Origin of the sequence: Actinobaculum sp. 352 (genome assembly GCF_003957265.1) — a bacterium.
Lineage (GTDB): Bacteria > Actinomycetota > Actinomycetes > Actinomycetales > Actinomycetaceae > Asp313.
Genome location: NZ_RQSN01000008.1, coordinates 1 through 57,671, shown reverse-complemented (window position 1 = coordinate 57,671; position 57,671 = coordinate 1). Strand labels below are relative to the sequence as shown.

Below are 57,671 nucleotides of genomic sequence, written 5' to 3'. Positions count from 1 at the left end.
TCGGAGCTCGTCGTCGAAAAGCTTGCCGATAACTGGCACGCGACACAGGCAGCCTATGCTCCCGCGCGGCAGGCCGCGTATTTCTCGGCCGAATTCCTGATGGGCCGCGCCCTCCTGAACAATCTGACCAACCTCGGCCTGGTCGAGGACGCCGAGCAGGCTCTCGCCGCCTACGGGCAGAATCTCTCCGACGTGCTGGAGGCCGAACCGGATGCCGCTCTGGGTAATGGCGGCCTCGGCCGACTCGCCGCCTGCTTCCTCGATTCCTGCGCCACATTGAACCTCCCAGTAACCGGCTACGGCATCCTCTACCGCTATGGCCTGTTCAAGCAAACCATTGACAACGGCTTCCAGACCGAGCATCCGGACCCGTGGATGGAACAGGGCAACCCTTTCGTCATCCGCCGCGCCGAACAAGCCAAGTACGTGCACTTCTCAGACATGCATGTGAGGGCAGTCCCTTATGACATGCCGATCACCGGATTCGGAACTCGTAACGTCAACACCTTGCGCCTGTGGAAGTCCGAGCCGATCGAGGAGTTCGATTACGACGCCTTCAATTCGCAACGATTCACCGATGCCATTGTGGAGCGCGAGCGCGTAGCCGATCTGTGCCGTGTCCTCTATCCGAACGACACCACGTATGAAGGCAAGGTGCTACGCGTGCGGCAACAGTACTTCTTCGTGTCGGCATCCTTGCAGACAATGATCGACAACTACCAGCGCACGCACGGCGAGGATCTCAAGGACTTCGGTAAGTTCAACGCGGTGCAGTTGAACGACACGCACCCGGTACTCGCCATCCCCGAGTTGATGCGCCTGCTGCTGGACGATCATGGCATGACCTGGGATGATGCCTGGAAGATTGTCCAGGAGACCTTCGCGTACACGAACCACACGGTTCTGGCGGAAGCCCTCGAATCCTGGGAGGTTTCTATCTTCCAGCAGCTCTTCCCGCGTGTCTTGGAGATTGTCGCCGAAATCGACCGCCGCTTCCGCGCGGAACTGGCCGGGCTGGGTTACGACGACGGCAAGATCAACTACATGGCACCACTTTCGGACGGACGTGTTCACATGGCATGGATTGCCTGCTACGCCTCTTTCTCCATCAATGGTGTGGCGGCGTTGCACACGGAAATCCTCAAGCGCGACACGCTCCATGACTGGTATGAGATCTGGCCCGAGAAGTTCAACAACAAGACCAACGGCGTGACCCAACGCCGCTGGTTGAACAACTGCAACCCGCGCCTCGCTGGCCTTTTGACACGCGTGGTCGGCTCCGACAGCTGGGTGACCGACCTGGATGAGTTGGCAATGCTGGTCGAGAAGGCCGACGACGCCATCCTCGGCGAACTCATGGCCATCAAGCAGGCCAACAAGGCGGATTTCGCCGCGTGGATCAAGAACCGGCAGGGCGTCGATATCCCGGTGGATGCGATTTACGATGTGCAAATCAAGCGTCTGCACGAGTACAAGCGTCAGGTACTCAACGCCATTTACATCCTCGATCTCTACTTCCGCCTCAAGGATGACCCGCAACTAGATACCCCGGCACGCGTGTTCATTTTCGGCGCCAAGGCGGCACCCGGTTACCGGCGCGCCAAGGCGATTATCAAGCTCATCAACGAGGTCGCCCGGCTCGTGAACTCTGACCCGGATATGGCTGGAAAGCTCAACGTCGTTTTCGTGGAGAACTACAACGTATCCCCCGCCGAACACATCATTCCTGCGGCCGATATCTCTGAGCAGATTTCGATGGCTGGCAAAGAGGCATCCGGTACATCGAATATGAAGTTCATGATGAACGGTGCCTTGACCCTTGGCACGCTGGACGGCGCGAATGTGGAGATTCTCGACGCTGTCGGACCGGAGAATGCCTACATCTTCGGTGCTACGGAGGACGAGCTGCCCACGCTGCGCCAGCACTACCAGCCGCGTGAGGCGTACGAGACGGTTCCCGGCCTCAAGCGCGCCTTGGATGCCTTCGTCGATGGCACCTTGAACGACGACGGAACCGGCGAGTTCCACGATCTCCTCGGTACACTCCTTGACGGCAGCTCCTGGGAGGCCGCGGATATCTATTACGTGCTGGGAGACTTCGCCGCGTATCGCGAGGCGAAGGACCGCATGGCCGAGGACTACCGCGACCAGACGAGCTGGGCGCGCAAGTGCTGGGTCAATATCTGCATGTCTGGCCGTTTCTCCTCCGACCGGACGATCAACGACTACGCCACCGAAGTGTGGAAGCTGGACCGGCAGGCCATCTGAGTGGACGAAGATCGGTAAGGTGCTGGGCCCGGCTGCGCCGTGCACCCGGTTTCAAAAGTCACGCTGGGCTCCGATACGGATATGTTGTCACTAAGTGTGCCCCCGCTGAAGGGGGGCACACTTGCATTTGCGGGAAGGCGCATGTGTTCAGACATCTGCCGCAGGGCACCTGTCTGAACCCAGCTCACAGGCGCGACCATCAGCTTGCTTGTATGGGTCACTTGGCTTGCATGGGTCACTTTGCTTGTACGGGTCACTTTGCTTGTACGGGTCACTTTGCTTGTACGGGGATCGTGTACGAGTTGTGCGATCAGGTCCTGCTGACGCAAGCAACGGCGTCGTCCGGAAGCTCAAAGCCCGGTAGAGGCACCCTTTCCTCCCACACACGTCACATGCGCTTTCACAATCTCCGCAACGCGACTGATGCGCACCAGGCCTACTCCACTTCCGCATTCACAACAGTACCGCACATAACAGTTCTGCAACGTTTTTCACAAACACTGCAAGACTGTGGTAGGAATGTATGTGCACACGCCCGAGCCACGGCCTCGGGCATAAACATAACCCGGTGACGGCCACAACATCGTCGTGACCGTGTCCAAAGGAGGGCATTACGTATGCGTCGCTTTAGAACATACGCAGCACTCGGCAGCATTGCCGCACTGGCACTTGCCGGAGCGGCGGGTTGCAGCAGCAGTGATGATTCAAGTGATGACGGAGAGGCATCCGTCTACTACCTTAACTTCAAGCCAGAATCTGAAGACGCTTGGAAAGAGGTTGCAGCCGCCTACGAAAAAGAGACTGGTGTCAAAGTCAAGATTGTCACCGCAGCCTCTGGCGACTACCAGCCGACCCTGAAGACCGAACTGGCGAAGTCAGATGCACCGACGTTGTTCAATATCAATGGACCCGTCGGCTATGAGACGTGGAAGGACTACACGCTCGATCTGACTGACACGGATTTTGCGAAGCATCTTTCCGACCCTTCAATGGCGGTGACCGGTGAAGACGGCAAGATCTACGGTGTACCGTTCGCAACCGAAGGTTATGGCATCATCTACAACGATGCCATCATGCAGCAGTACTTCCAGACTGACGGTGCGGTCGCCACGTCCATGGATGACATCAACAACTTCGACACCCTCAAGGCTGTCGCGGATGACATGCAATCCAAGAAGGATGAACTCGGAATCGACGGCGTGTTCGCGTCGACGTCGCTGTCACCGGGCGAGGAGTGGCGCTGGCAGACCCATCTCGCCAACTATCCTGTCTACTACGAATTGCGCGATAAAGATCTTGCCGATACCGACACGGTCGAGATGACCTACGGCGACAACTACAAGGATATCTTCGATCTCTATCTAACGGACTCGACGATCTCCGCATCCCAGGCGCCCGCCAAACTCGTCACTGATTCAATGTCCGAGTTTGCGCTCGGGAAGGCCGCCATGGTACAAAACGGCAACTGGGCTTGGAGCCAGATCTCCGAGGTGGAAGGCAACACCGTCAAGGAAGAAGACATCCACTTCCTACCGATTTACATGGGAGTCGACGGTGAAGAAGAAGCCGGTCTCGCTATTGGCACCGAAAACTTCCTCGCCGTGAATTCGCAGGCATCGGAGGCAGACCAGCAAGCTGCCATTGACTTCGCAAACTGGCTCTTCACCTCTGAGGATGGCACGAAGCTTGTCTCCGAGAAGCTCGGCTTCATCGCACCCTTCGACACTTTTGAAGATCTAGCCCCCGAGGACCCGCTCGGCAAGGAAGTCGTCGAGTACATGAACAACGACGACCTGTACAACGTTACCTGGGTCTTTACTGTTTTCCCGAGCCAGGACTTCAAGAACCAGCTCGGTCAGCACCTCTCGCAGTACGCAACCGGCCAGGAGGAATGGTCGGATGTGATGGAGTACTTCACCAGCGCGTGGACCTCCGAGAAGCAGAAAAATAGCTAGTCATAGCCGTCCGGGCACCGGTCGTGCATCGGTGCCCGGACGAGAGGTTAAGCCATGACGAGAACTCTCCGAATTTACTCAGCACATTTCACGGCGCCTACATTGATCGCGTTCTTGATCGCGTTCCTTGCCCCGTTTTTCATCGGCCTCTATCTCTCCTTCACGAAGTTCACCACCCTCACGAACGCCCAGTGGGTAGGAATTGAGAACTACCAAAAGGCCTTCTCCGACGGGCAGAACTTCGCCTACGCGCTGCTGTTCACCGCGCTCATCTCGATTGTTTCCATCATCACGGTCAATATCGGGGCCTTCGTACTTGCTTACATGCTCACGAAGAAGCTCCGCGGTACGAATTTCTTCCGTACCATCTTCTTCATGCCGAACCTGATCGGCGGCATCGTACTCGGCTACACCTGGCAGGCAATGCTCAACGCCATCCTGAGTCGTTGGGAAATGACTCTGTTCAATGACTGGAAGCTCGGCTTCGCGGGCCTCGTCATGCTAATCAACTGGCAGCTAATGGGCTACATGATGATCATCTACATTGCGGGGCTGCAGAATGTGCCGCCGGAGCTACTCGAAGCGGCCGAGATCGATGGAGCTTCCGGGTGGCAGAAACTGCGCTCTGTCACGATCCCCATGGTTATGCCCTCCGTGACTATCTGCCTGTTTCTCACGCTGGCCAACACCTTCAAGATGTATGACCAGAACTTGGCGCTGACCAGCGGTGCTCCTTTACAGAAAACCCAAATGGCCGCTTTGAACATCGTCTCCACCATGTATGACAAAGTCTCCCAGGAAGGGATTGCGCAGGCCAAGGCCGTGATCTTCTTCCTGATCGTCTCGGTCATTGCGCTGTTGCAACTGCGCGCCACACGTTCCAGGGAGGTGGATCAGTGAGTACCGCTGTAGTAGCGACGTCGACAGACTTCCCCGCCGCGTCGGATGGCAAACTAAACATGCCGAATACTCGTCCGAAGACGACACCCGGACGCGTGGTTGCCGTCATCGTACTGAGCTTCCTCGCACTCGTCTATCTTGTTCCGCTGGCCTTCATCCTCATCAACTCGTTCAAAAACAAGTTGTTCATCTCAGCTGATCCGTTCAGCATCCCCACTGGTGACAGCTTCGCCGGAGTGACGAACTACGAAACCGGCCTCCAACTCAATGGCTTCCTGCGCGCTATTGGCTGGTCACTGTTCATTACAGTGTGCTCGGTGATTGTGATCGTCTTCTTCTGCGCGATGACCGCCTACTACATCACCCGAGTGAAAACCTGGTGGACGTCTCTGCTCTACTACATGTTCGCCTTCTCCATGATCGCACCCTTCCAGATGGTCATGTTTCCAACCGTGAAGATCGCGGACGCCCTCGGCCTCGCAACCCCTTGGGGGATGATCGTCCTCTACCTCGGCTTCGGGGCTGGACTGTCGGTATTCCTCTTCTCAGGTTTCGTTCGGTCAATCCCACTAGAGATCGAAGAGGCAGCCTTCATAGATGGCTGCTCGCCACTACAGAATTACTTCCGCGTGGTATTGCCACTTCTCAAACCCACCGCGATTACGGTTGCCATTCTTAACGCAATGTGGGTGTGGAACGACTACTTGCTCCCGAATCTGGTAATCGGGCAAGACGAGAACTACCGGACTATCCCCATCGTCATTCAGTCTCTTATAGGTTCGAACGGCAACCGCGACATGGGTGCGCAGATGGCGATGTTGGTTCTCGCTATCGTGCCCATCGTTATCTTTTACCTCTCCGCCCAGAAGTACATCATCGAGGGCGTCGCCGCGGGTGCGGTCAAGGGGTAGACAAAGCCGCGACCGGATGCTGTCAAGAGGTCGGCAAAGCCGCGGCCGGGTGCTGCCATGGGGTAACGAAGTCACGCAGGTCCTTCCCCAGGCCGCGCCCGGTCGCTATTCCCGTCGTAGCACCATGGCTTACGCCCATGTGGAACGAGTCCACAGCGGCACAGCCCAGGAGAATGCGGGACAGATTGGGTACAATCCGGTCGGCATGCACAGCTGGTGAGATGAGGGACAAATCGGGCATCACCCACCCGGCGACCCGACCGGCATTCACAGCTCGTGAGAAGGAGAAGTAAATGGCACAGTGGCTAGGGCCTGACTCATCGTTCTACCGAGCCCTGACCGCGGCGACGGACCTCGTTGTTATCAATCTTCTGACACTGCTGGGCTGTCTACCGGTCATCACCGCCGGGGCGTCTTTAACCGCCTGCGCGCGGGTCACAATGGATATGGCGCGCGACGAGGATGGGTTGATTGCCAGGAGCTGGTGGCGATCATTCCGTAGAAATCTCATACAGTCCCTCGGATGGTGGCTGCCGATCACGATCTTGCTTTTCCTCCTCTGGCTAGAGAATAGATTGCTTGGCGGCATGGCGAGCCCCGGCGCATCTGGAGCGCTGACGGGCCTGCTCATCGCCGGAGTCGTATTTCTGGTGGCACTGCTTACCTGGCTGATCCCGCTAGTGGCCTTCTTCGAGAACACGGTTGTTGGCCATGTGGGCAACGCGGCGTTGCTGGCGGTTGGGCATCTGGGGCGTACGATCCTGACGCTCGGCCTGCTTGCCGCACCAGTAGTACTGGGGTTCTACGTGTCGGCTGCGCGGGCTCCACTCGCGTGGTTCATGATTCTGTTGGGAGTTGCATTCATTGCGTACCTGATCGCACTCATCGAGCTTCCCGTGATCAATCGTCTGCGCGCTGCCGCACGCGAGTAGCTTTTGCACGATTCCCCTCCCAAAAACCTGACTGGCCGTTTTCCGCCTGTCGTTTCGCGCCTGCCGTGCCTGCCTCTCCACACCTCGCCACGCTCGACCCACTCCCGTTTTCCGGGTTTTCCACTAGCAGCTGTGAAACCCGTGATCCTCGTCCATCCCACTCCCGTTCTCCGGGTGTTCCACCAGCAACCATGGAACCTGTGATCCCCGTCCACGCCGCCCCCTTCTCCGGGATTTCCACCAATTTCCGCGAATAACCCGGAAAACAAGCAAAAGCCCGGAGAACCCGGCCCAGTAACTTCAGCCCGAGTTGCCCGGATCATGCCCTTGATTTCCAGAGACTGGCCGTTTGGCCCCAGAATGCGAGACTAGAATCTAGTAGCCGTCGGCATCCAATGCGAATCTAGAAGGTCATGCTATGTGCGACTCAGGCGACGCTCGTTTCAATCTCTGGACGGGGCCACTACTGGACGCCCGGGCACGAATGACGCTTGAGGGTCTAGAAGCCGTGGATGCCCTACATGTAGCTGAGCTCGCGCTACGCGACGCTAAGTACCAGAGGGACAAGAACCCAGTCGAAACCGCGCTTCGGCACGTAGACTCGCCATGGCACGCACTCGCCCTGCGGCGTGGCGGCAGCCGTTTGAGCTTCTGGCTCGGCGACGGCGAGTTCCTTCCCTGGGAGTTGATCCCAGGCGTTCGCGAGAAGGTTCAAATACACCACATCCTCTTGGCAACACGGGATGCGGCCAGTGCGCCAGGCCACGCCGACGCCAGTGCGCCGGACCTCGACAATTCAGGCAGCAGCCACATTCCTTCCTGCGAAATGTTTTCAGGCCAATGTAGAACATGGCAGTGTCAACGTACAGCGTTTCTCCCGGCAAGCGATGTCACTTATCGTGCACGCTCGCGAATCTCATGGCGCAACGGTCAGCAGCCTGGTCGCAATTCAAAAAGAGGACATTCCGTTGGATATCCCGCTAGACACAAAGACTTTTGCACTTCTTGAACGCGAGGAGCGCCGGATCGCCCGTGCCGAGCAAAAGACCCGGAGGCGTTGAAGGCCCTACCTCTGCGACTGTCCAAATCCCGTCCAAACGGCGCTAATCTGGATTAATTCATTTTAAAGAATGGCGGAATCATGCGGATTTTGGCTGGTGTGCCGTTCGGCTCTTTTCCGTTTGGACGGGATTTGGACACGCATCCTATGCCGGTCACCTCAACAGCCCTGCATACGAAAAGCCGGGCACCCATTGCGGATGCCCGGCCAGCGCTTCTTCGGTTCAGCCCTATCAGGCCATCTTGGTGCCGACGGAGCCAAGGCGCTCGCACGCCTCGACAACACGCGCGGCCATGCCGGCTTCGGCAGCCTTACCCCACGAACGCGGATCGTACAGCTTCTTGGTACCGACCTCGCCGTCGATCTTGAGGACGCCGTCGTAGTTGCGGAACATGTGGTCCACAACCGGGCGGGTGAAGGCGTACTGCGTGTCCGTGTCAACGTTCATCTTGATGACGCCGTTCGCCACTGCGGTGGCGATTTCCTCAGCGGTGGAGCCGGAGCCGCCATGCATGACGAGGTCGAAGGGGCGGTTATCCTTCCAGCCGATCTCTGCGGCGACTTCTTCCTGGATGGTGCCAAGGATGTCCGGACGAAGCTTGACATGGCCCGGCTTATACACGCCGTGAACGTTACCGAAGGTCAGAGCCGTCAGGTAGCGACCATTCTCACCAACGCCGAGGGCCTTGACCGTCTTCAGTGCATCCTCCGTGGTGGTGTACAGCTTCTCGTTGATCTCACCAACGATGCCGTCCTCTTCGCCGCCGACAACGCCGATTTCGATCTCAAGAATCGTGTTGGCCGCCTGCGACAATGCGAGCAGCTCCTTCGCGATCTCAAGGTTCTCATCCAGCGGCACTGCAGAGCCATCCCACATGTGGGACTGGAAGAAGGGCAGGCGACCGGCTTTGACCTCTTCGGCCTCCAGCTCCATGATCGGGCGGATCCACGAATCGATGTTCTGCTTGGCGCAGTGATCGGTATGCAGGGCAACCGTCACCGGGTAGTTCTTGGCAACCTCACGCGCATATGCGGCAAGCGAAAGTGAACCGGCAACGCGGTCTTTAATAGTGGAGCCGGAGGCGTACTCGGCGCCGCCAACCGAAACCTGGATGATGCCATCCGACTCAGCTTCGGCGAAACCGCGCAGTGCAGCGGTGAGCGTCTGCGACGACGTCACGTTAATCGCCGGGTATGCGAACTTGCCCGCCTTGGCGCGGTCAAGCATCTCGTTGTAAATCTCAGGAGTTGCGATAGGCACGAGAACTCTCCTTTAGTAATTTCCTGGACTCTCCTATTCTCTCACTTCGCTCCGACAGAAAGCACCCCAAAAGGCCCCGGTATTTGTGCCCACATTGAGAGCCACAACACAACCAGCTCCATACGCGTCCGAGGAGAAGGATCTTCCATCCTGCGGCTTCCCCTTGAACGGCGCGACTCCATACACGTCCGGCAGACGGCCGACTTCTGTCTGCGTGGTAGTGGGCCTCTCACACTTCCGCCAGCCACCGAGGGGTCGGCCAACCACTATCTTCCCGCTGTCCCCACTTACATCTTCTACCGACCCCACCGACACCTTCAGCCCCACTTCCTCGACACAAGGCGTACTTCCACCCTCCGTTCCGAAATGTTTTCTCCACCACCTGCCAGGCTGCACCGCGCTACGCTGGCACTATGGAAATACGAGATTCCGAGCGCGGCTTCGAGGCGATTATCGACGGCCAGGTAGCCGGGTTCATCGACGTCGTCGACGACGGCGCCACCCTCACCCTTCCCCATACGATCACCGACCCAGCTTTCGGGGGCCGAGGCGTCGGTTCAGCCCTGGTGCGCCGTGCCATTGAACAGGCGCGTACCACGGGCCGAGCCGTGCGGCCAACCTGCTCCTTCGCCGCGGCCTGGATTGCCAAGCATCCCGACGACGTCGCCGGAATCGAGGTTCTGGAATGATCAGCGATATCACGCAGGCGGCTCAGGCTCTCGCTGCAATGATCGCTGGGAAGAAGACTGTGGCAATCACCGGAGCCGGACTCTCCACAGACTCGGGCCTACCCGATTACCGCGGCAAAGGATCAACCGAGCAACCGTCAGTGTACTTTGATGACTTCGCCTCCGATCCGGTATGGCGCCGCTGGGTGTGGCAGCGCAATCAGGAGACGTGGCGCGCCGTCGACGCCCTTTCCCCCACCGCCGGGCATCGCGCTCTGGCACGGCTGGAACAAGCGGGACTCGTCGTCGGCGTCGCCACGCAAAATGTGGACAACCTGCACCAGAAAGCCGGGGCACGTAGAGTTGCGGAACTACATGGCTCGTTCACTCGAGTCACCTGTATTAGCTGTGGGGCCGAGTTTCCACGCGAGCGCGTCGACGTCGAGTTGCGGCGCCTTAATCCCGGCCTCACGGAGGATCCCGACCCCCGCCATGCGGCAATCCTCGCCGGTGCCGACCGCGAGGCCGCGCAGGCCTCAACGTTCGTCGTTCCCCCCTGCCCGCGCTGCGGCGGCATACTGAAACCAGCGGTGGTGTTCTTCGGGGAGAGTCTGCCCGGCCAGGCGATGCAAGACTCACTGGACATGGCCCGCGAGGCGGATGTGGCACTCGTCGTCGGAACTTCACTTGTGGTGATGACCGGCATGTTCGTGGTACGGGAGGCACTCGCCACTGGATCAACGCTTGCGATCATTAGTCGCGGCGGCACCCAGGCCGACCCACTGGCCGACCTGCGGATCGAAGCGGGGGCTTCCGAAGTACTGCAACGCACGGCAGAGCTGTTACTCGGGATCGAGAGCTGAGCATTCTCGCGACCAGGTCGTGGATTCTCGCCAGTGGTGAGCTACCGGCAGCGCCCGGGCGGGCGCGCTTCCATCACCCCTCCGATTCATGGTGCGCATTGAACCGGGTAATCTCCACCTGCGTTATTCGTTGGCAGCTTCACGGTCTAACTGTATTGCGGCATCGCCCAACTCCCTGCCAACACCGCATGGCGACCGACAGTGATCGGGACACTCCGCGCCCTTGCTGTAACGAAACACTCCGCGCCCTTGCTGTAACGAAACACTCCGCGTCCTTGCTGTAACGAATCTGCGGGCCCTTGCTGTAACGAAACACTCCGCGTCCTTGCTGTAACGAATCTGCGGGCCTGCGCACTAGCTTCGATGCTGTACCACCCACCAGTGCATGGCGATTGCGGCGGCGGCTGCCACGTTAAGCGAACGGGTGGAACCGTACTGCTTGATGCGCACGGCCTGCTCGCACACGGCCAAGAGTTCATCCGAGATCCCGGTGGATTCCTGCCCGAAGACCAACACGCAGCGCTCCGGCAGGTGGGTTTCCTCAAGCGCGGTGGAGTTTGGCGGATTGTCGACGGCGACCAGGTGGTAGTCATTCTCCCGTGCCCACTGCGCCAGATCGACGGGAGCGGCGTGGTGCAGGATATCGAGGTACCGATCGGTGACAAGCGCTCCGCGACGGTTCCACCGGTGGCGCCCCACGATGTGTACACCGCCCACATTGAATGCATTACCAGAACGGACAATCGACCCGATATTGAGATCGTGTTCAAGGTTCTCGATGGCGATGTGGAGGGCGCTGCGGTCGCGGTCCAGCTCCTCGCGAATGGCCTGCACGCTCCAGTAGCGGAACCGGTCCTCGACATTGCGGCGGTCGCCATTCGCCATCAGTTCCGGGTCGAAGCGCGGATCGTCCGGCCATGGTTGCGGCAGCGGCCCGACGCCGACGTCGCGCGGCGATTCCGTCATCCGGGTGGCGGTGTTGGTACTGTCCATGGCTGCTACCGCACCATCGATACCCGCTGCGTCTTCTACCGCCGGCAATGCTTCTTCTATCTCTGGCAATGCTTCGCTTCCACCATGTTGTTCGGGCGAACTGCTGCGGTTCTTCATAAGGCCCTGCTTATGCCTGCGGGTCAAGCCCGAGGTCGGCGAGATTGAGAGCGGCAAGATATGGCACACCTTCAGCTTCGATTCGCTCTTTAGCGCCGGTTGCCCGATCCACGACGACGGCGACGGCCAGCACGTTCGCCCCGGCAGCGCGAGCGGCGTGCAGGGCATGTATGGGAGAACTGCCGGTAGTGGACGTGTCTTCAAGAATGACGACGTTGCGCCCGGCAATATCCGGCCCTTCAATTTGCCGCTGCATCCCGTGATCTTTTGCCTCTTTACGCACGACGAAGGCGTCTAGGTCCAGCCCGCGTGCGGCGGCCGCGTGCATGATGGCGATAGCCACCGGATCGGCACCCATGGTCAATCCGCCGACGGCGTCCACCTCGCCAGGGCCAAAACCGGCTTCTTCCAACATGTCGAGCATGACATGCCCGATCAGCGGACCCGCCTCATGATGCAGCGTGGCACGCCGCATGTCGACGTAGTAGGTGGAGGTGCGACCGGAGGCAAGCGTGAACGTGCCGTGTTGGATCGCGAGGGCCTGAACTAGCTCAACAAGTCTGTTGTGATGCGAATCATTCACAGGTCAAGCTTAGCGGGTGCTGGACGCTGACCAGGCAAGACGTTGCCGTAGCGGTCACGCGCCGCTGGAATTCCTGTGAACAAGCCCCCAAAGAGTCCGAGTACGTAGTAGCATCACACGCATGACACACCAGTTCTACTCACAGTTGGATACGCTCATCGGGCAGCTCAAGCGCTCTGCGATTGATGCCTATATGGTGTGGACTGTACAAGGTGGAGGTCACTTTTCACTCAACCCTAGTTCGTCAGAATACATAATGTATGAGAACCGTGGGGTAAATTACTTCGTGACACGACCCAACGAGCACGGGGACGGAGGAGGTACGCTATCCAGCGAGGATCACCGTAATTTCATCCGTGGCGAGTACAACGAAGATCCGGCCAATTTCTGGTCTGACCCCGATCAGTTCGGCCGGGCGTTTGACGAGGTTCGAGCGACGATTGATTCGATCCTCGAACCATGGACCGATCTGCCATCGCTTGACGGGTTTGACGTGCAACTTGAATACTGCCGCAAGTTGATGGGGATGCTTGCCAGCTCGGGTAGTACTAGCAAAGGAAACCTCGTGCCCGGTGGCTTAATCACGGACGATATCGATGCCATCGAGCGCAAGATCGAGAACATGTCCGGCGGTGCCATCGGGGCCTTTAAACAGAAGTTCGTTGACAAACTCGGCTCAACCGTCGGTAACCTACACGCAGTCGCCACTATTCTTGGCGCAGCCATGGCCTCCGAACGCGAGGTGATTTCACAGACCCGAACTGCTGTTGCTGACAATGTCGCTTACGCTACGGAGACATTCGACATGATTGCGCAATGTCAAACGGCGCAAGACAACATCACTTTGAAGATCGCCGCAGGAGCTGCAAAAGCAGCAGCACTCTTCCTGTCCGGTGGAGTTGCCACAGCCGCAGAATTATCCGCAATTGGACTAGCCACCGTCTCCGAAATCCCCGAGAAAGAGTACAAGTTGCCAGAAGGAGTCAGAACCTACGAGGAAGGTATAACATGGGTTAAGAGCCTTTTTACCTCTATCAACAACGATGTTCTACGTGGAGAACAAGCAATCGCCACCAGCCTCACGAAGAACATGGAACAGATGCATACCGATCATGGCAACTATGATTTAACTATGCCACCGATTTCCACCGTTGACGGCATCAATATCGAGAAAGAAGCCGTAGTCGATGTCGGACTCATCAACGAGATCATTACGACAAATATGCCAACAATGGCCGACAATCTCCGGGATGCCTCATCGAAGGCGTTCCTCATCATTATGTCCTCCGTAGCCATTCGGGATCCCAATGTCGGTTTGGGCCTGGCTGGCCCCAATCACGAGTTCGACGATCTCAGTTATACGCTCCGGCAGCTTCTCTCCGACCTCGCGGCAGAGGTTCAACTTGGCAAGATCAATCTTGAGAAAGTGATGAATCTTATCTTAGAAACGGACAACGCCAGCAGCGACAGCCTTAAGGAAGTCGTGGATCAGATCGAAAACCGTACCTTTGACCCCTGGGACACATCCCGCTCAAAGCTATTCCCTCCACGCCCCGGCCAGGATGAAGCACTCTGAGGAGCAGATATCAGTGAAAAAACGACGTTTCTACACCACCCGCGCCTTCTTCGCCGTCATTGCGATTGCCTACATCGGCTGGCTACTTCTCGACAATCCGAGCTTTCAGGATCCGCGCACCCGAACAAAAATCGCCTGCGCTGCAATTGCTGCACCGATTTACGAAACCCGCACCGGAGGCCTAGCCACCCCTGATGACGAAGCCTATGCAGCACGCAGTGAGTACCTCGACTCACCACTTCGCTACTACCCAAACGACATCGACATCGCCTGGGCCCAAGGCTGCGAAGTCGCTCGTATGAGCCGACAAACACATATCATCCTCGCCTCCCTACTCGCCACCATCATCTTCTTTTCCATCCCGCCGAGACAAAAGGGCAACACAGGCAATCGAGACCAAGGAGAAACCGTCGATAGCGAGCAGCCGTCACAGGACACCTAACCCGCAACAAGTTGTAGCAACTTCCTTCACGACAGACGCACAACCACTCCACTGAAAAGGAGCCATGCGACCACAAGTCTCTTTCAACGGGCGTGTTGTCCGTATTGCTGTGATAGTAATCGCGCTGTTTATCCTGGGATGGTTGGCCCTGACCAAACCAAGCTTCCGTGACGGCGACCTCAACATGGCCGTGCACTGCGCCCCGATTATCGCCCCGACCTTCGGCGCAGTACCAGACACCGCACAACCCGAGGAGCAAACCCTCGCTGCCTTCGATAACTACGCCAACGAGATGAAACTTGACGAGGCCGAGCGAAGATCCTTCACCAGGACCTGGAGAACCAGCTGTCATACGGCGCGTATGGACCGGCGGATCGAAATACTCTTCCTTAGCGCTGCAAGCCTTATCGTTATCTTCTCCATCCCCTTCCGTGACCGAATAACAGTCAACCTGCCCCACCGAAAATCACAACCTACACGCCAGGCAACCCCAGGCTGGAGGCACCATGTCTAACCCACACACCACGGAACCGTCCCCTACCAACACCTCGACGAGCGATACCCGTTACCACATCACCGCCACCTTTATCCGCTTCCTCGTCCTCTTCATCGCTACCTACGGCATCTGCTGGCTCGCGGTACACGAGCCCGCCTTCCACGACAAGGCCTACACCGGAGCCACCGTGCATTGCACCCCAGTCTTGAAGGCAGGATTCGGCCCCACGAATGCGGGCGTTTGGAGGCATGATATTGACTCCTCCAATGCCCGTAGTAACTACCTCGATGCACAGCCGGACGATGAGTACACAGCCATGCGCGGTAGGCTCAATGCAGCTTGGCGTGACGGTTGCATCGCGGCGCGTGAGAATCGGGAAGCGCTGATTGTTGCTCTCACGGCCGCTACTCTCGGAGTTTTCTTCGCGATCCCGAAGAAAGCCCGTATCCCGCTGCCGATTCAAAGACATCCCGCCTTGGAAGACGACACCGTGGCACTACGGCACGGCAACGCATCCACACACAGCGAGCCATCAACTAAAGCCGACCCCGCCCGGTTCGCACCCAAACCAAGTAACACGGCAACCACGGAGAGCGACACCATGCCATGAAAAAGCGACGTTTCTACACCACACGGGCCTTCTTCGCCGTCGTAGCCCTTTTGTATATCATCTGGTTCCTCTTCAGCAATCCCAGCTTCTACGACTACTACGCCGAAGTAAAGGTCCAATGTGTCTCCGTCGTTTCCCCCGGATACGGCCAACGTTCAGGTGAGATTGTGGAATTTGACAACGATTCGGTTAGCGCTTACAACCAGTACCTAGAATCGCAGAGGGACGGAAATCGGACGATCAACAACGTTGACCTCAAACAGACCTGGGCCCAAGGCTGCGAAGTCGCTCGTATGAGCCGACAAACACATATCATCCTCGCCTCCCTACTCGCCACCATCATCTTCTTTTCCATCCCGCCGAGACAAAAGGGCAACACAGGCAATCGAGACCAAGGAGAAACCGTCGATAGCGAGCAGCCGTCACAGGACACCTAACCCGCAACAAGTTGTAGCAACTTCCTTCACGACAGACGCACAACCACTCCACTGAAAAGGAGCCATGCGACCACAAGTCTCTTTCAACGGGCGTGTTGTCCGTATTGCTGTGATAGTAATCGCGCTGTTTATCCTGGGATGGTTGGCTCTAACCAAGCCAAGCTTCCGTGACAGCAATATTGGGCGTGTGCATTGCGCTCCGATCATCTATCCAACATTCGGCGCAGTGCCAGGCAACGTGGTCCAGCCCGACGAACAAACCCTCACCGCCTTCGATGAGTACGCCGACGATATGAGCTATGGCGACGACATACAAAAAATGCTAAAGGCATCTTGGCCCACGGCCTGTCATGTCGCGCGCATGGACAGGCGGATCGACATCCTCTTCACCGGCGCCGCCTCACTCGTCGTTGCTCTCTCCATTCCTTTCACGCGATGCGTCACCATCACACTGCCACGTCGAAAACCTCGCCCCACACGCACCACTCCGGAATGGAGGCATCATGTCTGAACCACAAACTCCAACACAGACATCGGCACTATCTGACCCAGCAATGAATGACACCCGCTACCATATCACCGGCACATTCATCCGCTTCCTCTTCCTCTTCATCGCCACCTATGGCATCGCCTGGCTCGCACTACACGAACCCACCTTCCACGACGACACCTACACCGACGCCACCGTCCACTGCGTCCCTGTTTTCAAACCGGGATTCGGCAGCTCCCCAAACGCCGTTCTGAGATTCACCAGCGAGGCAGGCAACGCCCGCCAGGACTATCTTGATGCACAACCCGACGAACTCTATAGCGAGGCAGATGGGATGATTGATGCTGCGTGGGTTAACGGTTGCATAGCAGCACGGGACGCTCGCGAGTCACTCGTCGTCTCCCTGACTTTCGTCGCCTGCGGCATCTTCTTCGCCATCCCGAAGAAACTTCGCATCCCGCTGCCGATCCAGAAGCAATCCGACTCGGATGACGACCAACCCACGACGCAACAAACCGGAACGGCTCCCTCTCCCCTCATGAAACCGGTAGCTGCAGCAGGCAACACCGATCCCACCCGGTTTGCACCAAAAGAAACCACCACACCCACCACAACCCGAACGATCGAAGAGCCTGCGCAACAACCAAGTGGCAACAACTGAGAAGTGCGGGTCATCATCGGAATCCCCAGCATCGCGAACAATAAGGGGCAGTCGCTCCCCGAGGCGATACTAGGCGACAGATGGGCGGTGTAGTCGCCTGGGATCTCTAGTCGTGGTAAGGTCGAAGACGCACGGGAGCCCAGATCGGGCTGAGAGGGAGCACTGCTCCGACCGTTGAACCTGATCCGGGTAATGCCGGTGGAGGAAGCGATCTCAGGGGACGCGCCATAGGGGGTGCATCCTTCTCCCGGATATAGAAGGGAGAATTCCCTGATGTCTCCGAAACAACCAGCCGCGATACCGACCACGGTCGCCGACCCGCTGGCTTTTGGCGTTGGTGCACGAATCACCGCCGCAATTATGTCTGATCACTTTGCCGACCAGATTCTCTCAGCATTGGCTCAAACTGATGCCACCGGCCTCGTCGTCGAAACCGGCGATGTCAGCACATATCTCGGCGGAGAGGAAGCCACACTTCTCCGCTATGTCACCGACCTGGCGGAGGCCATTGCGGCAACCGGAGCACACGCCTCCATCACTCTGCTCCTGTCACGCGGGTGCCCCGGCGAAGTCGCCTGCTCCACACCCGGCCGTGTCAGCCCTCGTGTCGTCGATACTCCAAGCGGGCGCGTGACCGGCCGATACGCGACCGCCGAATGGACTCTCTATCCTCTTGCCGACACAGCGGCACTCGGTGGCACTCCCGACCACATGCGCGATATTGCAAAGGCGATAGACATCGCGAAGGAAAGCGGCGTCTTCCGCGGATCGCACCACTTTGTCACTCGACTCGCCGGCGACATCGGCACCATCCTCGCAAGCGTATTCGCCGCATGGGTGCACGTGGGAAACTCCGTTCAGCATGTCACTTCGCATCTGACCTTGTCACTCAACAGTCCGTCACATACCACCGATGACATTTCTCCACTCGTGGCAGGAGGAACCGATGTCTGAGAAGACGGACCACGCACCCGCGAAACCCACCCGGCGCGGCCTCGCCATGCGTGACATCGTCCTACTGGTGATGCTCGCCGTCGTCTTCGGCTTCCTGTACTGGGCCTTAGTGCAGGCATGGAATGCCCTCGCCATCGCTATGGGGCCGGGTGGCGACCTTGCCCAGCACATCTTGTTCGGCGGATGGCTGCTGGTGGCGCCGATCGCCATTGCGATTATCCGGTACCCAGGAGTAGGAGTTATTGCGGAGGTCATCGCCGCCGTTGTTGAGGTAGTATTCCTCGGTTCTCCGGTTGGCCCCATGCTACTTCTCTCGGCAACGCTACAGGGCTTAGGTTCGGAGTTGCCCTTCACACTGACCCGCTACCGCCGCTTTGGATGGGGAATCTACGCGCTATCGGGCGCCTGCGGAGCTGCGGCTGTTTTCGTTCTCAACGCTTTCCGCTCAGGCTGGTGGGGACAGTCCATTATCCTCGCCCGTTTCGGTATACAGGCGGTCTCCGGCCTTGTCCTGGGCGGTCTGCTCGCAAAAGTCATAGTAGAAGCACTACGTTCTACCGGCGTTTTGGACGATTTCGCCATCGTGCGGGAGGGTGCACAGCGGTCGGAAGATGCGCCGTGGTCAGAAGGTACACAGCGGTCGGATGGTGCACAGCGGTTACCCCGGCAGAACCGGCCCGCATCCCGCAGCACATCGCAACACCCCACCGCTCCGACCCGAGCAGCGGAAGCATCACCACACGGCGAAAGTGATACCGGTACCTCTTATGACAAGTACCAGTAACGACCAATCCGGTACCGGCGACCGCGTGGTTGTGCGAGCACGGGACGTAAGCTGCCTATTCCCCACCGGTACCGGCGTCGGTCCCTTGACCTTCAGCCTTGAGATGGGTGAGAGCGTGTTGCTGGTCGGCCCGACCGGCTCGGGGAAATCCAGCCTGATACGCCTGTTGCACGGCGCCATTCCCAACGCCTTCGCTGCCAGAGTCAGTGGAGAACTCGAAGTCACCGGACGCAGGCCACAGGACCATCAGGTCTATGACCTTGCCGACCTCATTGGCGTGGCAATGCAGGATCCCGAGTCGTCGATATGCCTGTCCGATGTTGACGATGAGGTCGCCCTTCCGCTGGAGAACCTCGGATTTCCCGCTGCACAGATGGAACAGCGGATCGGCTGGGCACTTCGCATCAGTGGCGCTGAAGGGCTACGGGGCAGAACAACACAAGCCTTATCAGGCGGCGAGTTACAACGTATTAGCCTGGCCACCGCCGTCGTCGCACACCCCCGACTACTCCTCTTGGACGAACCTACCTCCATGCTCGACGCCGACGGAATCACCGCTGTACGCGAGACCATCACGTCTATCCGCCACGAAACCGATGCGGCGATGATACTGGTCGAGCACCGCCTTGATGAACTGGCAGCCGCCGACGGATTGAAAGGACTGCCCGACCGCTGGCTCGTACTCGGCCCGAGCGGCGAACTGCGTTGGGACCTCCGGATATCCAAGGCCCGTTGGGGTCAGGTCCGTGAACTCATCGGGCAGGGCTGCTGGCTGCCCATTGATGTGGAGTTACGGGCGCTCTTGGGAAACGACGCCGACGACGCGATCATTGGAGAAGCCGGTGAGATCGACATCGAGACAATACGATGCAGAGTCGGAACCGGCAACGACTTCAGCAGCGGCGGCAGTTTCGGCACAAGCCGCACTTTGAGCGCTGGCAACGACTTCAGTACGGGCCACGACTTTGACGCCGACGAAGGCTTCGAGACCGCCCGCACCGCCTCGCAGCACAGTACCAGAACGAAACGAGCCGTCGTCGTCGCTCGCGACCTCGCCATAACGAGGACCATTCGACAAAAAACTGATCCACCTGTCGTCGCAGGAATCAACTTCACCTTATACGCGGGGGAACTAACAGCGCTTGTTGGTTCCAATGGATCCGGGAAATCAACCCTGCTGCATACTCTTGCCAAGCTAATTCCGCCGCATAGCGGCACCGTCCAGGCACCACGCGTCGGCGTCGTGTTCCAAAATCCCGAGCATCAGTTCGCCGGACGGACCGTTCTGGCTGAAGTGGAGTATGGGCTGAGCGACCGTGCACCTGCCGGAGCACTGCTGGCGGAGTTCGGCCTGACACCATTTGCCGACCGTGATCCATTTCGGCTTTCCGGCGGGCAGAAACGCCTACTCAGCCTGGCAGCCATACTGGCACACAACCGTCCCGTTCTCCTTGCCGACGAGCCGACTTTCGGGCTGGATCGGCACGCCGCGATCTCGGTAATGCGGTGCTTGCGTCAACACGCCGACGGCGGTGTCTGCGTCGCCGTCTCCAGCCATGACATGCGGGCGGTAGCGGCATACGCGGATCGCGTGATCGTCCTCGCCGACGGGAGGATTGTGGCAGATGGGCCTCCGGCTACCGTTTTTGCAGACCCTGCTCTCTGCGCCGCGGCACATCTGTGCCCGCCACGGTTGGTAACCGAGCTGGCGGCATGGACTGCAGAACAAGAGAATCGCGCTCAACCGTACTCCGGCCGGGTACATCAACCCGTCCATCACACGGCAGGAACTACGGCAAGAGGGAACAGTCAGGCACCGGTTGATCAAAATCCCCCGCACCAGGCTTCACGCGACCATACTCGAAGTGAGCTCTCCCACCTATTACAAGCGCTTGACGACATGGCATTGGAAGCGGGGCGATGATACGAGACTCGTGGCTGGCGAGGCGTCATCCACTGGTGAAAGCCGCTGCTGTCCTCGCCGTATCCATTGCGGTTCTATTCCTCTTCCGACCACTGCCGATTCTCGTGCTGTACACGACGGCGCTCGCCGGAGTACGTGCAGCGGGCCGTGTTCCCTGGCGGACGATCATACTCTCGCAGATCCCCTTCCTCTCCTTCGCGATGGGGATCGTTCTCGTTAACGCCATGAGCAGGCCGGGGCTCCGCTTATGGGCAACGTTGCCGGTGCCGATCACGATTGAAGGGCTCTCAATCGGAGCCGCTCTCGCATTACGCGCCATGCTGATCGGAGTGCTCACCGTAGGTTTTCTCGCCACCACCCGGCCACGCGACCTGATGATCAGCCTCATCCAGAACCTACATCTCAGCCCTCGTTACGCCTATGCGATTCTGTCCGGCCACCGCATGTTGGAAGCCATGCCCACTCGTTGGACGACGATTCGCGCCGCACAAGCGGTGCGGGCACCCCTAACACGAAGGGGGGCACCGCGCCAAGGCGTCAAAAGCTTCGCCCGCGCTGCCTTCGCCCTACTGGTCACTTCTATCCGCTCATCCGAGCGAATAGCGTTGGCGCTCGAATCGCGCGGCTTGGGCCGTACGGGCCACACCATCCGCGACCCGATGACCTTCTCCTTTGGTGACCTTGTCCTGTTATTGGCGACCATGTGTGTTTTCGCCTTGACCGTCATACTGGTATGACACGTTACCGAGCTGGATCCTGCGAATACACCTAACTTATGCGATAGGCATCAAGGAATGCTAAACGTAGGAGAAGGACAATCCTCCGGGTGTGGGCGCCACCTCCCCGGCGGCCCCCACACCCGCGCCTCACTTCGTATGCTCACGCACGATCTGGCGGCCCGCCACATGCACCATGATCTCGTCGGTGCCGCCGCCGAATCGATGCCCGCGGGCGTCGCGCCACAGCCGCTCCACACGCACGCCCTCAGTCACGCCGACGCCGCCATGAATCTGCAGGGCGTCGTCGCACACCTCGAAGGCGGCGATTGAGCAGTACCGCTTGCACAGGGCGGCCTGCTTGCGATCGAGGCACTTGTTGTCGACCATCCACGCCGAGTGGTAGATGATGTTCTTCATGTTCTCGATCTTGATCGCCATATCGGTCAGCTTCTCCTGAATAAGCTGGAAACTACCGATCGGCTTCCCGAACTGTACGCGGCTAGCCGCATACTCGGCCGCGTCTTGGAAGGCAGCCTCCGCCAGCCCAAGTGACTGTGTGGAGGTCATAATGCGCTCTACCTCGAAGTTCTTCATCAGCTGCACGAAGCCGTTGCCCTTGACGCCTACGAGGCAGGACTCGTCCACCTCGGCATTGTTGTAGTAGATCTCGGAGGAATCGGCGGTATGCCAACACATCTTGTCGATCGGCGTCAGCTCAATTCCGGGAGTATCGGTAGGGACCAGGTACATCGAGATGGCGCGGCGCGGATCCTCGGCGTCGGGATTGCGTGCCATTGTCAACAGGTACTTGGTTCCCACCGCGTTGGTGATCAGCGTCTTTGTTCCGTTGAAGTAGACCTTGCCGTCACGATGCTCTGCAGTCATCTGCATACTCGAGGAGTCCGATCCGGCCTGCGGTTCGGTGAAGGCGAGTGCAAAGGGCACACCGCCGTCGGCAAGTACCGAGAGTACCTGTTGCTTCTGCTCCTCCGAGCCGAACTCCAAAATATCCAGCACCTGCAGGATTTCCGTGGCGTATCCGAGGTTGAGCCCGCGCGCGGCAACCCGCTCTCCGATCATGCACATGGTGACGGTATCGATGGGCGTGCCGCCGTACTCCTCGGGGAATCCCAGCGTCAGGAATCCCGCCTCATGCATCGCCTTCTTGAAGGCGACCGGCTGTTCATGTTTGGCGTCGACCTCGGCAATATAGGCCGGTGTTGCGTACTCGTCGAGCAGTTCATCGAGGCTTGCCAGCAAGAGTTCCTGCTCTTCCGTCAGGCTGAAATCCATCGTTGGTTCCTTTCCGGTTGTGTAGTTATGCGCGGTTCCGACCATCCTCTTAGAACAGGAAGCCGTTATCCACTTCTCGCTCACCGGCAACTGTGCCGTACGACGACGAAGGGGCGGAGCCGTCGTATCGAGCGTAAGCAGTCCCACACAATCAAATATAGGACCAAAGTAGTCCGTATTGGTGTGTAATGGATGTTAGACTCAAAACACGCGGGAGATTTCGGCTCTGGGACCTCCCACCCGTCAACGCCCCGCTGCCATAGTCGGCACCGGTTAACTGCAAGGGAGTAGTTCATGGCGAAAGTCATCTCGGCGGCAGACGCCGCAGCACTTATCAAGGACGGCGATACGGTCGCCTTCTCTGGATTCGGACTTTCCTGCGTCAACCAAGAGGTTATCGCAGCACTGGAAGAACGCTGGATCGGCGGCGATGGACCGCACGGTCTGACCATTATCAACTCATCCGCCGTCGGAGCGCGTGGCAAACGCGAGGGCTTAAGTAAGCTTTCCTATGAAGGCCTCGTGAAACGCTGGATCGGCGGGATTATGTCCGCCTCGCCCGATCTGGGAAAACTGGCAGCCGAGAACAAACTCGAATGTTACAACCTCCCGCAAGGCGTGATCACAGCGTTGTACCGCGAAATCGCCGCCCGCCGTCCGGGAGTCATCACCAAGGTCGGACTGGGAACCTTCGTCGATCCCCGCCTGGAAGGCGCGAAGGTCAACGATGTGACAACCGAAGATCTGGTCAAGCTCGTCGAACTCGACGGTGATGAGTATCTCTTCTACCGCGCCTTCCCCATCGACATCGGACTGATTCGAGGCACGTATGCCGACGAGGCCGGGAATCTCACCATGGAGCAGGAGGGCCTGAAGATGGAGATTCTGCCCATCGCCCAGGCCGTCCACAACTCGGGAGGCATTGTTATCGCCCAGGCGAAAACAGTGGTACAAACGGGTTCGCTTGACCCGAATCTCGTGCGCGTTCCCGGCAACGTCGTCGATTACATCGTCGTCTCGGAACCGGAGAACCACATGCAGACCGAGTACACGCAGTACAACCCCGCCTTCTCGGGGCAGGTCAAGGTACCGGTCTCCGGCTTCAAACCCATACCGCTGACCGAGCGAAAGGTGATGGCACGCCGCGCCGCAGCCGAAATCCGCCCCGGCGATGTGATGAATCTCGGCGTCGGAGTCCCGGCGGAAGTCGGAGTGATCATGTCCGACGAGGGCATCTCCGACTACGCGCTGCTGACCACCGAGGCCGGTGCCGTGGGCGGAACAGCCGCCGACGATAAAAACTTCGGGCACAGCTACAACGCCCTCGCCCAAGTTGGCATGCACGAACAGTTCGACTACTACGACGGCGGTGGCCTCGATCTGACCATCCTCGGCCTCGCCCAGGCGGACAGCCACGGTAATCTCAACGTTTCGAAATTCAATGGCCGCGTGGCCGGATGCGGCGGCTTCATCAATATCACGGCCACCGCGAAGCGCGTGGTCTTCGCCGGAACCTTCACCGCAGGTGGCCTCAAGGTCCAATTCGGTGAGGGCAGATGCGAAATCGTCGAAGAGGGCAGGATCCATAAGTTCGTGCGCGACGTCGAACAAGTTACCTTCTCCGGGGCACGCTCGGCAGCCATCGGACAAAAGGTCGTGTACGTGACGGAACGAGCCGTCTTCGAATTACGCGACGGTGAGGTGGTCCTGACCGAAATCGCACCAGGTATAGACCTCAAGAAACACATCCTGGAGCAGATGGACTTCCGCCCGGCCATTGCCGCCGACCTGAAGGAAATGGATCCGGGGCTCTTCCGCGAGGAGTGGGGGAACCTACGTACCACCATTGATGCTCGCGTTGCTGCCGAGGCATCGCAATAGACGCTACACCGCAAATCCCACCACACGCATAGAAAGGCTTTTGAATGACGACTCCGCCATCTACAACCGCCCCCAACCGCAACATGGTGCTGGTAGGCGCCGTCGTCGCCCTACTTATGGGTGGCGCACTCTACTCCTTCTCCGTTTTCGCCCAGCCGTTCGCACAGCTGCGCGGCTGGGACATGCCCAGTGTTATGTTCGCCTTCGGGTTGACATCCATGTTGGCACCCATTGTCATGGTGCTCTCCGGGTTTCTGCTTGATCACGGGCATTCACGCAAACTTGTGATCCTGGGCGGCCTGCTCTTCGGATCAGGCCACATCATTGCCGGACTGGCAACCAGCCTGCCCGTCTTCTACCTCGCCTACGGCATAGTTGCCGGTTTTGGGCAAGGCATGATGTACTCGGCAGCATTGAACAACACCTTGAAGTTCTTCCCCGACAAGCGTGGCTTCGCCTCCGGAGTTATCACCGGCGGCATGGGCGCCGGCTCCGCCCTGTTCGCTCCGTTGGGGCGCACACTGGTCTCTTCCTTAGGTGTATCGAAGGCATTTGTCACCCTCGGCGTCGTGTTCGCCGTCGTTGTGGCGGCCGTCGGTCTGTTCCTCATCCGACCGTGCCCGCCTGGCTACACGCCAGCCGGTTGGACCCCTCCGGTCAGCTCAGGCGGTACTCGCGCGATGCGCCAGATCAACTGGAAAGGCATGCTCGGCACACCCCAGTTCTGGGTTATGGTACCGATGTTCATCGCGGGCGCTTTCTTCGGGCTGATGATCACCTCGAATCTCTCGCCCATCAGTGAGGGCATGTTCGGCCTGAGCGCGGCAACCGCGGCGCTCTACGTGTCGCTTCTCGCCGTGTTCAACGCCATCGGTCGGATCAGCTGGGGTTGGATCTCGGACCGCATTGGCGTCATCACGTCCTTGGCAATCGTTTTTGTGTTGGCTGCACTGGCACTTACGGCACTCGGCTCCGGTTCTGGAATCGCTGTGCTCACAGCCGGCGTCGTCGTTCTCGGATTCGCCTTCGGCGGAGTTATGAGCCTTTTCCCACCGCTGACGATGGGGAACTTCGGCCCGCGAAACCAAGGAGTCAACTACGGGATCATCTTCTCCGCCTACGCACTGTCCGGAGTCGTTGCACCGCGATGGGCTTCGAATATGGCCGAATCCGCCGACGGCGACTTCTCACGGGCCTTCTACATAGCGGCGATTATCGCACTAGTCGGCCTGGTGCTGACCTTCGTGTATCGCGCGGTGGATAAGACCCGCCCAGTGCAAGGACGCTGACGTCGGCCTATGAGCGGTGGGCATGTTTCAGATGGACGGACGAGCGGCGCGCCCGAGTTGCGGTGCACCGCTCGCACCCCTATCGGCGCGGTGTCTTCGACCGCGTCGGCCAGTTCCTTAAGCCCGCTGGATGAAACCGAAGCGGCCTTCGAGAAGGGCTCCGCAACCCCGGATGAATCAACCTCTCGCGATGAAAGTGCGGCCATGATTTCGTCGGGTGGATCGCTAGCGGTGGCTTTTGATCTTCTGACCGCGGAGGCCCCGAGCCACCCGTGCATCAGCGTGCTCACACACACTTGGAGCCGGTCCGATATCAATGGCTTTGCCACCCGCACGGCGTCGCGATTGGCCGAACTCGGCGTCGGACGCGGCGACAGAGTCGGAATCATCCGCCGCAACGCCGCTCTCTACCTGATCGCAACCCTTTCCGTGGCCCGGCTGGGCGCCGTCCTCGTTCCGCTCAACTTCCGCCTTCCGGCGCGGGAGGCCGCCACGATCATCGCCGACGCCGGCTGCTCCGTGGTCATCTGCGGACCACGCCATGCCGATGAGTTCGACGGCGTTATGGACTCGCTCCCACTGGGCTCAACCGGAACAGACTCTGCAACAGCGGATCCTCCGCCTCCGATCACTTGGATTGTGGACGACAAAGATCCAACGACGGATCCCGTCTCGGATTCACTCTCTGCGCGTTGGCACCGCCTCAGCGAACTGCCGGGCGGCGAACTTGATCGCCCCGCCCTGCCTCCGGTCGTGATCGCTGCCGACGATCTACTTCTCCTGCAGTACACCTCCGGTTCCTCCGGTCGGCCCAAGGGGGTGACCATTACTTACCGGAATCTGTGGACATCGTGGGCCAATGTTGTCGACACCCTCGGTGACTGCTCGCGCGATGTGACACTAACGGTGGCGCCTTTCGGGCATGTAGGGGGCTTACACACCTTCTCGCTGCAGACCATGCTTGCGGGCGGAACGGTGGTGATTCAACGAACCTTTGACGTCGGGCAGGCACTGGAGTTGATCGAACGTGAACACGTTACGACGACGTTCGGAGTTCCCACGATGTTCGACGCCATGCGGTGCCATCCCGACTTCGCCCGGCGGGACCTCTCCAGCCTGCGCGTCGCGGTGGTCGGAGGCGCAACCGCGCCCCTCGATCTGCTCGAGGCATACGCCGAACGCGACATCCCACTGTGTAATTCGTGGGGAATGACGGAGACCTGTGGTGGCGGAACGATGCTGCCACCATCGCAAGTGCGGCAGCACATTGGCTCGGTCGGTCGCGCATACCCGCATACGGATATCCGTCTTGTTGACCCTGCCAGCGTGGCGGCAGGCGACGGGCCGGACGAGACGGTTTCCCTGCCTGAGGCAACCGACGTCGGGCCCGGAGACGTCGGCGAGATCTGGGTACGCGGCGGCAATGTGACACGGGGATATTGGAACCTCGGAGCCACTGCCGATCTTGGATTCACCGCCGACGGCTGGTTTCGCACCGGTGACCTGGCGGAACACGATGAGGAAGGCTTCTTCTACATTCGCGGGCGCATCAAGGAGTTGATTATCTCTGGCGGTGAGAACATCTCCCCGGCGGAGATCGAACGAGAATTACGCACGCATCCCGGCGTTGTAGACGTGGCGGTAATCGGCGTGCCCGACGCGCGGTGGGGTGAGACGCCACTTGCCGTCGTCGTCCCGCGGGATGCGAACCATCCGCTCACACTGGAGGAGGCGCGCGATTACCTCGATGGTCGCATCGCGCGATTCAAACTCCCCCGACATCTCAAGGCGATCGACGCCTTACCGCTCGGCCCCACGGGCAAGGTTGACCGCCAGCGCCTGCAGGAACTCGTTGCCGGTTCACACTCCCCGGGCGACGCGTGGTACTCGGCGTCGGATTGATAGTTCACCCGTCGAAGCAGGCCTGGCCGTCCCGCCGCGGGAACAGACCCGTCGTCGCTCTGGGAATTCACCATCGGCCTGATAGTGGTACCTCGCTCACCTCGTGCCTGTTCAGAGGCTATTCGGTCACACCTACACCCAGACTGGGCACGCCGTGCGCAACACCTGATTCACCTGCCGCCGAAGTTACTGCGTCGGGCGAGCCAACGCTATCAGCGGCAAAAGAGCAACTGCGCGTTGTGAGCCACGCCTTTCCACGTCGCGCAGCGCCTGCTCAGTCAGCCACGGCCCAAGCGTGCCCGCAACCAGCTCATTCGAATAGATATCCAGCCGGGCGATGGCACGGTCCCGCAACTCAGTCGGCGTAGCGAGCACATGCATAGTCATTCCACCTTCCAAGGCGTCACCCAGCTGCACCAAGTTGGTCTCCGGCCGTAGATCGCCGTTATCGATGCCCGCTTGAATCAGATGCCGCGTGCGCATAACGGCGCCACCGACGGATTTCCGCCACAATTCGCCGACGGCCTCAGGCAACATCTGGTTCTCCAGATTGAGGCGGATGACCGCCTGACCGACAGGCGTGTAGTACGTGCGAACCCGGTGTTCCGCGATCCGCAACATGCGCTCGATGAAGGGGATATCGCCCAGTTCAGCCTCGTGCCGTTGGAAGAAGGCGTCCGTCGCGTTGAAAGCGTCCAACAGGATGTCTTCCTTCGTTGGCCAGCGCAGATAGAGCGACGATTTGCCCATATGCCCCCGCTTGGCGACCTTGCCGATCGTGAACCCCGACCAGCCCAACCGGGCGTAGATCTCCAGGGCACACATCAGTGCGCGTTCTTCGATTCCAGGGTCTCGCGGCCGGCCGACGGAGGACGAGGCGGGCACCGAGCCGGTGCTACTGAGTTCCGAGTGAGCAAGCACAAGAGGCACAACGCCCGCGAGCACGGATTCCTGGCCCGCATCGGCCAGTTCGGCGGCGCAGTGCGTAGGCTCCACGGGAGGGAACTCCCGTGCCATGTCGACGGGCGAGGAGGACCTTCCCTCGGAGTCCTGCGAGGCATCGGCATTGCATGAGGCACTGGCATCGTGTGAGGCATCGGCAACTTCGGATGCGCCTGCTGGTACGCCGTTCGTCCCCGCCGATTCCGGCATCGAATCCGGCAAAACCGTCTCCTATCCTCGCGTATATCGATGCTTCCTGGTGCCTTGGCGCTACGCAGGTGCTGGTCCGCCCCTGCCGCTGTACGTGCACCGGCAACCCGCCCGGCGATTGCCGCTGTCCATTTTACGACGACGCCGCGAACGGCACCGGGCCCTTCTCACACCCGGACCTGCCGCGCATCGGGCGGTCTCTTCACTAGCACGCTGTGCTGTGACCTGCCATATGCGTCGCGTCGTGCTTCACCTAGTGCGCCGCCTCGTGCGCTGTGTATGCCTGGTGCACGGCGTTGCGACCCGTGTCATGCGCCCTGTGCTCCTCGTGCGCCTCGTGCGCCTTATCGAGCCCCGACGGCCCAAGAAGTGGAGGTTGTTTCAAGAAGCTTCGCGAAAGACCCGACACTTCTCGCGAAACCCTCCACTTCTCACACAAAAGACGCGCAACTTAGCCCTCGAATGCCTATACACAACCCCAGAAGCCATGTATACTGAGTACGCGATGCCAATGGTGGTGTCGCATAACAGAAAGGGACACCAACATGAGACCATCTATTGTTGGCTTTGTGTCGTCGTTGTCGCTCTTACTAGCACCAATGGCAGGAACTACCGATGATGACAGCCAATCCTCCCCCCAACTTGGAACTCAATACAGAACCGCTGTTGTCGCGAATCTTGACAACGAGATCGCAAACCTTGAGGCAACCGGTTCTTCAGGCGCCTCGACTCGCGAGAATGTAACGAGGTCAGCTCAGGAGTTTGACCTTCTCGAGCATCTTTCCTGTATCCCGGTAGATGCCCTATACTACTGCCCCTTCTGGGGTTGGTCAGACACGGACATCCCCCTGGAAGAACGCCTTGACATCAACAACATCACTGAATCCACTGAAATCAGTGGCGATGTCCCCTGGGAGTCCACGATCTATGACCTGCTCACACTTCCGCCAGATCAACAACGCGAAATGCTCCGACAAGATCTGATGAACGCTAAGTCATCTGCCGGGAAGGTTCTCGCCGACGATCAATTCACCGACACAGGTGACATTTCAGCCGATGTTCGCGAAGCCTTCCCTGCGGAAAGCGCGTTTGCCGATGTGGAAACAGATTCCAACTCCTCCACAGCAGCCCGGACAACTGTCGTATCGCGAGCGCGATTAGTAACCACGACACGAGCAGGCAAGCAACAGCGCTCGAACTGGTGCGGTCCGGCGTCAGCGAACTTCATGGGACTTCACGACCCGCGCAGCCCCAGTGCTAATTCTCAGCAACTATGGGCAAATCGGCTCGGTACGGGTAGCGGGGGAACATCGATCTATAACTTCGTAAACGCAGTCAATAGATACATGCCCGGTTGGTCACAGCGCGTAAACGGGTACGTCGTCAGGTCTATCAGTGGATGGAGCGTCAGTAAGTGGATCGGGCAGATCAGCGGCACTGTTGGGCACAAGAAAGCCCCGGTGATTCTTCATCCAAAGCTAAGTCCAGGCGTGTCGACATATGTTCCTGCGGGCACCGGCACAGGTGGGCACTTCAATGTCGCGTTTGGCTACACCGTTTACTCGAACGGCAGTGGGATCGTCAACATCTTTGAACCCTACGACTTCAGCGGGAAGCTCCGTCGGACCATGGTTACGGATCCGTTCACCAAGGTGAAGGAAGCAAATGACGCAAACAGGTCTTTCCAGAACATCGGCGTTTAGCGTCGGTCTTGTTCTTCTCGTGACGCTTGTGTGGGCTGGCGGTTGTGGCGATAGCAACTCCTCTCCGGCCAGCCCCACGGGCGGCGCTCCGACTCTCCCGAACCCAGGGCCAACACTTCCCGAAAACGTGAGTCCCCTCCCCATCGCTGACAAGTCGGAGGAACCGGTTGTTAGTGTCGCCCAATACCCGGACATTGCCGACATGTCACAGACGAACGGCCAGTTTACCGTCGTTCCGGACGGAGGCACTGATCCTCGTGGGGTGAAGATTCTCGATCACAACGGCACGGTGTTACTCACAAGAACTCCCGAAGACTCAACTCGAGCAATCGTGAAGGTACTGTTCTATGATAACTTTGTTCTCCTGGTCGAGAACCAAGCTATCGACTACGACGGGGGATCCGGCCTCGAGGACAGTGCTTCTCGCTTTTATCTGGCAGATCTATCTACGGGTGCCGTCACCAGCGTTGATCCCCCCGAGGGCTTCTTCTGGGCCTGGCTCCCCGGTCTGGTCAATTCTGCACACGGACGCACGGTCGCGCTGGCCGACCGCGCCGACGATAGTGAACAATGCGTCTTCGAATTGGAGTGGGCAGGATCAGGTTTCACAACCCACCAGTTGCAGTGCATCGGGCACACATTCTCCCAGTTCTCGGTACTCGGCGCAGAAGGAGTGACCTTCTCAGCGTGGAGCCAACCAGCCGGTCCCTATCACAGATCACGTGAGGTCTACTACGTACCTTTCGATGGTTCCAGTATCCGCACCATTACTCATGTTGACGGCAACATTCCCTTCGTCGGCGCAGTCCTCGATGACTGGGAAGTCTCCGTGCAGCTTCCCGATGTTGAACCCACGAATTTCGGCGAAGCCCTCGTCGTCGCACTTTCGCCTGAAGGCGAGGCGGTTCACCTCGGCTGGGGATCGGCCAACAGTTTGAACTTGTGTGACGGGTACGCCTATTGGTGGACCGACTTGCCGGGGCCCGATGTGGAACGGCTTCGCTCCAACGGTTATGAGGGGCCCACGCTTATGCGGTGGAAGCCAGGACTCCAGAACGTCGAAGTGGTAACGACAACAATACCTGAACGTGCGGCAGGAGGGACCGTCTGCAACAACGGATACCTCAACTATGGCGTCATCTCATTCGATGAAGGTGATGTTGTTGCTGATACCTTTGCCGTGGCGCCGGAGAACTGACCTCACTCCGCATACCACCCGCCGTGTTCCGCCCGCCGCCACATGCGCCGCCTGCCACGCTAGGACACCACCCAAGAAGTGGAGGGTTTTTCAAGAAACTCCGCGAAAAAACCTACATTTCTCGCCACGCCCTCCACTTCTCGCGGATAAGACCGGCAACTCGGCCCACCCAAACGCAGCAGCGGGCCGCGTGCCTGGCCAATGCCGCTCCGACGGCCCCGGGCGTACGCCTCCGCTCACTCATCCAGACCAAGCAAGCCCCACGGCCCCCACATTCCCACTCGCACCACGCCACGCGCTCCCACACATGCCAAACCCCACGCTCTCACCCGCACCACGTCTCACCCTCTCACCCGCACCAAGCCCCGCAGTCCCATCCAGCCGACGCCCCACGGCCCCACCCAGACCAAGCCCAACGCTCTCAGCCCTAATGGGTCTCACTGCCTCGCCCCGACAGGCCCGGGCCGGCAACCCGTCTGACAACCGAACGCGGTGCGAGCTTCAAAGCCGCAGCCGCTGCCTTGTATCGCAGAGTCGGTGTTACAAGGACCCTGCCGCGCCGAGCTGCCTCCAATGCGACCTCGGCTACATGTGCCGGCGTCGTGAAAGCAAATGCTGGCCACTGCCCGGCGTCGACGTGGGACCTCTCATGAAACTCGGTGCGAACCAGACCCGGGCACACGGCCGTCGCTGTCACGCCCGTACCACGCAACTCCGCCGCCAACCCTTCGGTAAACGTTCGTACCCAGGCCTTGTGGGCCGAATACGTCCCCTGCGCTGTCAACGCGGTCATGGACGCAACATTCAGAATTGCACCTCGACGACGTGCCACCATTGCAGCAGCCGCCGCATGGCTGGTTATCAGCACCGCTCTCACCATCGCATCCAACGCAGCGAGTTCGCGGCTGAGCGCGCCGCCCACAAAGTCCTGCCCGAGGCCGAAACCCGCATTATTGACCAACAGTCCGATAGGCCGCGTCGTACTACGCAACCGATCTGCCACCGCGAGCGCGCCGGTCGACGTCGCCAAATCCGCAGACAGCGCCTCCACGCGCACACCCGCAACCTGCCGAATCTGCTCGGCCAACTCCTCCAGCCGCGCAGTCGTGCGTGCAACCAGCACCAGGTCGTTGCGTTCGGCAGCAAGCTGCCACGCGATCTCCAGTCCAATTCCCGACGTCGCCCCGGTCACCAATGCGCTACCCATGCGCTAAGCCTACGCTGCACCGACCACAAAACGGTGCTCTTCCTCCTCAACTGCAACTGCCCTCGCACCTGCCACACCACAGGCACCTGTGCACCAGCACCACCGCATGTACCCACCCTCGCGCTAGCCGCACCACCCATCCCGCACCGGTCGCGCACCGTGTCGCCCTGCACCAGCGCCACCGCAAGCGCCTTTATCAGCGCTACACGGCAAGCCCCCGCTGTACTAGCGCCAGCCACCACATGCACCCACGCCAGCCACCACATGCGCCACCGCAAGCCCCCTTGCACCCACACCAACCACATGCGCCACCCACGCCACGGCCGACGCATCGCAAGATCGCGGGCACAGATCCGAAGGCCACAGAGCAAGCGCGGGTTGAGCCAGGCTACGCACCGAGGCAGGAGACAGTCCGCCCTTCAAGCCCTGGCGTCAGGCGACGCCAGGGCCACGCACATTCAGCGGGAGCCCAGCTAGGCTAGTGGCATGCGCATAGCAACGTGGAATGTGAACTCCATCCGGGCACGCGCCGAACGCGCCGTAGACGTCCTCAAGCGTTGGGACCTCGATGTCCTTCTCCTGCAGGAAACGAAGTGCAAGACCGAACAGTTTCCGGCCGACACCTTCGAGAACGCCGGATACCAGGTGGCTGCCCACGGGCTGAACCAGTGGAATGGAGTCGCGATCATATCACGGCAGGGGTTGGAAGATGTGCGCACATCGTTCCCCGATCAACCGCCCTACGCGAAGAAAAGCAGTGGCGGTCTTCTCGACGCCCCCCAGCTCGAAGCTCGCGCTCTCGGAGCCCGTTGCGGCGGCATCGAGGTATGGAGCATTTACGTGCCCAATGGCCGCAGTATCGACAACCCCCACTACCGGTACAAACTCGATTTCCTCGCCGCTTTACACAAGGCCGCCGACTCCACGCTAACAGGTGATCCTGGCGCTTCTTTGCTATTGGGCGGCGACTGGAACGTCGCCCCACGCGACGAAGACGTGTGGGACATTAGCGCGTTCGCCAACGACATCTACGTGACAGATGCGGAGCGAGCCGCGTTCAATGCCTTCGCCGAGGCGGGATTGACTGAAGTGACTCGTGATGCTGAAGGGGCTAGCTACACCTTCTGGGACTATCAACGCCTGCGTTTCCCCCGCAATGAAGGGATGCGGATTGATTTCGCATGGGCCTCCCCTGCCGTCGCGAAAAGGGTCACCGCCGTCCATATCGACCGGAATGAACGCAAAGGAAAGGGCGCCTCGGATCACGTGCCGGTCATTATCGAGCTGGCGGACTGACATCGCTGAACGAATAAACCGGCACCGCTGAGCTAATAGGCTGGCATGGTTGGTCTGGCAAACCGATATCGTCGAACCGACGGCCAACATCGCTGAACGAACAAACCGATCACCACCGGTCCTAGAGTGTGCCGCTGCGCGACGACGACGGCACACTCCGGCCGGGTACGCCCACCTGTTGTCGGTAGCCTGACACCTTCATACCTTCACTGTGACTTTGTCCGATCATGAAGGAACGCACCGAGTCTGCGCACGCCCACCTGTCCCCACGCCCACCTGTCCCCACGCCCACCCGTCCTATCACATAGCGCACGCCCTCCTACAGCCATCACATACCGCGCACAACTACGGCACCTGTTTGCAGATCGTCCTGACATTAATGCCCGGTATGGGAACTTGTGCACCGCGCCCATTCGAGCCGCTAGTGTGGTGCCATGCGATACTTCGACCTACTCATTGTCGGAGCAGGCTCGGGCAATACCATCCCGGGCCCAGAGTTTTCCGGCCGTTCCATCGCTTTTGTTGAAAAAGGCCGCTTTGGCGGTACCTGTTTAAATGTCGGCTGTATACCGACCAAGATGTTCGTCCATACAGCGGAAATCGCCTCTGCACCCGCGCACGCTTCTCGCTACGGCGTCTCCGAAACACTCGACTTCGTCGATTGGCCCGCTGTACGTGATCGTATCTTCGGGCGCCTAGACCCGATTTCCGACGGCGGCGCCGAGTACCGGCAGTCTCACCCGGACAACAAGAATATGACCGTTTTCCGCGGAGTCGGCCAGTTCATCGGCCCAAAGACTATGCGCGTCACTGTCGACGACGAAGACGAGGAGATCACCGCCGAACATGTCGTGATTGCCGCCGGGGCGCGGCCCGTCATCCCGCCCATCCCAGGGCTCGTCGAAGCGCTTCCACACACCTCGGACACGATTATGCGCCTCGAGCATTTGCCCTCGTCACTGGCGATCCTCGGTTCCGGCTTCATCGCCGCGGAAATGGCACACATCTTCTCTTCCTTCGGCGTCAAAGTCAGCATCCTGGCACGTTCCAACGCGCTGCTTCGCAAAGAAGACCGGGATATATCCCAGCGTTACACGGAACTCGCCTCCCAGAACCTTGACGTGCATCTTGGTTTCCACACCACCGAAGTGCACCGCACGCCCCTGGGCGTTGAAATCACCGGAACGACGACGGACGGCACCGAGACTCTGGTGGCCGACGAGCTGTTGGTGGCGGTCAGCCGCACACCGAATTCCGACCTCCTTGATGTGACCGCCGCCGGTATCGATACGCACGACGACGGCAGGATCGTCGTCGATGAATACCAGCGCGTCATCGGAGGTGGCGAAGTCCTCGACGGCGTGTGGGCATTGGGCGACATCTGCTCTCCCTACCAGCTCAAACATGTTGCCAACCACGAGGCCCGCACAGTCCGACACAATCTCCTGCACCCGGACGATTTACAGACCTCCGACCATCGCTTTGTGCCGCATGCCGTCTTCGGTAACCCGCAGGTAGCCTCCGTGGGTCTGACCGAGGAAGAGGCTCGTGAAGCCGGGTACGACATCGTCGTCGGAAAGCAGGCGTATGCCGATATCGCCTACGGCTGGGCCATGGAGGATACCACCGGATTCGCCAAGATCATTGCCGAAAAGGAGAGCACGCAGATCCTTGGCGCTCATATTATCGGCCCGCAGGCCTCAACTCTGATTCAGGTGTTGATCCAGGCGATGAGTACGGACCAGACTGCGCGCGACATCGCGCGTAACCAGTACTGGATCCACCCGGCAATGCCCGAGCTTGTGGAGAATGCGCTGCTCCAGGTGGTGTAAAGAGGACGGGGTCGGTTGCGGAACCCACTCGGGCATCCTGCAGCCGACCCCCACCGTGCCGTTTGCGGCATGGCCCCTGATTAGCAGACGGACTAGCGAATCAGGTCGACAACCTCGCCGATGCCATTGTGTACGGCGTCGGGTCGGAACGCGTACTCCGCCATCTTTTCCAGCGTCGTCGATCCGGATAGCACCAGATGCGTCTCCAGCCCGGATTCCATCCCCGCCAGAATATCCGTATCCATCCTGTCCCCGACCAGTGCGGTTTCCTCCGAGTGGGCATCGATTCGATTCAGGCCTCGGCGAAGCATCACTGGATTCGGCTTGCCGACAAAGTACGGCACCTTCCCTGTGGCGGCAGAAATCATGGCCGCAACCGCTCCCGTCGCGGGAATGGATCCCTCCGCCGAGGGGCCGGTGACATCCGGGTTTGTGGCGATGAAACGAGCGCCGCCCTCAATCAACCGAATCGCCTGCGTGAGCGCATCGAAGCTGTAAGTACGCGTTTCGCCAAGTACCACGAGCTCCGGGCGAACATTCGTATTCGTGAAGCCAGCCTCGTACATTGCTGTTGTCAGGCCGGCCTCGCCCACGACATAGGCACGCCGAGACTCCGACTGAGTCTTAAGAAAGTCAGCTGTCGCGAGTGCTGAAGTCCAAATGTGCTCTTCTGGCACATTCAACCCGGCAACCTCCAACCGGGCAGAGAGATCGCGGGGCGTGAAAATCGAATTGTTCGTCAACACAAGGAAAGGAATCTCCCGCTCATTCAGAGTCGTGAGAAACTCCGCCGCGCCAGGAAGGGCTTTTTCCTCGTGGATAAGGACCCCGTCCATATCTGTTAGCCAGTTCTTGATCTTTCGCATGCCTCTAGGTTACGGTCCGGCCGCGGCAGTCAGAAACGCGAAAGCCCGCCAATTCACCGTTTTGTGGCGCGACTCGCCCTTTCGAAGTCCCTTCTTGCGCACGACGACGTCGCTTGTTTACTGCGCTTTCGCCCCACCGGTGGCAGCTGGCTCACAACGCTTTGATACCGGTCACCATTGTCCTGACAGCGAACGCGACGCCCAATCTGGCACGGCGCCACCGCCACATGGTCGGCCTGTTTCCGCACATCGCCCGGGCGGGACGGCACTGCGCACGGCACAGCTCCACACTCTCGGCCTGTTTCCGCGCATCGCCCGGGAGGGATTCTCCCCGCAGCGCAGACTCATAACCTTTGGGTTTCAGCATGCAAGCTCATATTCTCCGCGTTCTTTCCACGCGGCTCCATAGCCTCCTGGTACCCACCCACACCCACAACCTCCAAGTTTCCGGCCCCCTCACGGCCCGGCCTCCGCCGTGAGTAAAGAACTTGCACCCATCTGCCCTACATCGCATCCGACCATTGCCCCACACGGCCCTTCGCCTGGGTCGTGCCGCCCTTCACCGCATACAGCACTTCTCCACCCGTCTCACACCATCTTTCGTGCGATTCGTATAGCCTTTCACCTGCTCACGTGGCCTTTCGCCCGGGGCATACACCCCTTCGCCACATACGAGTTATTCACGCGTGGCAGACTGGGAGCATGTCCGTATCCTCCCAGTCCGACTTCGACTTCCCCCATGCCTTCGCCGTCGTCGCCAGCGAACAATTGACAACTCCTCACACAGCTGGCCGGTCCGGCGGCTGTGCCGACGGCACACAACCCCTCGGTACACGGTCCGGCAGCGCGCGCCCTCGCGGCTCACAAGCGACCACCACACAGTCAGTCAGCGGACAACCTAACAGCACTCAACCCGTCACGCAGCCCGTCGGCGCTTCGGCACCACCGACGACGCAGCCTCGTGCAGCTACTGGCACCTCTTCTTCGTACCGGATGCTTCATACCGTCGGGGACAGCAGTTTCCGCTTTCCCCTCGCCTCCGTCACAAAGCTCCTATCCGCCTGGGCCGTGCTCAGCGCTGTCGAGCACGGTCTCCTGACTCTTGACGACGCCGCAGGGCCTCCCGGTTCCACCGTCCGACACCTGCTGGCACACGCCTCCGGGCTGCCCGCCGAACGCGGCGAACCCATCGCCCCGCCCTGGCAGCGCCGCATTTATTCGAATTACGGTTTCGAACTCCTCGGCGAGTACACCGCCACGCGAGTCGGCGCGTCCTTCCAGGAATGGATAGAGGAATCGGTTTTACTGCCTCTCGGTATGGCGGACACGGACGTTGACGGGTCTCCCGCACACTCAGGAATCTCAACGGTCAGCGATCTGGCTCTCTTCGCCGTCGAACTCCTACACCCGCGCCTCATAAGCCACGAACTGCAGGCTGTGGCGGCAACCGTGCAATTCCCGGGCCTCGCGGGTATTCTGCCCGGCTACGGACGTCAACAGAACAACGACTGGGGACTGGGCGTTGAGATACGCGGCCATAAGGCGCCACATTGGACCGGCGGCAGTTTCTCGCCACGCACTTTCGGCCACTTCGGTCAATCGGGTTCATTCCTCTGGGTCGATCCCATCGCCGACGGCGGCGCCGGGCGAGCCGGGATCTTCCTCGGTGCGGAGCGCTTCGGGCCAGCCCATGTGGCGGGATGGCCCGAGCTCACGAATGCTATGCGCACCTGGCGGCCCTGAGGCACAGTCTCACCACCCCTAGAACCGCCCCTGCCACCCCCGTCTCCCCGGCAAATGCCCCCACCACCCCGAGAAATGTAGGGTTTTTCAAGAAGTGTCGGGTTATTCGCTCCACTTCTTGAAAAACCCGACACTTCTTGCCGCTCTCGGCCCTCAGCGCTCCTGCGCCGCCTCGCGCCGCACGGTCAACACCAGGCCCGACTGCTCGCCAGGCGCGTTGCTCGCTGTGGCCGACCCAGCCGCCCCAGCCGCACCCCACGTGCTATCGCCGAGACCGCCACCATCACCCGGCGCGGCCACCAGCGCCTCGATATCGAAACCGCGCGCATCGGCCATCACGGTGTCGCCATCCTTCGCTTCACCGGCCAGGAGCATACGAGCAAGCTGATCGCCTATCTCTCGCTGAATGAGCCGCCGCAGGGGCCGGGCACCGTACGCCGGATCGTAACCGTCCAGGGCCAGGTAGTCGCGAGCCGCGTCAGTCACCTCCAGCGTGATACGACGATCCTGCAGTCGCTCGGACACCTGCGCAACCTGCAGATCCACAATCTTGCCAATCTCCTCCATGGTCAAGGAGTCGAAAACGACGATGTCATCTAGTCGATTGAGGAACTCCGGCTTGAAGGCCTCCCGCACGGCCGCAAGAACCGTGTCGTGCCGGGTCTGTTGATCCAGCGTCGGGTCGGTTAATTCCTGCGATCCCAGGTTGGATGTCAGGATGAGCAACGTGTTCTTGAAGTCCACGGTCCTACCCTGACCATCGGTCAGCCGACCATCGTCAAGCACCTGCAGCAGGATATCGAAGACATCCGGATGCGCCTTTTCCACCTCGTCCAGCAAGATGACCGAATAGGGTCGACGCCGCACGGCCTCGGTCAGCTGGCCACCTTCCTCGTATCCGACGTATCCGGGCGGCGCGCCCACCAAACGTGACACCGTATGCTTTTCCGCATACTCCGACATGTCAATGCGAACCATCGCACGCTCATCATCGAAGAGGAAGTCTGCCAGCGACTTCGCGAGTTCCGTCTTCCCCACGCCCGTCGGGCCGAGGAACATGAACGAACCGGTGGGGCGATTCGGATCGGAAACCCCGGCACGTGAGCGCCGCACCGCATCTGCCACCGAGCGCACGGCCGCCTTCTGGCCGATGAGCCGGTGCCCGATCTCATCCTCCATGGACAGCAGCTTCTCGGTTTCCCCTTGCAGCAAGCGGCCGACGGGCACGCCCGTCCAGGCGGCAACCACCTCAGCCACTTCGTCGGCGTCAACCCGTTCCGCGATCATGGGTTCAAGATCCGCATCAGCGCCTTCAGCCTCTGCCGCCTCCGCCGCCTCGATTTCTCGTTCAACAGAGGGAATGTCACCGTTTTGCAAGCGACCGGCATCTTCGTAACGGCCCTCACGGATAGCGCGGTCCAACTCGGTGCGCAACTCATCAAGGCGCACACGCAGGTCGCCCACCCGGTTACGGCCCGCCTTCTCCGCCTCCCAGCGGGCATTGAGGCCCGCAAGTTCTTCGGATTTGTCAGCCAACTCTGCACGCAACTTCTCAAGCCGGTCTGCCGCCGCAGCGTCGTCGTCGGCATCCGTTTCGACCAGGTAGGCCTCCTCCATTTTCAGTCGCTCTACTTGCCGCTGCAGCGCATCGATCTCCTCCGGCGAGGAGTCCAGCTCCATGCGCAGGCGCGAAGCAGCCTCGTCCACCAGATCAATCGCCTTATCCGGCAGCTGCCTGCCGGGGATGTAGCGGTCGGAGAGCGTCGCGGCGGCGACCAATGCGCCGTCGGAAATGGTCACCTTGTGATGTGCCTCGTACTTCGGCGCAATGCCGCGCAAGATTGCCACGGTGTCCTCAACCGACGGCTCCCCCACGTACACCTGCTGGAACCGCCGTTCCAGTGCCGGATCCTTCTCGATGCGCTCCCGGTACTCGTCCAGAGTAGTTGCACCGATCAACCGCAGCTCACCGCGCGCCAGCATGGGTTTGAGCATGTTCCCGGCGTCCATGGCCCCTTCGGAACCGCCACCGGCGCCAACAATCGTATGCAGTTCGTCGATGAAGGTCACAACCTCCCCTGCGGCGTCCTTGATCTCCTGCAGCACGGCCTTGAAGCGCTCCTCGAATTCACCGCGGTATTTAGCTCCCGCCACCATGGAGGCAACATCGAGCTGTACCAAGCGCTTTCCACGCAGTGATTCCGGCACGTCGCCGTTCACCATGCGTTGCGCCAAGCCTTCGACGACGGCGGTTTTACCCACGCCGGGTTCCCCGATCAGTACGGGGTTGTTCTTCGTGCGGCGGGAAAGTACCTGTACGACGCGGCGAATCTCCGTATCGCGGCCAATCACCGGATCCATCTTTCCCTCGCGCGCCATTTGCGTCAGATCGCTGCCGTACTTCTCCAGAGCTTTGAATGTACCCTCAGGGTCTGGGGTGTCCACCTTGGCACTGCCGCGCACATTGGGAAGCGCAGCTGCCAGTTGATCGCGTGAGGCGCCCGCGGACCGCAGTATCTCGCCGGCTTGTGCTTGTGACTGCGCGAGCGCCAAAAGAAGATGCTCAGTGGATATGTACGCATCACCCAGCGCACTTGCTTCCTTCCCCGCATCCGAGATCACACGAGAAAGCGGTCGCGACGCCTGCGGTTGCGCCACGGAAGCCCCCTCGGCTCCGGGTAGAGTAGCAAGCGCGGCAGTTGTACGGGAGTCAACATCGGCCCGATTCACCCCGACGGCATCTAGCAGGGCGACGGCGACGCCCCCGGTTTGCTGCAGTAGGGCGTGCAGTAGATGGAGCGGGTCAACCTGTGGATTGCCAGCATCAGTTGCCTGGCGAATGGCATCCGCCAGCGCCTCCTGCGATTTGGTTGTCAGCTTGTCCATAAGCAATTTCCTCCTTCAAAATGTCTATGAAGGTCAACGCGCTTAAAGTTGAGTCTATTCCACTCAAGTTTACAAGGTGGGGAAACGCGTTGCGCAGCCAGACTCAGCAGACATTCTTAGCGCTTTCGCACTTGCCGTGGGTGTCGGCCCACAAGTCGGCACCCACGGCATTCTGCGATCAAAAGTGGCGGGCTGCCCGCCAGTCAGCGTGAGGTGGCCGTCATCCCTGATTTGATTCCGAATATCCTCAGAATAACTGTCCTGCTGGCACTGGAGAATTACGTACACGGCTCGCGGCGCTTGCGGATCGGTAAAGACGCGCATCCACATCCACGAGTTCAGGGTGCCCAGCTCAGAGTGCTCATAAACAACATCAAAACTCAGCCCTTCAATGGCTTCTCCACCATCCTTAGCCGGTATCGTTTCGATACCTCGCGAGTTTTCGGATGTCAGCGTGTAGTTCTCCGCCGTGGCGTTAAGGATGGTTCCGCTGAAATCCTCCGTCGCTCCATAATCGTCACCCTGCAAGAACGGAGCCGAGTAATCCATCTCCGTCGTCACTAGGGCACAACCGTCATCATTAGATGCCACCGCTCCTCCAGTGGAACGAGGCTCCACAGTCCATCCGATTTCATCCAAGTCAACCGACCAACTCGCGGGCCTTGCATCACCAATTGTCGTCGGTTCCGGTGAGGGGGTCGTAGTGGAAGGCTCCGGGCTGGACGTCGGTTCTGGTGTGGGGCTCGGCGTCACAGACTGCGAATCGTGTGGCTCGGCGACCTGCGCCGTATCAAAAGAGCACCCCGCCAACACGAGAACACCTTCCAAAATCCGCGGCGCGGCGGCGTTTGTTTCAATCCCCCCTTCTGTCATTCACTGCGTTGCCCGCCATACTGTGCCCGACTTCCGCCCTCCTGTCGGAAGCATCCTCATGCTATCCGTGCAGTCCGCCGTCCACGATGCTGTCCGCCGTATTCCCCATTTCGTCTAACATTCTCACCCGCTACGATGATGACGATCCGCACCGTGGTAGCCCATGAGGAGAGACATGCCTGAAGGCCAAGCGATTCACCGCCTCGCCCGAATCATCAGCCAGTTTGTTGCAGGTCGGCAAGTTGTCGCCTCATCGCCGCAGGGAAGATTCACCGCCGGCGCCCACCTCTTAACCGGTTTGACCGCGTTAGAAGCGCAAGCATGGGGAAAACACTTCTTCCTGCCGTTCGTCGAAACTCGCACGCCCGTCGAAACTCACACGTCTGCCAGCACTCACTCGCCCGTCGGAACTCACCCGTCCCCTGCAGGACCAGCATGTGCCGCGAACGCAAGGACGCCGTCCGCAGCGCAGACTCCACCGGGCAGCGCAGGTACATCCCCCTTTCCCACACCGCCTGAGATTACCTCGCTGCCTCTTGGCGACGACGGCGCCTCCTGGCTCCACGTGCATCTGGGACTCTACGGACGCTGGTCCTTCGCCGGGCCACGGGCCGAGACCCTATCCGGAGCGGGCATACGCGCAATCTCCCCTCATACTTCCCGCCAAGGCGATCTCGACGCCGCGGTCATCGGAGACGAGTCCGGCCGCGTCGGGGAGGAGTCCGGCGTCGTCGTCGCGCCAGCTGCAACGTCAGAGGGCGCCTTCCCTCCTCCACCACGCCCCTCGGTCCGGCTCCGCCTCGAGACGGACCAAGCCGTGCTTGACCTCACCGGTCCGGCCCGCTGCGAGGTTCTGAGCGGGGCGGAAGTAGACGCTGTACTGGATAGGCTCGGCCCCGACCCAATCCGTAACGAGCCGGGCGACCGTGCACGTTTCATCTCTCTTGCCCGCACGCGCCGCGCGCCCATCGGGCAGATTGTTCTCGACCAATCGGTGGCCGCAGGTCCCGGCAATATCTACCGCGCCGACTGCTTGTTCCGCGTCGGCATCGCACCATTGCGCCCGGCGGCGCGCGTTTCGGCAACCCGTCTCGGAGCACTGTGGGACGATCTGGTCACGGTAATGCGCGCCGACGTAGGCGCGGGCCTTATCCGAACCGTACCCGAGGATCTCCGCCCCAGTCCCGTTCCACCCGACGACGTCGAGGCAGAGTGGTTCGCCGTCTATCACCGCACCGGTCGACCATGCCTGCGCTGTGGGGCGATAGTCCGCGAGACGGAACTTTCTGGGCGCCGCCTCTTCTGGTGCCCGGGTTGCCAGCACTGACTCGGCGGCGGCGGGTCGGTCTAACGCGCAGCACAGGCCATCCGGTTGCCGGTGATCAGTCCAGCTGTCGGTCACGCCATGCAACCTGGAGGACTTCTCGCGGAACATCCCGAGACCGGAATTGCCCTCGGCCCGCGTTGCCCGCCTGCGGGCGCAGGCGCCCCAACAGATTTCCCTCCTCGGGATTGCCTGGCAGCAGCATTCCCGGATTCGCCAGATCGTTAATCGATTGGATAATCGGATCGAACATCGCCCGCTGTGCGCCTCCTGATCGCCGCGCGACGATCACATGCAATCCCAGGTCGTGCGCTTGTGGCAACAGCTCTTGGAGAACATGCACCGGGCAACCCTGCGTCGTCTGCACTATGTCGTAGTCGTCGACGAGCACGAATGCCTCAGCGCCGACCCACCAGGATCGTTCTCGCAATTCCTGTGGGGTGATGTCGGAACCGGGAATGCGGCTCTTGAGGAAGTTGTACAGCTGTGTCAGCTTCTCCGCGGTCTGCTCCGCGTTTGTGTAGTAGCCAGCCAGGTAGCCGTCCGGCAGCTCGCCCAGAAGCGACCGCCGGTAGTCAACCACAAACAACTGCGCCTGCTTAGGCGAATACAGCCGCGCGATCTCCCATGCGATGAGCCGTAGCGTCGAGGACTTTCCGCTCTGTCTGTCACCAAAGAAGAAGAAATGGTCCTGCTTGTTGAAATCGATGCCGAAGGGCTCCAGACGCGACTCGTCCACGCCGAGGATAACCCGATGGTCGTCCGGGGCAACTTGCTTGTTCAGCTCTTCGATATTGATGAGTTCCGGCAACTCACGCAGCTTCGGTGTACTGCCACCAGTCCACGCATCCTTCACTGATCGCACGAAGTGCGCAACACCTTCCGACAGGCTCTCGGCATCAGTGGTGCCATCTATGCGCGGCAGCCCGCCCAATATCTGATGCTTCGACTGCTCAAGGCCGCGACCGGGCGCACCCGAGGGAACCCCCTCCGCACCCTTGCGGGAGATTTCCGATTCCGAAGGATCTCCCAGGGCCAGCTCAACAATCGATCCGAACAGATCCTTCGTCTGAGTTCTGAAGTTCATCCACCGCAGCGCTGTGGCCACGACGTGCAGCCCGAAGTTCAAGCCACGCGGAATCAGATTACCCAGCAGAGTCTCAACATCCTCATAATCAGCGCGCAGAGTGGCCCAACCGTCGACGAAGAGGAACACGTCGCCGTAGCCGTCGTCGGCCTTACCTTCTGCACGTAACCTGCGGTAGGCAGCCATGGACTCAATTCCGTTCGCAGCGAAGTACTTCTCACGATCATCCACAATCGATGCCACCTCGGCGTAGATGCGGTGTACGCGGGCACTGTCGGCACGTAGGCCAAGCCCCGCCACATGCGGCAGATCGCGCAGTCCGGAGAAGGTTCCGCCACCGAAGTCCATCACGTACATCTGCACTTCTCGCGGTGAATGGGTCAGCGCCAAGGCTCCGAGCACGGTACGTGCAAATGTGGACTTACCCGACTGCGGACCACCAAGAATAGCCAAGTGACCGCCCGCGCCATCCAAATCGAGCACCATTGTGTCGCGCCGCTGCTCCAATGGGCGATCCACATCGCCGACGGGAATCGTAAAGGCGCCGGCAGCTCTCCATCTCGGTGAATGTAGCCCCAGCTCCTGCGTCGTCGTCAGGTCGGGCATCAAGGAATCAAGCGTGGATGGAATATCCAAGGGGGGCAACCACACCTGATGCGCCGCCGGACCACGGCCCGCCATACGGAAGACGGCGATATCGAAGGTCGTGTTGGGAACACCGGGGATTCCGGAATCGTCCAGTTCGGACTGTTCCTTCTGTTCCGCGCTCGCCGCCTCGGTAATAACCTCCTTAGCTTCTTCCTGGCGCAGCGGCGCGGCGGTGAAGTCGAGAATCTCAATATCACGGCTCGCCTCCTCCGCGTACTCAGCATCGGCCGTCAACGAGCGCCGCGGCGGCGGGCCGGAAACATACGAGGCACGGAATCGCACCAACTGCGTCGTATCCGGCTTCAGATAGCCGACGCCGGGAATTGGCGGCAACTCGTAGGCATCCGTGACACCGATAACGGAACGCGACTCCTGCGCGGAGAAGGTCCGCAGGCCTATCCGGTAGGACAAATGCGAATCAAGACCGCGTAGGCGGCCCTCCTCCAGACGCTGCGAGGAGAGGAGAAGATGGATCTGCAACGAACGGCCCAGACGGCCGATGGCCACGAACATCTCGATGAAATCTGGCTTCTCAGCCAAGAGTTCCGAGAACTCGTCGGCCACAATCAGTAGTGCGGGCAGAGGCTCCAGGTCGGTGCGCCCAGCCTTTCGGGCTTTCTCATAGTCGGCGACGTTCTTGAAATTTCCGCCGGCACGCAGCATTTCCTGCCGACGCGCCATCTCACCGCGCAGGGCATCCTCCATGCGGTCGACCAGGGTCAAGTCTTCACCGAGATTGGTGATAATGGCCGCCACGTGCGGCATATCGGACATGCCTGCGAAGGTCGCACCGCCCTTGAAATCGATGAGAACGAAGTTGAGTTCTTCCGATGAATGCGTCATCGCGAGCGCGAGTACGAGGGTGCGCAACACCTCCGACTTACCGGAACCCGTGGCGCCGATGATCAGACCATGCGGGCCCATGCCCTGCTGCGCGGACTCTTTAATATCCAAGAAGACCGTCTTATGCTCAGGCGTCAGGCCAATCGGTACACGCAAACGATCTCGCGACAGTCGCGGCTTCCACGTCTCCGTCACATCGAGCTCGTGAATATCGGGAATCCCGAGCAAATCCGTGATCTCGGCGGAGGCTTCGCCGGGAGCCTCAACGGCCTTACCTGTGCCGGCCGCATCTGTTTGTACCGCCGCACGGCTGGCGAGACGCCGCGCCACAGTCTCGGCATCCACAACGGAAATCTGATCGGCCAGACCCCGTAGCCCTGCAAAGGCGTTTTCGCCCGCTTGGAAGCGAACCCGACGCTCGTCGTCGTGACTAAGCAGGATCGTGTAGTCGTTCGATACCGTTCCGAAGGCGCTTGAATCGGATCGCTGAGCTTCCGAGGTCGCGCCAATATCGAAGATGGTGACACCAAGAACACCGTCATCCGAAATGATCGGATGGTCCGGGGGCACATCCACCCCATCTTTGATGATGATGAGATGTGGCAGTTCTACACTCGACCCGGTTGGGCTGAAGCGCGGGCGGTCGATAATTCCTTCCGGCAGTAGATCGGTGAGCCGATTCGGATCGCTGTCAATCATGCGGGCGGGGCCGACGGCGTCGTAAATCCGGTCCGATGCAACGTGCGGCAACCATTTCGCCCACTCCCATTCGGGTAGGAGCCGCTCCGAGGCGAGAATTGCCACACGTACTTCCGTCGCGCTGGTAAAAGCACAGACCTCAATCAGCATCGAACGCGCCAAGGAGCGCGCCTCGGTGATGGGGCCACTGAAACAAACCCGCGGGACGCCACCAACGTTCACACCCAGCGGTAGATCCTTCACCTCGGCATAGGTAGTAATGAGTTGCTCCACCGCCGACTCCGCCACCGGATCCACCTCCGAGAGCGTCGCATCTTCCGGTAGGTACATCTCCTGCGACAGCGGTTGGTCCGCCAGCCCCACACGTGTGAGAAGAAACTCACCTTGGGCGCTCGTCCGCTCTCCGGTACGTAACCCCAGGTCGAGGATGAGTGGAAGATCGGCCGGATCGGGCAAGAACCAACGCGCAAACTCGCGCTGGCCCTCCTCGGTTTCCCGCGCCTGCTTGCGCATTCGTGCGATATACGTGAGGTATTCCCGGCGTGCTCCTGTCACCGAAGCGCGGAACTGCGTCCGATTGCGATGAATGTTGAGCACGGCCACGCCAAGCATGGCAACCATGAACAGGCCGGACATGAGGATCATCAGGGGCGAGCGGCGGCCAGACAGCGCCATCACCGCCATCATGCCCATGGATCCGAACATCGGCAGAATCATCGCGAGTGCGCCGGTTAGCCCCTCTGAACGTTGAATCTGCGGCGGTGCCTGCAACTCAACTTGGGTTAACGACGGCGCCTGCGGAGCCTTACGATTTGTTGCGGCCACTCAAACTCCTTGGTTCGGTCCTGCTGTAACCTTGAGGTGATATCGATTGAATATGCTGTAATAATAGCAAGGGATCTGCTTCTCACTTGAACTCACGATAGATCGGGGGACTATGACAGCTACATACGCTTCCGTCTCCTACCTCACACTGGCCTTCGAGGGGGGACGCGAGGACATCGCGGCACCCTTCGGGATGACATTGCAGCAAGTTCTTGATCTGCGGCGCGTTCCTGCAGATCTGATCCCTTACACACCCAGTGGCGAACGCCTACCCGGCGGGATGGTAATCGGGCGTGAGATCAGCAACGGCTCTCTGATCGTCCTCTATTCACAGCCGTATGCGCCCAAGCTGTCCATCACCCGTATTCCAGACGAGAAGACCAGCCTGCGCATAGCCTTCTCTCCCTATGTATTGACCACTGGAATCACCGTGTGTGTGCTGGCTGCGCTGTGGACACTTCTGGGCCGGCTTCTGCTCGGAGATGCCGCCGTTCTCACCTCACCGTCGACGGCCCTGATTCTGGCAGGCCTCGCTTTCGGCCTTGGGTTACTCTTCGCACTACTGCCCGGGCATGGACGGCCTGTGCTGGAAACTGGCGCACCGCTGGCCTGCGGGGCGGCGTCTGGCGTGCTGACAACGCTGAGTAACCCCGATGACTACGCCTATCAGGCACTGATAGGCGCTGCGGCAGCTGCTGGACTGCTCTCGACGGTCCGCTGGGCCTGGCGGGGGCGGGAGAACGCGGGAACCGCACAAGCAACCGCCGATGGTGCGGTATGCAGCCTTTCCTTAGCGGTAATCGCACTCGCTGCACTTTTCGCCGGTGTGGACATATCACTCTTGGCTGCGGCTCTGTTCGGTCTCTCCGCTCCACTGTTGCTGGCACTGCCCGGATTCTCCGTGTCCGTTGACCAAGCACAACTGATCAATGAGGCCAAAATCGTTCGGGAGGCCTCCTCGGTGCGAGGCGCAGAGCCGAAGGCGCCGGACCCCATCACCGCCAATTTCATCGATGCGGTTGTGACGGCAGGCGTGGCCCGCAATCGCCTGTGGACGGTTCTGATCTGCACAACAGTGCTCGTCTGTTTCCCGTCGGTGGCCGGGCATGTAGGGGATGGCTCTTGGCGCGGTCCGGTGGCTGCGGGCGGCATCATCTGCGTGATCCTCGCCCTGCTCCTTGTTCCCCGTACCGCGGCAGCACTTCATGTGCGGTTGTTGCCGCGGGCCACCGCCGGCATCTTGATTCTTGCGGCGACTGCGGCGCTCGGAAGTTCGGCAACCGCGGACGTCGTGCTGGTCGCGGCACTGGTGATCGGCACGGTGGCTTTGCTTATCGCGGTGGTGTCGATTCCGATTTCTCGCAGTTGGCACGCGCTGATCTTTACCCGTATCGGCGATCTTCTGCAAGGATTCGCCTGTACCTTTGCTCTACCGCTTTCCTTGGCGGGCGCCGGACTCATTACGCTCATCAGGACAGGAGGCCTGGGATGACTTCTCAGATCATGGCACAACGTACTACTCGGGAAGCGAGGACCTCATGACTGACGTAGCTGAGGTTGCAGCGAATACCTTCGTGCGCGCGACGGTGATCTACGAGGACAAGAAGGCGGATCTGCTACTTCCCGGGGCGCTTCCGGTGGCGGAACTCATTCCCACCATCATTCGACGTCTGGCTGCACCCAATCAACCGGCCGCTCTGCGCGGCTTTGTGCTCTCCACGGCCGATGGCACAGTAGTTGATCGCTCGCAGTCGCTCAATCAGCAGAATTATCGCAACGGCGCCATCTTCGAACTCACGCATCGTATTCCCGAAACGCAGAAGCGCTACGACGACGTCGTCGAGGCCGTGGCCGACGCGGTAGACAGCACGAATCGGGAGTGGACACCCACAGACTCCGCCGGTCTGGCATGTACCGGTACAGTCGTTCTGCTGGTGGCCGCCACAGTGCTTCTGATCCAAGCCCGGCCTTCCGCAGGCATCCTCGTTCCACTGACCTTCACCGGTCTAGCCGCGCTGCTTTTCGGCGTGGTGTGGGTGTTGGAACGGGCAGAGCGGCACACTCACGCCGTGGCGCTGGCGTTAACCGCCTGCCTGCTCGTTGGAGGGGCCGGATGGACATTCATGTCCGCTCCCGTTGCCCAGACGCCGCTTGCGTTATCAGGATTAGGTTTGGCACTCGCCGGAGGAGCATCGCTCGTCATGTTGTCCGAGTGGAGAGAACTGGCGCTTATCCCGGTTGTCCTCGGCACTACCTTCGGAACTGTCGGGGCATTCGACATTGTGCTCGGTGACCAGCAGGACCGGGTGGCTGTTGGCGCCGCAGCTGTGCTCTGCGTACTTCTCCTCGTGCTGCCGCAACTCGCGCTACGAACCAGCCGTCTGGAGAACAACGATCCGTTGTTGCGCCCAATGCAGCGCCCCGCGACCGGCTCCGCCACTGTCGCCGTTTCAGGTGAGGAAGTGCAGAGGAACTACCTGCGTGGGCGGCGCACGCTATTCGCGGTGCGCATCGCTGCGGGTACCGCCTTGGCCCTTCTCACGCCGTGGGTGGTGGCGCAGGGCCCGTGGAGCCTGGTCATCTTGGGTGCGCTGCTGGTCATTCTCACGCTCGGCTCACGCACATCGTTCGGCCGTATGGACGTTATGTCTCAATACGTGCTCGCCCTGGTGATCTTGACCGTCGCCTGCGTCAGCGTCGCCATCCTCCACCCGCTGTGGTGGCCGGTGTTGGTCATCGTCATGTGTGTTCTAGCTGCTGGACTCATCGCCTTCGGACTGGTTATCGGCGCTACACCGCCCTGGATGCGGCAATTGGCGGACATCGTTGAGGCGACTGCAGGCATCGTGATTATCCCCGCTGCGGTACTGGCTATGAGGTTGTGGTGATATGGCATCCACCCGAGACATCCTTGACGGGCAACGTTTCAATCGGCAACGCCTCGTTACGGCATTTGTTTCTGGAATGCCCGGCGGACGAGAGATGACGCCCGTACGCCCCTGGCGAGGCATTATCGGCGGAATCGTTCTAACCGCACTATTAGTGGGAGGAGCATGGGTATCAAAGCTCTTCGCCCCCTCCATGCCTGATGGTTGGGATCATGGCGCACTCGTGATCGATTCCAACTCCGGTTCACGTTACGTCTCCATCGATGGCACGCTTTACCCGGTGCGCAACGCTGCCAGCGCTTACCTACTCTTCGGCGCCAACCTCACCACGGTCGATGCTTCGGAGAGCGCGCTGTCGGAGGCGCCCCTTGGCCCCGTCGTCGGCATTCCAGGCGCACCCGATAAGGTTCCCTCCGCCGATAACCTTGTTAACACACTCACCAGTTGCGTCGCGGAAGGCGGCCACACCTGGACCGGAGTTGGCACGGGAACCACGCAAAATGCCGAGGGGACAATGGCATTGGTTAAGAACGGCGAGGACTACTACCTCATTGCCGACGGCTATCGTTACGCCTTCCAACAGACCAATTTCACCACCGATCAGGCCGCAGCGGCCCGCGCGGTTATGAACGAGTTCGGCTTCCCCTACGCCCAGGCGACGGACGCGCCAGGCGCATGGCTCAACCTATTCAAGGAGGGTGAGGCGCTCGTCCCGTTGGAGATCGACCACGTCGGCGAGCCTGCGGGCACCATCGAGGGACTGGGCGAGGTGAATGTGGGAACAATCCTGCGTGTGTCCAACGCGCCGAATGAAGGCGACACCTATCTGGTTCGCCCCGGCCCCGTGCTCGAGCCAATGACTCCCGTCATGGAGCACATGTACGCGATGAGCGACGGAGGCGAAACAGCGAAGACGATGGAGATCACCACCGCCCAGCTCTCACGCGCCACGCTAGCATCGGACCAGTTGCGCCCAACTTGGCCCGATGACATCACGGCGTTGATCACCGAGCCACACTCGGCATGTGCGCAACTCACTCCGGACGGCACCTCGCTGGTGATCGGCACAAATGTGCCTCATGTGAGCACCGATACTGTGCAGATCGCCTCCCAGTCCGGGGCATTGGTGGCCGAACCCGGTGATAGCGGTTCCTTGTACTTCCTGATTGACGAGGATGGACTCGCTTATCAGTTGGGAAGCTACTCGGATACGGCAGAGTCCTTCGGCTATTCGGATGTCACGCCTTTACGGGCGACGTCGGCATGGGTGAGTCTGTTCTCCAGCGATTCCGACACCGAGGTGCCGCTATTATCAGGCAGCGCGGCATGGGCCACCGTTCCTGAGGAGGCACGGGAGTCGCAGAGCAGTGGTGGGAGTTCTAGCTCGTGACGAGGTCAGATGTGATGGGTAGGTGGTTGCGGGCCGTCCGCGAACTTCGCGGCATCATGCGCCGCGAGCGTACGCCGGGTATCCGTGTGCCGCAGCGGCGGGTTCATCCCTCGCGCTCGCCCCGCCGACCTTCATTCTCCGCACGCGGAAGCCATGGGCGACGTCGTACACGCCTTGCTGCGGCGGTTCTTGCCGCTGCAATGGCAATGCCGTCGGTGCTTTCCCTCAACGCGGTGGCGGCAACGGAACAGACGCCGCGCATCGGGATGCCGGAGGGTAGCCGCTCCTACGTTGCTCCGTTCTGGTTCGATGATGGCACCTGTCAGGAGGGTGACACATCGATACTGAAACGGGAGGAACTCGAGGCAGATGACTTTGTTATCGCCAATGACACTCTGGGCCTTCCCGAGGCGCATGAGCTGTCACGTGGCGGCACAGTCACCATTGCGATCATTGACACGGGAGTGCAGTCGAACAACCCGGCGCTCGCAGGCGCCCGCATCGAGGCCGGTTATGATTTCACCGATAGCGGTAGTGCCCTTACCGACCATGACGGCCACGGCACGGCTGTTGCCTCGGTGATTGCCGGGCAGAACAACGGCGACGCGCCGATCGACGGCGTCGCGCCGGAGGCGTCCATCGTTCCCGTCAAGGTCATTGATTCCAAGCCGAACTCAGGCGCGAGCGAGGAAGAGGTCGCGAATTACAACAACGAGACTCGCGAGCGGGTGATCAGTGGCGTCATCTGGGCGGCGGATAACCCCTCCATCGATATCATCGCGATCCCACTCGCCTTCGAGACGGATTCGCCTGCTTTAAAAGAAGCCATCGCACACGCAGTCGGCCAGGGTAAGCTCATTATCGCCGCTGCCGGAGATGCCACATCCGACGAATTGGTCTCAGCGTATGCGACTCCGTCGGCCACCGAGAGTGCCACCGAGGGTACGCATGCGAACCTACGTTATCCCGCTGCCTACGATGGCGTTATTGGAGTTACTGCGGTCACGGCAACATCGGATGTGTCCGATGATCTCATGCATTCGGAAGCCGTGGATCTGGCCGGACCGGGCACGAACGTACTGGTGGCCAACGGTGATGCCGGGACCTGCCTGGCAGCCACGAATGCGGTCTCAACCGGGTATGCGACGGGATTTGTCGTCGGCGCCGCCGCGCTTACCATGTCGTACAACAACCCCTCCGAAAGCCCGGAAATGACAGCTTTTCGCCTCAAACAGTCGGCACGCCGCGGTGACCCCTCCTCACGCACTGACGAACTCGGTTGGGGGATCGTGAACCCGTATGCCGCCATGACTTTGATCGACGACGGCGCACTTCCTGGACCGGGCTCTCCTGAGCGAGAGTCTCCCAGCGCCTACGCCACAAGTGGGCGGGCCGTTCCAGATCCGCCGCACGACATGACCGCACAGTCGCGTTTTGTCGGCGCATTGTGGGTTGCCGGTGGTGTTGGGGCCGTACTGGTGCTACTGATCTTCGCGGCGGGGCGCGCTCGGGGGAAACGCCAAGAAGAAGACGAGTAGGCGATGGTGGAGATTCATACAACGCTTGACAGAGTTTTACATACAGGCTTGTATGTATCGCATGAAACGCACAGCGGCCGAAGCCGCACTGACCCGGCAAGCCATTATTTGCGCGGCACTTCACCGTTTTGCCCATGACGGATGGGAGAATTGCTCCCTGGGCGACGTCGCGCGCGACGCCGAAGTGACGCGCGGAGCCATTTACCACCATTTCGCCGGGAAGTTTGATCTTCTCCTCGCCGTCCTCGCCGACCGGTGGGAGTTCTATACCCGCGAACTCTTCGCACCCCGTGATGCAGCGGGGCTTGCTAAGGCGCACGCGGAGAGGAACGGCGACGGTGAGCCGGAGGCGGGCACTTGCGCGCAACAAACGGTGGACGGCGGCTCAGCGGGCGATGCCAGTGCGCCTGAAGCTGACGGCGCGCAAAGACATGCCATTGTACAGAGCAATGGCGCCGATCACCTGACCGATTTCCTCGCCACCTACCTGGAACACCTGGTAACAGACACAGGCTTTCGGGAGCTTGCAGTAGTCAGCACGCTGGTCGCCCCACGGGCACTGCAGGCAAATCGTGGCATGGATGAAAAACGCAGCGGCATCGCGCTATGGGGTGAGTACATCGACGCAGCGTTGCGAGACTGTGGCGATGCATTGCGCCTGCCCCTGGAGGCAAGCCGCTTCACCATCATGTCCTTTATCCACGGCGTCACAGTTACCGCAGCTCTTCAGCCCAATGACCTCGCCGAGCCACTGGACACACGAGGCATCGCAGAGGCGATTGTCCACGGGCTGATAAGCGCCGACTGAACGTTCACGGTATCGGCTCGCCTCGCTGACGCATACCATCAATCGTTTGGCCTTCACCCGTGACCATTTGGCCTCCACATGTTAACCACAGCTTCAACAGAATTGATCAATACCATGCCTCACTCACATCAAAACCGAATACAGGCTCCCCAACTTGCGGCAGTCGTCGTCGCCTGTATAGCGCTGTTCACCGATATGCTCGTCTACGGCATCCTCATCCCGCTCCTGCCACTTATGCCCGCTGTTTCACGTTCCGGCCCGGCTGCCACCGGGCTATTATTTGCCGCCTATGCGGGAATGATGATTATCGTGACGCCGCTCGCGGGCCGATTTGTGGACCGCAGAGGTCCACGCGGTCCACTTCTTGCTGCACTCCTTGGTTTAGGCATGGCGTGTTTACTCTTTGCTGTCGGTGGGCCCTACTGGTTGTTGCTCGTCTCCCGGCTCCTGCAGGGAGCCGCTGCCGGACTTGGCTGGGTGGCGAGCCTGGCGTTGATTGCGGCCGCGATACCACTGCCCAAACGGGGCACCTACCTTGGAATAGCCATGAGCATGGTCTCTCTGGGAACTCTCGCCGGTCCCCCACTCGCAGGGTGGCTGGCGCGCGAGTACGGGCATGCCGCACCATTTGTGTTCGCCACAGTTGTTTTGTTGATCGACGGTGCACTGCGGATAGCTTTTGTGAGACCGGTTCCTCCGCAGGCCGACGATCCGGCAACTGCGCTTGATGTTCTCCGAGTCAAAGGCGCATGGCCCGTCGTGATTCTGATTGCGGTGGGATCCGGTGTAACAAGCATGATTGAACCAATTCTTCCCGTGCAGTTGCATGAAGCTCTGGGCCTCGATAGCGTTCAAATCGGCCTCTTGTTCGGGCTGCTAGTCATCGTGGCCGCAACACTGAATCCACTGGTCGGAGCGGCGCTTGGCCGCTGTTCGCCACGCTTCTTGGTGTTCTGCGGCGTCCTCCTCGCGATGGCTGGCTTGCTGTTGCTCGGCGGCGGAGCTCGGCACGCACCCGTGATCGCGGGAGTTGTAATTCTTGGGGCCGCTATTGCCTTCCTCGTCGCCCCTGCTAGCACGCTCATCGGCGTCGTCGGAGCACGGACCAGCCCGCCGGCGCTCGGTGGGGCGTACAGCCTATACAATCTCGCCTATGCTGCAGGCCTGGTATGCGGGCCGATTCTTGCTGGAGTGCTAACAGAAACGCTTGGATATTCGCGTGCATGCCTCGCTCTGGCCGGACTCGTTGCATTCGCATCGATCATGCTGCGAAATCTGCCGCGTAGGCCGTTGGCCGCGCAATCACAGGATTCCCCACATGAGCCGCTGGCCGACGGCCAATCGTGACGCACACACTCACGTTCTCGTCGCCGTCAGACTCAGAAGAAAGAAGTACGGCTAGACAACAGACCTACCCAGGATTACCTTCCCTTGGCTCAGAATAAGCCCTTGAGCAAACGCCGCAGCCGGGTTGGGTTTATTGGTTTTGTCCGTTTTCGCGGGGCTCTCGCCAGTACAGTAGGGGGCGGGAGAACATTTCACGACGGGTAGCCTCTTCGGCCTCACGCCGCTCACGCTCACGCACACTCTCGGCACCATGACGACTCAACCACACCGCATCCAAACGCTTGAGCGCTTCCTCCTTACGACGCTCCTCTTCCTGCGGATCCGGAACCTCCCGACCACGCAAAGCACACCACACCTCCGGACTCCACTTCCGCTCCCGCTCATCCCTCTTCTTACGACCAGCACCACGCGCACCCCCGGTACCACGCACACCAGACTGCTGTGCCTGACCACCCCGGACGCCGCCCGTACCACGGCCAGACTGCTGATTCACACCACGCACACTAGACCCACGGGCACCAGTCTGCTGGGCCTGCCCGCCACGCACACCCGTTCCAGCACGACCCGCACCACGACCGGACTGCTGTCCTTGCTGGCCACCACGCACACCCATCCCGGCGCGGCCCGTGCCACGGCCACCAGCTGCTTGGCCGCCACGGGCACCAGTCTGCTGGGCCTGCCCGCCACGAACGCCACCCGTGCCACGCATACCGGCCTGCTGGGCTTGGCCGCCACGCACACCACCAGCACCGCGTGCCCCGGCCCCGGTTTCTCTGGTGGCGGTGGCTTGTTGGGGTTGGCCTGACAAGGGGATACGGGTGGGACGCATCCCCATCTGCTGCGCATTACTCCACCGCACACCCGCACCACGGGCCAGCCCAGCCGCACCAGCAGCAGCCCCGGCCGCCCCAGCAACACCAGCACCACCCGTGGGGTTGTTGTTGTCTTGGAAGGAGAGACGTCCGGCTTCCCGGACCCGGTCCATCAAATCCCCCTCACCCGGACCATACAAATACCGAGCCTCCGCCGAATCAGCCCTGATCATCCGTCCTTGTGGAGTACCCACCATGCCCTCGACACGCTCACCCGCATACCACGAAAACATCCACGCCAAACTCCCAGAAACACCCACACCCGCCGCAACCGCACCCACCGACGGAACAACAGACCCCGTACCCGACACATCCACATCCATGTCCGGGTCTGTGTCTGTGGGGCGGCCCTCCGCCAACGCCGCCGCATACGACGCACCACCATCGGACGGCAGCCCCGTCACCGACCAATCCACACCAGACAACGACGACGAGGGCGTGTAGGTCACATAAGAACGCGGCTCGGACTTCTCCGAGCGAGGCAGCATACGAATCGCACGATCCACCTCCTCACCCACATAATCCACCATCCGCCCAGCTTTCTCCTCAAACCCACTATCCCGAGCCTCATAGGCGGCAGTGACATGACTCATACGTGCGTCAATAACCGGTGTTGTCAACCCCGTCGGATCCGCAGACTGCACCCGATGCATCGCCCGTGACTCCTGCGCATACGC

General features: G+C 60.3%; 43 protein-coding genes, 2 pseudogenes and 1 riboswitch (1 of these 46 running past the window's edge). Of the genes and pseudogenes, 33 read left to right on the top strand and 12 right to left on the bottom strand.

Translation table 11 applies throughout. The features are described from left to right. The 5 genes from EKN07_RS09240 to EKN07_RS09215 all read left to right on the top strand — a co-directional run. Positions 1-2,268 carry the 3' portion of a glycogen/starch/alpha-glucan phosphorylase gene (locus EKN07_RS09240; protein ID WP_126146241.1) on the top strand. The gene continues 99 nt to the left of window position 1, outside the view, so the window shows 2,268 of its 2,367 coding nt (coding positions 100-2,367); its start codon lies off the left edge, out of view; the stop codon is at positions 2,266-2,268. 617 nt (positions 2,269-2,885) lie between these two features. Further along, positions 2,886-4,223, top strand: coding sequence for an ABC transporter substrate-binding protein (locus EKN07_RS09230; protein ID WP_108716305.1), 1,338 nt, complete (start codon positions 2,886-2,888; stop codon positions 4,221-4,223). Between the two features lie 54 nt (positions 4,224-4,277). After that, positions 4,278-5,123, top strand: coding sequence for a sugar ABC transporter permease (locus EKN07_RS09225; protein WP_108716306.1), 846 nt, complete (start codon positions 4,278-4,280; stop codon positions 5,121-5,123). Between the two features lie 59 nt (positions 5,124-5,182). Next, entirely contained in the window at positions 5,183-6,034 is an 852-nt protein-coding gene (locus tag EKN07_RS09220; protein WP_108716307.1) for a carbohydrate ABC transporter permease, read from the top strand. Between the two features lie 293 nt (positions 6,035-6,327). Next, complete coding sequence (locus tag EKN07_RS09215) at positions 6,328-6,966, top strand: DUF624 domain-containing protein (protein WP_108716308.1); 639 nt, start codon at positions 6,328-6,330, stop codon at positions 6,964-6,966. Between the two features lie 538 nt (positions 6,967-7,504). On the opposite strand, the gene EKN07_RS12600 is transcribed toward EKN07_RS09215, so the two are convergent. Both EKN07_RS12600 and fbaA read right to left on the bottom strand, forming a co-directional pair. Continuing rightward, the gene (locus tag EKN07_RS12600) at positions 7,505-7,687 is read right to left on the bottom strand and encodes a hypothetical protein (protein WP_206435708.1); all 183 of its coding nucleotides are present in this window, start codon (positions 7,685-7,687) and stop codon (positions 7,505-7,507) included. 571 nt (positions 7,688-8,258) lie between these two features. Then, positions 8,259-9,287, bottom strand: a complete 1,029-nt coding sequence (gene fbaA, locus EKN07_RS09210; protein ID WP_108716310.1) for a class II fructose-bisphosphate aldolase — start codon at positions 9,285-9,287, stop codon at positions 8,259-8,261. Positions 9,288-9,655: 368 nt separating this feature from the next. Here fbaA and EKN07_RS09205 point away from each other — a divergent pair. Next, a pseudogene (locus EKN07_RS09205) lies at positions 9,656-9,976 on the top strand (GNAT family N-acetyltransferase); the annotation flags it as partial. Continuing rightward, a complete protein-coding gene (locus EKN07_RS09200; protein ID WP_108716312.1) occupies positions 9,973-10,818 on the top strand; it encodes a Sir2 family NAD-dependent protein deacetylase in 846 nt (281 codons plus the stop codon). The pseudogene EKN07_RS09205 and the gene EKN07_RS09200, both read left to right, overlap by 4 nt. Positions 10,819-11,172: 354 nt before the next feature. Here the strand turns inward: EKN07_RS09200 and EKN07_RS09195 are convergent, their stop codons facing one another. Together EKN07_RS09195 and pyrE are read right to left on the bottom strand one after the other, a co-directional pair. Further along, the gene (locus EKN07_RS09195) at positions 11,173-11,811 is read right to left on the bottom strand and encodes a TrmH family RNA methyltransferase (protein ID WP_240611494.1); all 639 of its coding nucleotides are present in this window, start codon (positions 11,809-11,811) and stop codon (positions 11,173-11,175) included. Positions 11,812-11,938: 127 nt separating this feature from the next. Beyond that, positions 11,939-12,511, bottom strand: coding sequence for an orotate phosphoribosyltransferase (pyrE, locus tag EKN07_RS09190; protein ID WP_108716314.1), 573 nt, complete (start codon positions 12,509-12,511; stop codon positions 11,939-11,941). A gap of 256 nt (positions 12,512-12,767) precedes the next feature. Here pyrE and EKN07_RS09185 point away from each other — a divergent pair, with 256 nt between their 5' ends. From EKN07_RS09185 to EKN07_RS09135, 11 genes are all read left to right on the top strand, one after another. Continuing rightward, on the top strand, positions 12,768-14,087 hold the full coding sequence (locus EKN07_RS09185; protein WP_206435707.1) for a hypothetical protein: 1,320 nt from the start codon (positions 12,768-12,770) through the stop codon (positions 14,085-14,087). A gap of 13 nt (positions 14,088-14,100) precedes the next feature. Beyond that, positions 14,101-14,529: a hypothetical protein gene (locus EKN07_RS09180; RefSeq protein ID WP_108716316.1), complete on the top strand. Its 429-nt coding sequence runs from the start codon at positions 14,101-14,103 to the stop codon at positions 14,527-14,529. 64 nt (positions 14,530-14,593) lie between these two features. Beyond that, positions 14,594-15,043, top strand: a complete 450-nt coding sequence (locus EKN07_RS09175) for a DUF236 domain-containing protein (protein ID WP_108716317.1) — start codon at positions 14,594-14,596, stop codon at positions 15,041-15,043. After that, the gene (locus EKN07_RS09170; RefSeq protein WP_108716318.1) at positions 15,036-15,635 is read left to right on the top strand and encodes a hypothetical protein; all 600 of its coding nucleotides are present in this window, start codon (positions 15,036-15,038) and stop codon (positions 15,633-15,635) included. Before EKN07_RS09175 ends, EKN07_RS09170 begins: the two co-directional genes overlap by 8 nt. After that, positions 15,632-16,072 carry a hypothetical protein gene (locus EKN07_RS09165; RefSeq protein WP_108716319.1) on the top strand — a complete coding sequence of 147 codons (441 nt, stop codon included), beginning with the start codon at positions 15,632-15,634 and terminating at the stop codon, positions 16,070-16,072. The genes EKN07_RS09170 and EKN07_RS09165 overlap by 4 nt, the downstream gene beginning before the upstream one ends. A gap of 64 nt (positions 16,073-16,136) precedes the next feature. Continuing rightward, a complete protein-coding gene (locus EKN07_RS09160; protein ID WP_108716320.1) occupies positions 16,137-16,583 on the top strand; it encodes a hypothetical protein in 447 nt (148 codons plus the stop codon). Further along, positions 16,576-17,223, top strand: coding sequence for a hypothetical protein (locus EKN07_RS09155; protein ID WP_108716321.1), 648 nt, complete (start codon positions 16,576-16,578; stop codon positions 17,221-17,223). Before EKN07_RS09160 ends, EKN07_RS09155 begins: the two co-directional genes overlap by 8 nt. Before the next feature lie 121 nt (positions 17,224-17,344). Beyond that, positions 17,345-17,447, top strand: a riboswitch (TPP riboswitch). Positions 17,448-17,496: 49 nt separating this feature from the next. Next, the gene (locus EKN07_RS09150) at positions 17,497-18,177 is read left to right on the top strand and encodes a YkoF family thiamine/hydroxymethylpyrimidine-binding protein (protein WP_108716322.1); all 681 of its coding nucleotides are present in this window, start codon (positions 17,497-17,499) and stop codon (positions 18,175-18,177) included. Next, positions 18,170-18,961 carry an ECF transporter S component gene (locus EKN07_RS09145; RefSeq protein WP_108716323.1) on the top strand — a complete coding sequence of 264 codons (792 nt, stop codon included), beginning with the start codon at positions 18,170-18,172 and terminating at the stop codon, positions 18,959-18,961. The genes EKN07_RS09150 and EKN07_RS09145 overlap by 8 nt, the downstream gene beginning before the upstream one ends. Continuing rightward, complete coding sequence (locus EKN07_RS09140) at positions 18,945-20,885, top strand: ABC transporter ATP-binding protein (RefSeq protein ID WP_164505526.1); 1,941 nt, start codon at positions 18,945-18,947, stop codon at positions 20,883-20,885. The genes EKN07_RS09145 and EKN07_RS09140 overlap by 17 nt, the downstream gene beginning before the upstream one ends. Continuing rightward, the gene (locus EKN07_RS09135; protein WP_126146237.1) at positions 20,882-21,622 is read left to right on the top strand and encodes an energy-coupling factor transporter transmembrane component T; all 741 of its coding nucleotides are present in this window, start codon (positions 20,882-20,884) and stop codon (positions 21,620-21,622) included. The genes EKN07_RS09140 and EKN07_RS09135 overlap by 4 nt, the downstream gene beginning before the upstream one ends. Positions 21,623-21,751: 129 nt before the next feature. Here EKN07_RS09135 and EKN07_RS09130 read toward each other — a convergent pair whose 3' ends face one another. Next, positions 21,752-22,897 (bottom strand): acyl-CoA dehydrogenase family protein, encoded by a 1,146-nt coding sequence (locus tag EKN07_RS09130; protein WP_108716740.1) that lies wholly within the window; start codon positions 22,895-22,897, stop codon positions 21,752-21,754. 294 nt (positions 22,898-23,191) lie between these two features. Here EKN07_RS09130 and EKN07_RS09125 point away from each other — a divergent pair, with 294 nt between their 5' ends. From EKN07_RS09125 to EKN07_RS09115, 3 genes are read left to right on the top strand one after another with little or no spacing between them, the layout of a single operon-like run. Beyond that, positions 23,192-24,778, top strand: a complete 1,587-nt coding sequence (locus tag EKN07_RS09125; protein ID WP_108716327.1) for a CoA-transferase — start codon at positions 23,192-23,194, stop codon at positions 24,776-24,778. A gap of 44 nt (positions 24,779-24,822) precedes the next feature. Next, positions 24,823-26,067 carry an OFA family MFS transporter gene (locus tag EKN07_RS09120; protein WP_108716328.1) on the top strand — a complete coding sequence of 415 codons (1,245 nt, stop codon included), beginning with the start codon at positions 24,823-24,825 and terminating at the stop codon, positions 26,065-26,067. A 9-nt stretch (positions 26,068-26,076) separates the two neighbouring features. Next, positions 26,077-27,969: an AMP-binding protein gene (locus EKN07_RS09115; RefSeq protein ID WP_126146236.1), complete on the top strand. Its 1,893-nt coding sequence runs from the start codon at positions 26,077-26,079 to the stop codon at positions 27,967-27,969. Between the two features lie 186 nt (positions 27,970-28,155). On the opposite strand, the gene EKN07_RS09110 is transcribed toward EKN07_RS09115, so the two are convergent. Next, complete coding sequence (locus EKN07_RS09110; protein ID WP_108716330.1) at positions 28,156-29,133, bottom strand: TetR/AcrR family transcriptional regulator; 978 nt, start codon at positions 29,131-29,133, stop codon at positions 28,156-28,158. 533 nt (positions 29,134-29,666) lie between these two features. On the opposite strand from EKN07_RS09110, the gene EKN07_RS09105 reads away from it, so the two are divergent. Both EKN07_RS09105 and EKN07_RS09100 read left to right on the top strand, forming a co-directional pair. Next, positions 29,667-30,824, top strand: coding sequence for a hypothetical protein (locus tag EKN07_RS09105; protein WP_126146235.1), 1,158 nt, complete (start codon positions 29,667-29,669; stop codon positions 30,822-30,824). Positions 30,825-30,951: 127 nt separating this feature from the next. Then, a complete protein-coding gene (locus EKN07_RS09100; protein ID WP_126146234.1) occupies positions 30,952-32,022 on the top strand; it encodes a hypothetical protein in 1,071 nt (356 codons plus the stop codon). 427 nt (positions 32,023-32,449) lie between these two features. Here EKN07_RS09100 and EKN07_RS09095 read toward each other — a convergent pair whose 3' ends face one another. Beyond that, positions 32,450-33,229 (bottom strand): SDR family NAD(P)-dependent oxidoreductase, encoded by a 780-nt coding sequence (locus EKN07_RS09095; RefSeq protein WP_126146233.1) that lies wholly within the window; start codon positions 33,227-33,229, stop codon positions 32,450-32,452. Positions 33,230-33,715: 486 nt separating this feature from the next. Here EKN07_RS09095 and EKN07_RS09090 point away from each other — a divergent pair, with 486 nt between their 5' ends. Then, entirely contained in the window at positions 33,716-34,525 is an 810-nt protein-coding gene (locus EKN07_RS09090; protein ID WP_126146232.1) for an exodeoxyribonuclease III, read from the top strand. Positions 34,526-34,959: 434 nt separating this feature from the next. Further along, positions 34,960-36,357, top strand: coding sequence for a mycothione reductase (locus EKN07_RS09085; RefSeq protein ID WP_126146231.1), 1,398 nt, complete (start codon positions 34,960-34,962; stop codon positions 36,355-36,357). Between the two features lie 92 nt (positions 36,358-36,449). On the opposite strand, the gene EKN07_RS09080 is transcribed toward EKN07_RS09085, so the two are convergent. Next, positions 36,450-37,223: an HAD-IIA family hydrolase gene (locus EKN07_RS09080; protein ID WP_108716337.1), complete on the bottom strand. Its 774-nt coding sequence runs from the start codon at positions 37,221-37,223 to the stop codon at positions 36,450-36,452. A gap of 702 nt (positions 37,224-37,925) precedes the next feature. Here EKN07_RS09080 and EKN07_RS09075 point away from each other — a divergent pair. Then, on the top strand, positions 37,926-38,966 hold the full coding sequence (locus EKN07_RS09075) for a beta-lactamase family protein (RefSeq protein ID WP_240611265.1): 1,041 nt from the start codon (positions 37,926-37,928) through the stop codon (positions 38,964-38,966). Positions 38,967-39,119: 153 nt separating this feature from the next. Here the strand turns inward: EKN07_RS09075 and clpB are convergent, their stop codons facing one another. Together clpB and EKN07_RS09065 are read right to left on the bottom strand one after the other, a co-directional pair. Next, positions 39,120-41,852, bottom strand: coding sequence for an ATP-dependent chaperone ClpB (gene clpB / locus EKN07_RS09070; protein WP_126146230.1), 2,733 nt, complete (start codon positions 41,850-41,852; stop codon positions 39,120-39,122). Between the two features lie 69 nt (positions 41,853-41,921). After that, the gene (locus EKN07_RS09065; RefSeq protein ID WP_126146229.1) at positions 41,922-42,725 is read right to left on the bottom strand and encodes a hypothetical protein; all 804 of its coding nucleotides are present in this window, start codon (positions 42,723-42,725) and stop codon (positions 41,922-41,924) included. 175 nt (positions 42,726-42,900) lie between these two features. Here EKN07_RS09065 and EKN07_RS09060 point away from each other — a divergent pair, with 175 nt between their 5' ends. Beyond that, positions 42,901-44,052: a zinc finger domain-containing protein gene (locus EKN07_RS09060; RefSeq protein ID WP_108716342.1), complete on the top strand. Its 1,152-nt coding sequence runs from the start codon at positions 42,901-42,903 to the stop codon at positions 44,050-44,052. 55 nt (positions 44,053-44,107) lie between these two features. Here EKN07_RS09060 and eccCa read toward each other — a convergent pair whose 3' ends face one another. Next, positions 44,108-48,151 carry a type VII secretion protein EccCa gene (eccCa, locus tag EKN07_RS09055; protein WP_126146228.1) on the bottom strand — a complete coding sequence of 1,348 codons (4,044 nt, stop codon included), beginning with the start codon at positions 48,149-48,151 and terminating at the stop codon, positions 44,108-44,110. 112 nt (positions 48,152-48,263) lie between these two features. Here eccCa and EKN07_RS09050 point away from each other — a divergent pair, with 112 nt between their 5' ends. The 6 genes from EKN07_RS09050 to EKN07_RS09025 all read left to right on the top strand — a co-directional run bounded on the left by EKN07_RS09050 (position 48,264) and on the right by EKN07_RS09025 (position 56,122). Further along, complete coding sequence (locus tag EKN07_RS09050) at positions 48,264-49,643, top strand: hypothetical protein (RefSeq protein WP_126146227.1); 1,380 nt, start codon at positions 48,264-48,266, stop codon at positions 49,641-49,643. 46 nt (positions 49,644-49,689) lie between these two features. After that, entirely contained in the window at positions 49,690-51,039 is a 1,350-nt protein-coding gene (locus EKN07_RS09045) for an EsaB/YukD family protein (protein ID WP_108716345.1), read from the top strand. Position 51,040: 1 nt separating this feature from the next. Next, entirely contained in the window at positions 51,041-52,429 is a 1,389-nt protein-coding gene (eccB, locus tag EKN07_RS09040) for a type VII secretion protein EccB (protein ID WP_108716346.1), read from the top strand. After that, positions 52,426-53,967, top strand: a complete 1,542-nt coding sequence (locus tag EKN07_RS09035) for a S8 family serine peptidase (RefSeq protein ID WP_125482516.1) — start codon at positions 52,426-52,428, stop codon at positions 53,965-53,967. Before eccB ends, EKN07_RS09035 begins: the two co-directional genes overlap by 4 nt. Before the next feature lie 61 nt (positions 53,968-54,028). Next, entirely contained in the window at positions 54,029-54,775 is a 747-nt protein-coding gene (locus tag EKN07_RS09030) for a TetR family transcriptional regulator (RefSeq protein WP_126146226.1), read from the top strand. A 114-nt stretch (positions 54,776-54,889) separates the two neighbouring features. After that, positions 54,890-56,122, top strand: a complete 1,233-nt coding sequence (locus EKN07_RS09025; RefSeq protein WP_126146225.1) for an MFS transporter — start codon at positions 54,890-54,892, stop codon at positions 56,120-56,122. 130 nt (positions 56,123-56,252) lie between these two features. Here the strand turns inward: EKN07_RS09025 and EKN07_RS12595 are convergent. Further along, a pseudogene (locus EKN07_RS12595) lies at positions 56,253-57,671 on the bottom strand (hypothetical protein); the annotation flags it as partial.

Coding starts and splice junctions, on each gene's coding strand:
- EKN07_RS09230 (WP_108716305.1), top strand. CDS start 2,886: ATGCGTCGCTTTAGAACATACGCAGCACTCGGCAGCATTGCCGCACTG.
- EKN07_RS09225 (WP_108716306.1), top strand. CDS start 4,278: ATGACGAGAACTCTCCGAATTTACTCAGCACATTTCACGGCGCCTACA.
- EKN07_RS09220 (WP_108716307.1), top strand. CDS start 5,183: ATGCCGAATACTCGTCCGAAGACGACACCCGGACGCGTGGTTGCCGTC.
- EKN07_RS09215 (WP_108716308.1), top strand. CDS start 6,328: ATGGCACAGTGGCTAGGGCCTGACTCATCGTTCTACCGAGCCCTGACC.
- EKN07_RS09200 (WP_108716312.1), top strand. CDS start 9,973: ATGATCAGCGATATCACGCAGGCGGCTCAGGCTCTCGCTGCAATGATC.
- EKN07_RS09195 (WP_240611494.1), bottom strand. CDS start 11,811: ATGGACAGTACCAACACCGCCACCCGGATGACGGAATCGCCGCGCGAC.
- EKN07_RS09185 (WP_206435707.1), top strand. CDS start 12,768: ATGTATGAGAACCGTGGGGTAAATTACTTCGTGACACGACCCAACGAG.
- EKN07_RS09175 (WP_108716317.1), top strand. CDS start 14,594: ATGCGACCACAAGTCTCTTTCAACGGGCGTGTTGTCCGTATTGCTGTG.
- EKN07_RS09170 (WP_108716318.1), top strand. CDS start 15,036: ATGTCTAACCCACACACCACGGAACCGTCCCCTACCAACACCTCGACG.
- EKN07_RS09165 (WP_108716319.1), top strand. CDS start 15,632: ATGAAAAAGCGACGTTTCTACACCACACGGGCCTTCTTCGCCGTCGTA.
- EKN07_RS09160 (WP_108716320.1), top strand. CDS start 16,137: ATGCGACCACAAGTCTCTTTCAACGGGCGTGTTGTCCGTATTGCTGTG.
- EKN07_RS09155 (WP_108716321.1), top strand. CDS start 16,576: ATGTCTGAACCACAAACTCCAACACAGACATCGGCACTATCTGACCCA.
- EKN07_RS09150 (WP_108716322.1), top strand. CDS start 17,497: ATGTCTCCGAAACAACCAGCCGCGATACCGACCACGGTCGCCGACCCG.
- EKN07_RS09145 (WP_108716323.1), top strand. CDS start 18,170: ATGTCTGAGAAGACGGACCACGCACCCGCGAAACCCACCCGGCGCGGC.
- EKN07_RS09140 (WP_164505526.1), top strand. CDS start 18,945: ATGACAAGTACCAGTAACGACCAATCCGGTACCGGCGACCGCGTGGTT.
- EKN07_RS09135 (WP_126146237.1), top strand. CDS start 20,882: ATGATACGAGACTCGTGGCTGGCGAGGCGTCATCCACTGGTGAAAGCC.
- EKN07_RS09130 (WP_108716740.1), bottom strand. CDS start 22,897: ATGGATTTCAGCCTGACGGAAGAGCAGGAACTCTTGCTGGCAAGCCTC.
- EKN07_RS09125 (WP_108716327.1), top strand. CDS start 23,192: ATGGCGAAAGTCATCTCGGCGGCAGACGCCGCAGCACTTATCAAGGAC.
- EKN07_RS09120 (WP_108716328.1), top strand. CDS start 24,823: ATGACGACTCCGCCATCTACAACCGCCCCCAACCGCAACATGGTGCTG.
- EKN07_RS09115 (WP_126146236.1), top strand. CDS start 26,077: ATGAGCGGTGGGCATGTTTCAGATGGACGGACGAGCGGCGCGCCCGAG.
- EKN07_RS09105 (WP_126146235.1), top strand. CDS start 29,667: ATGAGACCATCTATTGTTGGCTTTGTGTCGTCGTTGTCGCTCTTACTA.
- EKN07_RS09095 (WP_126146233.1), bottom strand. CDS start 33,229: ATGGGTAGCGCATTGGTGACCGGGGCGACGTCGGGAATTGGACTGGAG.
- EKN07_RS09090 (WP_126146232.1), top strand. CDS start 33,716: ATGCGCATAGCAACGTGGAATGTGAACTCCATCCGGGCACGCGCCGAA.
- EKN07_RS09085 (WP_126146231.1), top strand. CDS start 34,960: ATGCGATACTTCGACCTACTCATTGTCGGAGCAGGCTCGGGCAATACC.
- EKN07_RS09080 (WP_108716337.1), bottom strand. CDS start 37,223: ATGCGAAAGATCAAGAACTGGCTAACAGATATGGACGGGGTCCTTATC.
- EKN07_RS09075 (WP_240611265.1), top strand. CDS start 37,926: ATGTCCGTATCCTCCCAGTCCGACTTCGACTTCCCCCATGCCTTCGCC.
- clpB (WP_126146230.1), bottom strand. CDS start 41,852: ATGGACAAGCTGACAACCAAATCGCAGGAGGCGCTGGCGGATGCCATT.
- EKN07_RS09065 (WP_126146229.1), bottom strand. CDS start 42,725: ATGACAGAAGGGGGGATTGAAACAAACGCCGCCGCGCCGCGGATTTTG.
- EKN07_RS09060 (WP_108716342.1), top strand. CDS start 42,901: ATGCCTGAAGGCCAAGCGATTCACCGCCTCGCCCGAATCATCAGCCAG.
- EKN07_RS09050 (WP_126146227.1), top strand. CDS start 48,264: ATGACAGCTACATACGCTTCCGTCTCCTACCTCACACTGGCCTTCGAG.
- EKN07_RS09045 (WP_108716345.1), top strand. CDS start 49,690: ATGACTGACGTAGCTGAGGTTGCAGCGAATACCTTCGTGCGCGCGACG.
- eccB (WP_108716346.1), top strand. CDS start 51,041: ATGGCATCCACCCGAGACATCCTTGACGGGCAACGTTTCAATCGGCAA.
- EKN07_RS09030 (WP_126146226.1), top strand. CDS start 54,029: ATGAAACGCACAGCGGCCGAAGCCGCACTGACCCGGCAAGCCATTATT.
- EKN07_RS09025 (WP_126146225.1), top strand. CDS start 54,890: ATGCCTCACTCACATCAAAACCGAATACAGGCTCCCCAACTTGCGGCA.